This window comes from Streptomyces sp. NPDC057616, assembly GCF_042800575.1.
Lineage (GTDB): Bacteria > Actinomycetota > Actinomycetes > Streptomycetales > Streptomycetaceae > Streptomyces.
This window is the reverse complement of record NZ_JBHVGU010000053.1, coordinates 1-56503: the sequence shown is the minus strand read 5'-3', so window position 1 is coordinate 56503 and position 56503 is coordinate 1. Positions and strand designations below refer to the sequence as shown.

Genomic DNA, 56503 nt, shown 5'->3' with positions numbered 1-56503 from the left:
TGTTGAGTTCTCAAGGAACGGACGCTTCCTTCGTACTCACCCTCTCGGGCTTTCCTCCGGGCGCTTCCCTTCGGTGTTTCCGACTCTATCAGATCTTTTTCCGATCCGATTTCCTCGGTGCTTTCCAGGTTTCCGCTTTCGCGTTTCCCTTTCCGGCAGACCCGACTTTATCAGAAGTTTCGAGCCGGACTGACCGGCCGTTGATTTCCGATTTGATCGGGAGGGGCTTCTTGGGAATCGAAGTTTCCGAGAAGCTGACAGACACTCACTGCTGCCGACCGGTCGTCAAACCCAGTTCCAGGCAACTGTTCGAATCTACCTCCCCGTTGGCGCCGTGTCAACGGCTCCTGCGGGGCGAAGAAGAGACTAACAGCTCAGCAGGTGTGCACGCACATCAGGCGGCCGTCGGCACGGTGGCGCTGCGCTCGGCGGCCTCGACGTCGCCCGTCTCACCGGCTCGGGCCGCTCGGCCGCCCAGGACGAAGACGTAGGCGAGGAAGGCGGCCTCCGCCGTGACGCCGATGCCTATGCGGGCCCAAGTGGGCAGGCCGGACGGGGTGACGAAGCCTTCGATGGCGCCGGAGACGAAGAGGACGAGTGCGAGGCCGATCGCCATGCCGATGGCCGCGCGGCCCTCCTCGGCGAGCGCCGTGCGCCGAGACCGTGGGCCCGGATCTATGAGAGTCCAGCCGAGGCGGAGTCCGGTGCCGGCGGCAACGAAGACGGCGGTCAGTTCGAGCAGACCGTGCGGAAGGACCAGGCCGAGGAAGGTGTCGAGTCGGCCGGCCGAGGACATCAGGCCGAAGCCGACCCCGAGGTTGAGCATGTTCTCGAAGAGGATCCAGAGAACCGGCAGACCGAGGAAGACGCCCAGGATCAGGCACTGGGCGGCGGCCCACGCGTTGTTCGTCCAGACCTGAGCGGCGAAGGACGCCGCCGGGTGGCTCGAGTAGTACGTCTCGTACTGGCCGCCGGGGCGGGTGAGTTCGCGTAGTTCGCTGGGGGCGGCGATGGTGGCCTGCACCTCGGGGTGCGTACCTATCCACCAGCCCAGCGCGATGGAGACGGCCGTGGACAGGAGTGCGGTGGGCACCCACCAGCGGCGTGACCGGTAGACCGCGGCGGGGAAGCCGTGTGTCAGGAACCGTGTGACATCGCGCCAAGAGGCCCGTCGGGTTCCTGTGACCGCACTACGCGCGCGTGCCACGAGCTGGCTGAGGCGTCCGGTCAGCTGAGGGTCGGGGGCGCTGGACTGGATCAGCGAGAGATGCGTGGCCGTTCGCTGGTAGAGCGCGACGAGTTCGTCGGCCTCCGCTCCGCTGAGGCGGCGCTGGCGCTTGAGGAGCGCGTCCAGGCGGTCCCACTGGGCTCGGTGCGTGGTGACGAAGACGTCGAGGTCCATCGGTCTGCCTGCTCCTCGGCTGTTCGTCGGCGGCGCGTCGTGGAATCAGCTTGTCGTACTGGGGCGCGATGCGCCCTCAGCTTGGCAGACTGACCGTTCAAGGGGCAGGCCAGGGGAAGGACGACGGGCGTGAGCGAGCTGGTGACGGGCGAGGCGGTGGCGCTGGAGTTGCGCCCGGCGAGACTGCCCAGCAGGGCGCTCGCGGTGTTGCTCGATCTGGCCGCGGCCATGGTCGTCTACATCGTGCTGACCATCGGTCTCGTCGCCTCCACGGCTTCGCTGGACGACGCGGCGCAGATCGCGGTGTCGATCGCGAGTTTCGTGCTGGTGCTGGTGGGCGGGCCCATCGCGGTCGAGACGCTCAGCCATGGGCGGTCTCTCGGCAAGATGGCGTGCGGGCTACGGGTGGTGCGGGACGACGGCGGGCCGATCCGGTTCCGGCATGCGCTGGTGCGGGGTGGGATCGGTGTTGTCGAGATCCTGATGACGTTCGGCGTCATCGCCTGCATCGCGTCGCTCGTGTCGGCTCGCGGCCGGCGGCTCGGTGACGTGTTCGCGGGGACCCTCGTCGTCCGGGAACGGATTCCGGTCGCGCGGACGGGCTTTCTGCCTCCTCCGCCTCCCTGGCTGGCCGGGAAGTTCTCGCAGCTCGATCTGTCCGCGGTTCCCGACGGTCTGTGGCTCGCCATTCGTCAGTACCTGACGCGGATGCAGCAGCTGGATCCGCAGGTGGGCTGGGCCATGGCGGAGCGGCTCGCCTCGGATCTCGCGGCTCGTACGGGGACGCCGGTTCCGCAGGGCATTCCGCCGGCGCCGTATCTGGCCGCCGTGATGCAGGAGCGGCAGGCCAGGGAGGTGCGGCGGGCCTTGGCGAACGGTCCGGCGGCTGTGGGTCCGGCTGCCGGTGGGCAGCCTGCTGGTGCCGTGCGGCCGGCGGGTGAGCCGGGTTCCTACGGGCCTCCCACTTGGTCTGCTCCGGCGGCGGCGCCGGCCACTCATGTTGGGCAGACGGCTCAGGTCGGACAGGCGGTCCCGGCCGTTTCCCAGGACGTACCGACGTCCGCCCCGTCTGTCACGCCCGTCGCGCCCTCCCCGTCCTCCGACGGAGAGCGCGGCACCGCCGAGTCGACCGGGTTCGTTCCGCCCGCGTAGCCCGGAGACCTCGGTCGGCCGGCCGGCTGGCCGGCCTGGCTCAGGCGAACGCGGACGGCGGTGATTCGAGGTCTTCCAGCTCGATTCCGGGTGCCGCGAGGACCACGTCGCCGGCGATGTGCACCGCGTGCTGTTCACCCGTGTCCAGGGCTGTGACCTGGTATTCGTCCACGGTCAGAGGGGCGTTGTCAGTGGCGTGTGCTTCTCTGTCGACCAAGGCCCAGGACTGGTCCACGGTGCGCGGGGCGAGGACGGGGTCCGTGAAGCAGACGAGGCGTACGCGGGTTGCCGCGGCGGAGGGGGTGAGGCGCAGGAGACGGGCGGTGGCGACGAGGAACGCGGGGGATGTGCCGGTGAAGGCGTGGGCGCGCACATTGCCTTCGGTGGCATGAGCCCCGGTCGGGTCGGTACGGACCCAGGTGACGCCGTCGAGGGCGGCGCCGCGGACCTGCCAGTCCATGGCGTGCAGTTCGAGGCGGATGGGCCGGCCGAGGTCGTCGAGGGCGAGGTCGACGGAGCCGACGCGGTCGCCCGACGGGGCGGTCAGCTGGGAGACGTAGCGCCAGCCGGAAGGGCCGGGGGCACAGTGGAAGTGCTCTTCTGCGAGGGGGGTGTGATCGTGCGGATCGTGGAGCGAATAACGGCCGCGGGGCATGGGGGTCCTGGGTCTTGACGGGGCGGTCCGGCCGCAGCGGCCAAAGGGGCAGGCCCCCGGCACGGGGGTGCGGGGGCCTGCCTCGGAGGAACTGCTGCTGGTGAGCGCGTCAGCGCACCGACGCGCTCACCGCGGGCTGAGCCGAGCCGCTCAGTAGCGGTAGTGGTCCGACTTGTACGGACCCTCGACCTGTACGCCGATGTACGCGGCCTGCTCGGGGCGCAGCGTGGTCAGCTTCACGCCGAGCGAGTCCAGGTGGAGGCGGGCGACCTTCTCGTCGAGGTGCTTGGGCAGCACGTAGACGTCGGTCGGGTACTCGTCGGGCTTGGTGAACAGCTCGATCTGGGCCAGGGTCTGGTCCGCGAAGGAGTTGGACATCACGAACGACGGGTGACCGGTGGCGTTGCCCAGGTTCAGCAGGCGGCCCTCGGACAGGACGATGAGCACCTTGCCCTCGGGGAAGGTCCAGGTGTGCACCTGGGGCTTGACCTCGTCCTTGACGATGCCGGGGATCTTGGCGAGGCCGGCCATGTCGATCTCGTTGTCGAAGTGGCCGATGTTCCCGACGATGGCCTGGTGCTTCATCTTGGCCATGTCGGAGGCCATGATGATGTCCTTGTTGCCGGTCGTGGTGACGAAGATGTCGGCCTTGTCGATGACCTCGTCGAGCGTTGTGACCTGATAGCCGTCCATCGCCGCCTGCAGCGCGCAGATCGGGTCGATCTCGGTGATGATCACGCGGGCGCCCTGTCCGCGCAAGGACTCCGCACAGCCCTTGCCCACGTCGCCGTAGCCGCAGACGACCGCGGTCTTGCCGCCGATGAGGACGTCGGTGGCGCGGTTGATGCCGTCGATCAGGGAGTGGCGGCAGCCGTACTTGTTGTCGAACTTCGACTTGGTGACGGCGTCGTTCACGTTGATCGCCGGGAAGAGCAGGACGCCGTCGCGCTGCATCTCGTACAGACGGTGCACGCCGGTGGTGGTCTCCTCGGTCACACCGCGGATCTCCGAGGCGAGCTGGGTCCACTTCTGCGAGCCGTCCGTGATGGTGCGGTGCAGGAGCTCGAGGACGACGCGGTGCTCGTCGGACTCGGCGGTGTCGACGGAGGGGACCTTGCCGTCCTTCTCGTACTCGACGCCCTTGTGGACGAGGAGGGTGGCGTCACCGCCGTCGTCGAGGATCATGTTCGGGCCGCCGGTGGCGGTGCCCGGCCAGGTCAGCGCCTGCTCGGTGCACCACCAGTACTCCTCCAGGGTCTCGCCCTTCCAGGCGAAGACCGGGATGCCCTGGGGGTTGTCGGGCGTGCCGTTCGGGCCGACGGCGATGGCGGCGGCCGCGTGGTCCTGGGTGGAGAAGATGTTGCAGGACGCCCAGCGGACCTGCGCGCCCAGGGCGGCCAGCGTCTCGATGAGGACGGCGGTCTGCACGGTCATGTGCAGGGAGCCGGTGATGCGGGCGCCGGCCAGCGGCTGGGCCTCGGCGTACTCCTTGCGGATCGACATCAGGCCGGGCATCTCGTGCTCGGCGAGGGTGATCTCCTTGCGGCCGAACTCGGCCAGCGAGAGATCGGCGACCTTGAAGTCCTGTCGGTTGTCGACAGTCGTCATTGCGAGCTGCTCCTCGGGGTTGGGGCGAGGTGGGTACGGCTGTTCTGCGCGGCGGCGGACACAGGGGTGCCCGAAGAGGACACTGGGCATGCCCGCGTACGCGCAGCGCAGTCCGTCGGAGGCCCTCTCTCCCTCGGCCGGTCCGCGGTGGGACCGCCCGACCGCCATCAGCAGCGACGTCTGGCTCCCATCCAAGCTACACCGGTCGGCCCGGCCTCCCCCAGTCCACCTCCGAACGCATCCCGCCGATCACCGTGGACGGCGGGTGCGGGCCGCGGAGGTTCCGGGGCGCGATAACAGGACACCTACGAACGGGGGAACAGGTGCCCGCAGAACCGTATGAACTGGGACTTCCGCATCTTTGCGGGGAGCGTCAGGTGATGCAGGATGCCTCGGAGATCGGGAACCCCTGATCGTTCCTGCGGGCGTCCGGGACGGCGTTCCGCACGACGAAGGTGTTAGGAGATCGACGTGACCAGTCCGGCCGGCCCTCCCCCCACGGGCAACGGCGGCACCGAGCGGAAGCAGTTGAAGCTGCTCGCGGTGACCGCTTGCCCGACCGGCATCGCACACACGTACATGGCCGCGGAGAAGCTCGCGCAGGCAGCCGAGAGCCGCGGCATCGAGATGAAGGTGGAGACGCAAGGATCCATCGGGGCTGAAAACGTCCTCGATGACAACGATGTCAGCACCGCGGACGGCGTCATCGTCGCCGCGGACAAGGACGTGGACCTGAGCCGTTTCGCGGGCAAGCGGGTGCTGAAGGTCGGGGTCGCGGAGGGAATCCGTCACCCCGAGCGGCTGATCGAGCAGGTGCGGTCGGCGCCGGTGCACGACCCCGGCGGCGCCGCGGCGGCCTCGCCGGCGGGCGGCGGCAGCGGCAGGGAGCGGAGCGTCGCGTACAAGGCGCTGATGAACGGGGTCAGTTACATGATCCCGTTCGTGGTGGTCGGCGGGTTGCTGATCGCCATCTCGCTCTCGCTCGGCGGGCACACCGACCCCTCCGGTGGCCTGGTCATCCCGAAGGACTCCTTCTGGATGGACGTGAACAACATCGGCGTCATCGGCTTCACGCTGATGGTGCCGATCCTTTCCGGGTACATCGCCTACGCGATCGGCGACCGGCCCGCGCTCGTACCGGGCATGATCGGCGGCTGGATCGCGAACACGGGGTCGCTGTACGACTCCAAGGCGGGCGCCGGCTTCATCGGGGCGATCGTGACCGGGTTCCTCGCCGGATATCTGGTGCTGTGGATCAAGAAGGTCAAGGTCCCGAAGTTCGTGCAGCCGATCATGCCGATCATCGTGATCCCGATCGTGGCGACGACGGCGCTCGGGATGTTCTTCATCTACGTCATCGGCAAGCCGATCTCCTGGGTGTTCGAGCACCTGACCAGCTGGCTGAGCGGGATGACCGGCACGAGCGCGATCCTGCTCGGCGCGATCCTGGGGCTCATGATCGCGTTCGACATGGGCGGGCCGGTCAACAAGACGGCGTTCCTGTTCGGCGCGGGGCTCATCGCGACCGGCAACCAGACGGTCATGGGGATGTGCGCCGCCGCGATCCCGGTCATGCCGCTGGGACAGGGTGTGGCGACGCTGGTGCGCAAACGGCTGTACACCGAGCAGGAGCGGGAGACCGGTCTCGCGTCCCTGTTCATGGGGTGCTTCGGCATCTCCGAGGGCGCGATCCCGTTCGCGGCGGCGCGGCCCGCGCAGGTCATCCCGGCCAACATGCTCGGCGGCGCGGTGGCCGGTGCGGTCGCGGGCGTCGCGGGTGTGAAGGACGCGGTCCCGCACGGCGGGCCGATCGTGGCGGTGCTGGGCGCGGTGAGCGGCGTGCCGATGTTCTTCGTGGCGGTGGTGATCGGCACGGTCGTCACCGCGCTGGCGACGGTGGCGCTGGTCGACGTCGGCGAGCGCAGGCGGCGCGGTGCGCCGGCGGTGACCGTCGCGGGTGCGGCTGTTCCGGAGCCGGCGCTGGTCGCGGTGGGGGCAGGCGCGTCGTCGTCGGCGGGTTCCGCCGCGCCCGCTGCCGTACCGACGCAGGCTGTCGGCGGATCTCCCCTGTCCGCTCCGGAGCCGGCGACGGGCTCGACCGGAGCGGCCGCCGAGGACGAGCCGGCCGAGTCCGCCGGCTCCGAAGCCGACGCCGGCCCCACGTCCGGCCCCTCCGCCGACGCCGACTCCGGTCCCTCCCCTGCCCCCTCTCCTGACGCCACCCCCGACGTTCTCTCCGGCTACCTCACCGAGCGGACCGTCAAGGTGCGGCTCGGGGCGCGGGAGAAGGAGGGTGCGATCCGCGAGATGGCGGAGCTGCTGGCGCGCGGCGGCGACGTGGCGGACGTGGACGAGCTCGTGCGGACGGCGCTGCGGCGGGAGGAGCAGGGCACCACCGGGCTCGGCGAGGAGATCGCGATTCCGCATGCCAAGACGGACGCGGTGACCGCGCCGGTCGTCGGGTTCGCGCGCTCCGACGAAGGCGTCGAGTGGGAGTCGATGGACGGTACGAAGGCGCGGCTGGTCTTCATGATCGCCGTGCCGGAGGCCGCCGCTGGCGACGAGCACCTGCGGATTCTCGCGCTGCTCTCACGGAAGTTGATGGACGCCGGGTTCCGGGAGCGGCTGACGGCGGCCGACGACGAGCGGGCGGTCCTCGGGGTGCTGGGCGAGATCCGCTAGCGGCGCGGCGGGCCCGTGTCCGCGCGAGGGTGCGGGCCCGCACAGGCGGTTCGCAGAGGGCCGCTAGCCTCTGCGCGGCGCGGATGTTCCGCGTGGGGAGGGAGTGGCGATGAGCAAGGCCCGGAAACTGGGCATATGGGCGGGGGTCCTGGGGCCGCTGGGACTGGTGACGGTGATCGTCGCGCTCGCGAGTGCGTGGACCGGCTACCACGGGACGACCGTGTCCAGCGAGAGCATGACGCCGACCTACACGCCGGGGCAGCACCTGGTGTACGAGCGGATGGACGGGACCGGGGTGCGGCGGGGCGACGTGGTGCTCTATACGGCGCCGGACCGCTACCAGGGCCTCGCCGTCCTGCAGCGCGTCGTCGGCGTGGGCGGCGATCACATCGTCTGCTGCACCGGGGAGGGCGACGACGAGCGGCTCCTGGTGAACGGCAAGCCGCTCGACGAGCCGTACGTGTGGGACGGGATCGCCGACGGCATGCACCGGCCGTACGACGTGAAGGTGCCGAGGGGGCGGCTCTTCATGCTCGGCGATCACCGGACGAACTCGAGGGACTCGCGGTTCTTCGCCGACGACCACGGCGGGACGGTGCCGGTGAGCGCGGTCGAGGGCCGGGTGACGGACGGCTACACCGGGCTCAAGCTGCTCGGACTGGCCGCGGTGGCCGGGCTGCTGCTGGCGCTGACCGGGCTCGGGCTCGGCATCGCGGCCGTGGCCGTACGCAAGCGGGTCGTGGTGCCTCCGCCCCCACCGTGGGCCGTGCAGGTGTGACGAAGGGGCCCGCCGGGTGATCGGCGGGCCCCTCGGCCGTACGGCGCGGCGGTGTCAGTGACCGGCGGGGTGCGGCGCGGGGCCACCCGGCGTCGCCTCGCGGTCCGGGCCCTTGGCGGCCTCCGCCTCGCTGTAGATGTCCGGCTCGAGGTAGATGACGCGCGCTATCGGGACGGCCTCGCGGATCCGCGCCTCGGCGGCGTTGATCGCGGAGGCGACCTCGGCGGCCGTGTCGTCGTGCTCGACGGCGATCTTGGCGGCGATCAGCAGCTCCTCGGGGCCGAGGTGCAGCGTGCGCATGTGGATGATGCCGGTGACCGTGTCGCCGTCGACGATGGCCTCCTCGATCTTCCTGACCTCCTCCACGCCCGCGGACTCGCCGAGCAGGAGGGACTTGGTCTCGGAGGCGAGGACGAGCGCGATCAGGACCAGCAGGACACCGATGCAGACGGTGCCGATGCCGTCCCACAGGCCGTCGCCGGTGAGCAGGGCCAGGCCGACGCCGCCGAGCGCGAGGACCAGACCGATGAGCGCGCCGAAGTCCTCCAGCAGGACGACGGGCAGCTCGGGCGCCTTGGCGCGGCGGATGAACTGCGACCAGGAGAGCTTGCCGCGCAGTTCGTTCGACTCCTGGATGGCCGTCTTGAAGGAGAAGCCCTCGGCGATGATCGCGAAGACCAGGACGCCCACCGGCCAGTACCAGTGCTCCACCGCGTGCGGGTGGCGGATCTTCTCGTAGCCCTCGTAGATGGCGAACATGCCGCCGACCGAGAACAGGACGATGGAGACCAGGAAGGCGTAGATGTAGCGCTCGCGGCCGTAGCCGAAGGGGTGTTGCGGGGTCGCCTCGCGCTGGGCCTTCTTGCCGCCGATCAGCAGCAGGAACTGGTTGCCGGAGTCGGCGAGCGAGTGGACGCCCTCGGCGAGCATCGACGAGGAACCGCTGAACGCGAACGCCACGAACTTCGATGCCGCGATCGCGAGGTTGGCGCCGAGTGCCGCCACGATCGCTTTGCTGCCGCCTGACGCGCTCATGTGTTCGCGATGTCCCTTCGCCTACGTACCTGCGCCGGCCGGGCCCTCGCCCGCCGCCTTTGCCCGTCCTTTGCCGGTGGGCCATTCTTGCAGCCCGGCCCGGCAGCGGCCCGTCAGGTGTCCACAACCCCGGTCATACGATCACAGTGGCACGGAAGATCGTGCCCGCTCCGGAGACTTCGGCCTGTTCGCCCGCCGGGACGAAGACCGACTGGCCGGGGCGCAGTTCGTGCCCGTCCGCCCGCACCGTACCGGCCGTGCAGAGCAGGATCTGCGGGGTGTCGCGGGTGAGGTCGTGGGTGCTGCCGCCCTCGGGGAGGACGTACCGCGACAGCCGGAACTCGTCGATCGGCGTCTCGTAGACCTCCTCCCCGTCCGGCGCCGCCTCCGGGCGCAGCACGCCCGGGTCGCTCGCCTCGAAGCGGACGATGCGCAGGAGTTCGGGGACGTCGACGTGCTTGGGGGTCAGGCCGCAGCGCAGGACGTTGTCGGAGTTGGCCATGATCTCGACGCCGAGGCCGTTCAGGTACGCGTGCGGGATGCCGGCGCCCAGGAAGAGGGCCTCACCGGGCTGCAGGCGCACATGGTTGAGGAGCATGGCGGCGATGACGCCGGGGTCGCCCGGGTAGTGGTGGGCGATGTCCGCGTAGGGGGCGTACGCGCCGCCCAGGCGGCTGCACGCCGAGGCGGCCGCGGCCACCGTGCGGTGCATCTCCACGGGGTCGGCGGTGAGGACCGCCGTGAGGACCTCGCGCAGGGCGGCGTCCTCGGGGTGGGCCTGCAGCAGGTCGACGTACGGCTTGAGGGAGTCCACGCCGAGGCCGGCCAGCAGGTCGGCCGCCTGGAGCGGGTCGCGGAAGCCGCACAGCCCGTCGAACTCGGTGAGCGCGCAGATCAGTTCGGGCTTGTGGTTGGCGTCCTTGTAGTTGCGGTACGGGGCGTCCACGGGGATGCCGCGGCGCTCCTCGTCCTCGTACCCCTCCTTGGCCTGCGCCAGGTCGGGGTGGACCTGGAGGGAGAGCGGGGCGCCGGCGGCGAGGATCTTGAGCAGGAAGGGCAGCCGGGGACCGAACTTGGCGACGGCCGCCGGGCCGAGCTCCTTCTTCGGGTCCGCGTCGACGACCTCGACGAGCGTGCCGCGCGCGGTGCGCGAGGGTGCGCCCGGGTGGGCGCCCATCCACATCTCCGCCTGCGGCTCACCGCTCGGTTCGACGCCGAGGAGGGCGGGGATGGCGGTGGTGGAGCCCCAGGCGTAGGGGCGGATGGTGTTGTCCAGGCGGTCCATGCGGTTGCGGTTCTTTCTGCCGGTTCTTCGTGCGTACGACTTCTTCGCGCGTACGGCGCCTTGCCCTCAGGTGGCGTACGCACTCCGCTTCGCGTGGCGTACGGCGGTCAGGGGGTCGGCGTCAAGATCAGGCCCCTGAGGCGAGCGCCAGGTAAACGGCGGCGAAATCCGTGATGGCGATCAGCTCGGCGAGGGTCTCCAGTTCGTCGCCGGGCTCCGGCTCCAGTTCGCTGATCGGTGTGTCGTGGCTGAGGGCCAGCTCGCGGGCGGCGGGCGCGGCGGTGAGGCCGCCGATGGGGCGGTCGCGCAGCAGCACCACGCGCGCGTGCAGCGCGGGCGCCTCGTCCACGCGGTCGCGGAAGAAGTCGTCCGGGTCGGCGCTGGCGGCGAGCGGCCCGGCCAGCAGGGCGCTGTGCGCGGCGAGCGCCTCGGGGAGTTCGGCGACGACCGCCGGGCGGCCCGAGAGCTCGGCGAGGGCGGCGGCGAAGCGGCGGCCCGCGGGGCCCGCCGAGACGCCCTCGGTCCACACCACCGGCAGCGCGTCGGCGAGTTCGGCGGCGAGCGTCTTGGCGGGGTTGCTGTAGGTCGCGATGGCGGGACCGCAGCGTTCGGCGATGTGGTCGAGGCGGTCGGCGACCTTCTCGACGGCCTCCGGCGGCGCGCTCAGCAGCCCGGTGCGGTCCAGGAGGGCGAGCAGCGGCGTGAGCAGGGCCCACAGGACGCCGGGGGCGGACGCGGCCAGCTCCTCCTCGTCCGGTTCGTAGGGGGCCGTCGCCATCGGTACGAACAGGCCGTGGGCGCCGTCCACCGCCTCCGTGAGCGGGGTGCCCGAGGGGGCGACCGCGACGACCGTGCAGCCCCGGCGGTAGGCGGCCTCGGCCAGCAGGGACAGGCCCGGCTCGGTGCCGTCGGGGGTGGTGATCAGCAGCAGGTCCACGGAGCCGGCCCAGCCCGGGAGCTCCCAGCGCAGGGCGCCCGCGGCGGGGGCGACGCCGGTGGGGGCGAGCCGGATGACCGGGCTGCCGGGGCCGGCGAGGGTGCCGAGGAGGTCGGCGGCGCAGGTGGCGGCGGCACCGGGGCCCGCGATGAGGACGGCGCGCGGGCGGCCGTCGGGCTTGAGATCGCCGACGCCTGCCTCGGCGGCGTGCCGCGCGGCCGTGCGGACGCGGGCACCGGCCTCGGCGGCGCCGCGCAGCAGGCCGCGCCGGTCCGACTCCGCGAGGGCCTCGGGGGCGTCGAGCAGCGATTCGTCGAGCATGGGCGGCAGCCTCCGATTCGCCGGGGGTCTTCGGGTGCGCGTCGCCGGGGGCGCCGGTGTGGCCCCGGGGCGTCACGCGCGGGTGGTGGGGCCCGGCGTCACGCGGGGCGGCGGGCCTCGTCCACGAGCAGGACGGGGATGCCGTCGCGGACAGGGTAGGCCAGGCCGCAGTCCGCGCCCGTGCAGATCAGCTCGGCCTCCTGCTCCTTGAGGGGAGCGTGGCAGGCCGGGCAGGCGAGGATCTCCAGGAGAGCGGCTTCGAGCGGCATGGGGTGTCCCTTCGAGCGGGTTCGCGTGCGCTTGCTGCGGCGTGCGGTTGTGCGGATGTGCCTGGTCAGCGTACCGCCGTGGGGGGCGCGGCGGGGCGGTGCCTGTGGACGGCCGCCCCCGGTCCCGGAGGTCCCTGCAAACACCCCCCGCGGCGGGCCGGACGTCACGCCCGGATGATCGCCAGTGCCTCGTCGCGGATCTTGGCCATGGTGGCCTCGTCGCGGGCCTCCGCGTTCAGGCGCAGCAGGGGTTCGGTGTTGGACGGGCGGACGTTGAACCACCAGTCGGCGGAGGTGACCGTGAGGCCGTCGAGTTCGTCGAGGGTGACGTCCTCGCGGGCGTCGTACGCCGCCTTGACGGCCGCCAGGCGGTCGGCCTGGTCGGCGACGGTGGAGTTGATCTCGCCGGAGCCGCTGTAGCGGTCGTACTCGGCGGTGAGGGCGGACAGCGGGCCTGCCTGGCCGCCGAGGGCGGCGAGGACGTGGAGGGCGGCGAGCATGCCCGTGTCGGCGTTCCAGAAGTCCTTGAAGTAGTAGTGGGCCGAGTGCTCGCCGCCGAAGATCGCGCCCGAGGTGGCCATCTCCGCCTTGATGAAAGAGTGGCCGACGCGGGTGCGGACCGGGGTGCCGCCGTGCTCCCTGACGACCTCCGGGACCGTCCACGAGGTGATCAGGTTGTGGATGACCACACCCTGCCCGCCGTTGTGCGCCAGTTCGCGTGCGGCCACCAGGGCCGTGATCGCGGACGGGGACACCGGGTCGCCGTGCTCGTCGACGACGAAGCAGCGGTCCGCGTCGCCGTCGAAGGCGAGGCCGATGTCCGCGCCCTCCTCCCGGACCCGCTGCTGGAGGTCGACGAGGTTCGCCGGGTCCAGGGGGTTGGCCTCGTGGTTGGGGAAGGTGCCGTCGAGTTCGAAGTACATCGGGACGAGGGTCAGGGGCAGGCCCTCGAACACCGTCGGGACGGTGTGGCCGCCCATGCCGTTGCCCGCGTCGACGACGACCTTCAGGGGGCGGACCGAGGTCAGGTCGACGAGGGAGCGGAGGTGGGCCGCGTAGTCCGACAACGTGTCGCGCTGCGTGATCGTTCCCCGCCGCGCGACCGGTTGCGGAGCGCCCGACTCCGTCCACTCTTCGGCCAGTTCACGGATCTGCGTCAGGCCCGTGTCCTGGCCCACCGGCGCCGCGCCCGCGCGGCACATCTTGATGCCGTTGTACTGCGCGGGGTTGTGCGAGGCCGTGAACATGGCACCCGGCAGGTTCAGCGCGCCCGAGGCGTAGTAAAGCTGGTCGGTCGAGCACAGGCCGATCTCGGTCACGTCGGCGCCCTGCAGGGCCGCCCCGCGCGCGAAGGCGCGCGAGAGGCCGGGCGAGGACGGCCGCATGTCGTGGCCGACGACGATCGCCTCGGCGGCGGTCACCCGGACGAAGGCCGCGCCGAAGAGTTCGGCCAGCGCCTCGTCCCACTGGTCCGGGACCACCCCGCGCACGTCGTACGCCTTCACGATCCGAGACAGATCAGCAGCCACGGCCAACCCTCCTGAAAGTCCTGTCGGTCGCCCCAAACTACCCGTACGGGATGTCCGAGCGCTGTGCGCACTCCGGGTGGAGTCCCCGAACGTAACCTCAGGTCAGGACCGGGTGAGGGAGGGGTAAGAACCGGGGCCGCGGGACGGGGTCAGGGCAGCATCCACTCCAGGACCGGCGAGCTCTGGGCCATCACGATCAGGCACATGATCAGCAGCAGGCCCAGGCTCCACGGCAGCACCTTGCGCAGCAGATCCCCCTCGCGGCCCGCGAGGCCCACGGCCGCGCACGCGATGGTGAGATTCTGCGGAGAGATCATCTTGCCGAGGACGCCGCCCGAGCTGTTGGCGGCGGCCAGCAGCGCGGGAGACAGGCCGGACTCGCGCGCGGCGGTCACCTGGAGGGCCCCGAACAGGGCGTTGGACGAGGTGTCGGAGCCGGAGACCGCCACCCCGAACCAGCCCAGCACCGGCGAGAGGAACGCCAGGCCCGCACCGGCCGCCGCCACGAAGTGGCCGATGGTGCCCGCCTGTCCGGAGAGGTTCATGACATAGGCGAGCGCCAGCACGGACGTCACCGTCAGGATCGCGTACCGCAGCTCGTGCACGGTCGCCAGCCACTCGCGGGCCGCCACGCGTGCGTGCATGCCGAGCACGACGGCCGTCAGCACGCCGGCGATCAGCACGAGCGTGCCGCCCGTCGAGACGATCGGCCAGGTGAAGACGTTGCCGCCGACGGGCTTCCCGTCGGGCCCCGCGACGTCCAGGAACGGCCAGTCGTACGTCTGCGTCGTCCGGGCCAGCCAGTCCTTGACCGCCGGGATCTGCGCGACGGAGAAGACGACGACGATCAGGGCGTAAGGGGCGTAGGCGCGCAGGACTTCACCTCGCGGGTCCGCCTGGTCGAGCTCCTCGTCCCGCGAACCGGTCAGCACGGACGCGCGTACCGACTCGGTGGCGGGCACGCGCGCGTGCGGTACGGCGACCAGGGCGCCCGCGCCGGCCAAGGCGGCGCCGATGTCGGCGAGTTGCGGGGAGACGTAGTTGGAGGCCGCGAACTGGACGACGGCGAAGGCGACTCCGCACACCAGGGCGGGCACCCAGGTCTCCCGCAGACCGCGCCGGCCGTCCACCAGCCAGACCAGCACGAGTGGTACGACGAGGGCGAGCAGCGGTGTCTGACGGCCCACCACGGAGGCCACGTCGTCCAGCGGCAGCCCCGTCACCTGAGCGAGCGTCACCACCGGTGTGGCCATGGCGCCGAAGGCCACCGGCGCGGTGTTGGCCACCAGGGAGACCACGGCCGCGCGCACCGGGTCGAAGCCGAGCGCGACGAGCATCACCGAGCAGATCGCGACCGGCGCACCGAATCCCGCGAGGGCCTCCAGGAGCGCGCCGAAGCAGAACGCGACCACGAGCGCCTGGATGCGCGGATCGTCGGACAGCCGCCCGAAGGAGCGCCGCAGGATGTCGAAGTGACGGGTGCGGACGGTCATCCGGTACACCCACAGGGCGTTGACGACGATCCACAGGATGGGGAAGAGGCCGAACACGGCCCCCTGGGCGGCGCTGGAGACCGTCTGGTCGAGCGGCATGCCGTACGCGAGCCAGGCGACCAGAACGGCCGCCACAAGCCCCGTCAGGCCCGCCAGGTGCGCCTTCATGCGCACCCCGCCGAGCAGGACCAGGACGATCAGCAGGGGCAGGGCCGCGACGAGCGCGGACAGGCCGAGCGAGTCGGCGACGGGTTCCAGTTCCTGGACGTACACAGGCGCCTCCCCGGATTCCGGCATGCGGAAAGCGATTTCCCGCCGGTACGGAATGGTCGTGTCCGCGACAAGGAGGCGTCAATGCCTGTGCACCACTGAGCGAAACGTGCACGGAACGCACACGAAAACGGGGTGGCCGACCGGGAAGGCGCGGTCAGTTGTCGGGCGAGCGCAGAACCCGCAGGTGGCCGCGGCGCGCGACCTCCATCGGGTCCGCCCCGCGTCCGCCGCCGCCCGCACCGGCCGCCCGCTCCTGGGGGCGGGCCGCCTCGCGCACCGCGTTCGCAAGCGCTTCCAGGTCGTCACCGCTCGGACGGGCCGGGGCGGAACCGTCGAGCAGCCGCACGACCTCCCAGCCGCGCGGGGCGGTGAGGCGCTCGGAGTGCTCGGCGCACAGGTCGTAGCAGTGAGGTTCGGCGTAGGTGGCGAGCGGGCCGAGGACCGCGGTCGAGTCGGCGTAGACGTACGTCAGCGTCGCGACGGCGGGGCGGCCGCAAGCGGTGCGCGAACAGCGACGTACAGGGCTCACGACGTTGGACGGTACCGCACTCTTGAGCGGGCCGCGACGACTCTCCCCCAGGTCACTCCACCGTGTCGTGCTGTGAATCACCCCACACACCACCCCAGCCTCACCCGGCTGACCTGCGAGGACGGGCATTCACAGGGCGCCGGGCGGCTCCGCATCCGGTCAACAGTCCGTACAAACACCGTCATTTGCCCCGTGATCGCCGGTCTCGGAGGATACGGAATCGAGCCCAACCTTGGCTGGAATGGTCATCCTGCGACAGGCCGTCCGGAGTGGCCGGAGGGCGACCGGCACGCCGTGCGGGGCGCGGCGTGCGGCTCCGGCGGGGACTACGCTTCGTCAGTGATGGACAACCCCGTACCGCCCCGTGTCGCCGGCCCCGGGCCCCGCCGTCGTGATCGCCATGGCCGGGGCATGCGCGGCCCGATCGCGCCGCCCCAGGTGCCGCTCGCCGCGAGTCGCGCCGATGCCTTCGCGGACCTGGTGCAGGACTCCGTGGAGCGGCTGGAACGGCGGTGGCCGCAGCTCGCCGACATCGATTTCCTCGTCCTCGAGGTGCCGCGTCTGGACGGCCCCGGGCGGGCCTGGAACGACGAGGCGGTCCCGCTCGGCGGCACGATTCCCTCCCGGGAGGGACGGCCGGCGCGGGTCGTCGTGTACCGGCGGCCGGTGGAGATCCGCACGAAGGGCCGCGACGAGCGCGCGGCGCTGGTGCACGAGGTCGTCGTCGAGCAGGTGGCCGAGCTGCTGGGGCTGACCCCCGAGACCGTCGATCCGCGCTACGGCGAGGACTGAGCCGGGGCCGGCCGGTCGCCCGGCCCGGCCCGCCCGCGGCCCGGGGGCTGCCCCCGGACCCCTCGCGGCTACTTCTGCAGCACCGACAGGTCCTCGTCGGCCCGCGGCACCGCCACCGTCCCCCGGTCGTCCGGCAGGGTCTGGACCGTGAAGCCCGGGGTGCCCTCGACCTTGGCCGACAGCGTGCGGGCGCCGTAGACCGGGCCGCCGGAGAGGGTCTCGACCGTCAGCGCGTACGTGCCCTTCAGGCCGGCCGGGACCGGTGCGCCGACGTCCTCGGTGGTGCCCGCCTTGATCGTGTACGTCTTGGAGGCCGCCGTGCCGCCCTCGCTGCCCGCGGAGGCGGTCACCTTCACCTGGGCGGTGCGGGTGGGGGCCGTGAGGGACAGGGTGGAGCCCTTGCCGCTGTTGTCGGCCGCCGTGGCGCGCGTGCCCACCGGACTCGTGGCCGGGATGAAGGCCGTCTCCTGGTCGGCGCCCTTGCCCCGGACGACCCGGAGCGCGGCGACGACCGGCACGGACCCGGCGGTCGGCGTGAGGACCAGGGAGCCGGCCTCGCCGCGGGTGACCGGGCCGAGGTCGACGGCGGTGGTCATGCCCGACTTCAGGTGCAGGGTCTCGTTCCCGGCCGGGGTGATCAGGCCGGACGGCGAGGCGAGGCGCACCTTCAGGTCCGCGTCCGCGTCGCCGGGCGTGAAGGCGACCAGGCGCACGGAGGTGGCGTCCTTGGGGATGCCCGGCAGGACGAGACTGCCCGCCGGGTCGGTGGACGCGGCCAGCCAGTCGCCGCCGAGCTTGTCGTCGAGGGACTGCACGGCCGCGCCCACGCGACCGCTGCGGACGTTCACGTGCACCGTGAGGTTGGTCTGCTTCTCGTCGGTGAGCGTGGACAGCAGGACCGGGTCGGAGGAGTGCGGCGGAACCGTGATGCCCTCCCCGACCGTGGAGTCGAGGGTGCCGTCCTTGCCGTAGAGCTCGATGTCGACGACGGCGGCGGAGTCGTCGGGGTTGGTCAGGTGGACGTAGTCGGTGCGGGAGGCGTCCGTGCTGGCGCCCGGGAACCAGAACGAGGTGTCCGGGGCGGTGCAGTTGACGCCCTGGAGCCCGCGCCCGCTGCCCGCGGCGACCTGGGTGGTCTCCTGCACCGTCCACCCGGGCGCGTACCCGCCCTCGGCGGTGCCGACGTAGGCGGGCGTGTCGGAGCCGGAGGTGTCGCCGGTGACGGGCTTGCCGGGCTCCTTCGGGGCCAGGACCGGCTTGGCGGCCTTGTCCGCCGAACCGGCCTTCTTCTTGCCGCTCTTCTTGCCGTCCGTCTTGCCGCCGGTGCCGGAGGCGTCGTCCGACTGCTCGGTGGCGGCCTGGAGTTCACCCTTGCCGCCGCTTCCCGCGCCCTTGGTGACGGGCGTGAACGACGTGTACGACGTGTCGGCGATGTCGGAGGTGCTGGGCGCCGGGCAGAGCAGGCTGGTGCGCTCCACCGGCAGTTCGGCTGCCGCCTTGGCGGTGTCCGCACCGGAGGCGCCCGGCGCGCTGAGCGCGGCGAATCCGGTGACGGCGGCGAGCGCGGCGGTGCCGGCGATCAGGGAGAGGGTGGTGCGGTTCACTGCTGACTCCCGTCGGGGCGCTCAGGGGGGTGCGGCTGCTGCTGCGCCGGGTCGTACGCCGGGTCGTAACCCTGCTGGTACGACGGGTCGTAGGCGGTCTGGTCGTACGTCCCCTGGGGCGCGTTGCCGTATCCGTACGGGTCGTACTGGCCGCTCTGGTACGGGTCCGCCTGGTACGCCTGGTCGTAGCCCGCCGGGTACTGCTGGGCGTCCTGGTACTGCTCGCCGTAGCCGTTGTAGTCGGCGCCCGCGTACGTCGCCGGGTCCCACTCGTCGTAGGACTGCTGCTGCGGGATCGCGACGGGGATCTCCTCCTGCGGAGGAGAGGGGAACTCCTCGCCGGCGGCCGCCTCTTCGGCCTCGGCCTGGGCGCGCAGGCGGCGGGCCCGACGGCCCTCGCCCGCCATCGCCTCGGCGGGGACGGCCGGCTCCTCGGGCAGGTCGTCGTCGATGTGGCGGCGCCGGCCCGGAAGGGCCATGACGACCAGGACGACGGCCAGGAGGCCCTGCGCCCACAGCCACGCGGTGTGCGTGATCGGGTCGTCGAAGGTGACGTCCAGCCGGCCCCCGGAGGCCGGGAGCTGGAAGCCCTGGGCCCAGCCGTCGACCGTGGTGCGGGTCAGCGGCCGGCCGTCCAGGGTGGCCGTCCAGCCCTCGGCGGCGGTGTCGGCCAGGCGCAGGACGCGGCCGTCCGCGCCGGACGGGACCGTGGTGTGGATCTCGACCGGTCCGGCGGCCACCGGCAGTGCCGCGCCGGAGCCGGAGGTGATGGTGGCGCGCGCGACCTCCTGGTCGACCCGCCACAGGGCGCTGCCGCCCTGCTGGCTCAGGCGGGACAGGCCCGGGGTGGCGTCCAGGACCCGGGTGACGTCGCGGGGTGCGCCCTTGTGGACGAGGACGTACCGGACCGCGAACTTGCCCAGCTGGTCGGCCTGGTCGGCGCCGGAGCCGGCGACGAGGTTGGCGACGACCTTGTCGAGGCGGCTGTTCCCGCCGTCCGCCGCGGCGGCCTCGGCGTCGCCGAGACGGGCGCCGGAGCCGCGGACCAGGCTGTAGGCGACGCGGGCCGTGGAGTCGCTGTCGAGCACCAGCGTGCGGGCCTGGTCGCGGGTGCCGCTCTCCTCGGCGACGAACGCGGGCACCTGCACGGGGTCCTGCCGCTCGACCGGCCCGTCGGCGCCGCGGATCATCCAGCCGAAGGCGAGGACCAGCGGGCCCGCGATCGAGGCGAAGGCGATCAGTGCGGCCACCGGCTGGCGCCACCCGAAGCTCTGCTCGGCCACGCGCGTGCGTGCGCCGTCGGCGCCGAGGGAGGCGGCGGTCAGCAGGGCGATGCCGTAGACGAGGGTCGCGGGGCCCGCCCAGGTCGATCCGTTGGACAGGACCGCGAAGACGAGGCCCACCAGGGCCACCGCCCAGGCCGTCCAGATGCCGAACTGGCGCTCCGAGCGCAGCAGTGCGGCCAGCGCGGCCAGCACGATGCCGATGAGCATCAGCCCGCTGACCGTGCCCGGGCCGCCGGGGCTCGCGCCGAGCAGGTCGAGCGCGGAGGCGGACGAGGGGTCGTAGTCCAGCCCGGCCTGCTGGAAGAAGCCGAACGGGAGCAGCGACAGCGACCAGGGCGCCAGGACCAGCAGCGGGGTGCCGAGCTGGGCCAGGAAGCGCAGCCCGTGGGCGGGGAGGTCGGTGCGGCGCAGGGCCAGCAGCGCGACGCCGAGGACCAGCGCGATCGGCCACACGATCGGCGTGAACGCCGTCGTGACCGTCAGCAGCAGGGCGTACGCCCAGGTGGCGCGCCAACTGCCGCGCGCGCCCGAGCTGTTCGTCAGGCCGGCGGCGGCGATGCCCGCGCGCGCGATCAGCGGCAGCAGGACGGCCAGCACGGCGGTGCCGATGCGGCCGCCCGCGAGCGCGCCCGTGGCGGCGGGCAGGAAGGCGTAGACGACGGCCGCCCACGCACGCAGCAGGCGCGACTCGACGAGCGGGCGGGAGGCGAAGTACGCGGTGAGACCGGCCAGCGGCACGGAGCACACCAGCAGGACCGTGACCGCGAGCCCGGTCGAGCCGAACAGCACGGTGGCCAGCATCGCCACGATCGCCAGGTACGGCGGCGCGGACGGGGTGCCGCCGGCGCCCACGGCGTGCCAGGAGTCGGCGTAGCGCGACCACAGTTCACCGGCGTCGGCCGGGGCGGGCAGCAGGGCGCCGCCCCCGAGCGCGCCGCCGCCGAGCAGCTGCCGGCAGGCGACCAGGGAGACGAGCAGCAGCACCAGGAAGAGCATCGGGCCGGGCTTGCGGCCGATGCGCTTGAGGCGGGCGAACTGCTCGATCTCCAGGAACTCGGCGTCGTCGCCGCCGGGTCCGGACTCGACCGCGCCGCCGTGCCGTCCGGCGCCGGAGGTCGCTTCGGGGTCGGAGCGGCCCACGAGGTTGCCCGCGACCTGCTCCACGGTGGCGCGCACCGTCGCGCCGGGCGGCGGGAACAGTGCGCGCAGCTCGTCCTTGTCGATCTGCGGGCTCCCGCGCCTGCGCCGTCCGGCGATGATCCGCTCGGGTCGCAGCAGCGTGCCCAGCAGGCCGCGGATCTCGTCGACGGCCTGTCCGGGGACCTTGCCGACGAGGTAGGCGAGGGTCCGCAGGAGCGTGCCGAGCACCAGGCGCAGCAGCACCCAGGGCAGCACGGCCGTGCGGGCGTTGACCAGGAGGGTGTAGACGGCGCCGGCCTTGTCGACCTTGTGCGGGGAGGCGGCGGTGCGGCCCACGCAGTCGACGGTGCGGCGCTCACGGGAGGAGGCCTCGGCGTGCCGCACGACCGCCTCCGGTGCGATGAGCACGCGGTGGCCGGCGGCGTGGGCGCGCCAGCACAGGTCGACGTCGTCACGCATCAGGGGCAGCCGGCGGTCGAAGCCGCCGAGCTGTTCGAAGACGTCGCGGCGGATCAGCATGCCGGCGGTGGACACCGACAGCACCGTGCGCACGTGGTCGTGCTGGCCCTGGTCCTGCTCCCGGCGGTCCAGACCCGTCCAGCGGCGGCCGGAGTTGGCGATGCTGACGCCGACCTCCAGGAGCTGGCGGCGGTCGTACCAGCCGTGGAGCTTGGGGCCGACCACGGCCACGTCGTCGCGGCCCAGCTCCAGCTCGTTCTCCACGACGCGCAGCAGCTCGGCCAGGGCGTCGGGTTCGGGGGCGCAGTCGTCGTGCAGCAGCCACAGCCACTGGACCGGCTCTCCGTGCGGCAGTTCGGGCAGGTCGTACGCGTCGTCACGCCAGGAGCGCGTGACCGGGTCCCAGCCGCTCGGCCGCTTCAGATAGGGCAGTTCCTCCGGGGTCAGCACGGGCGCGGTGCGGGCCGCCTCCTCGACGGCCTGGCCGAAGCCGGTGCGCCGGGCGAGGTGCAGGACGCGGTCGGCGCCGAGGGCCTCGGTGACCATGTGCGCGGAGGCGTCGGCGCTGCCGGTGTCGGCCGCCATGACGGACTGGACGGGACGCTCCTGGCCGAGCAGCCCGGCGAGCACGTCGGGCAGCCAGCGGGCGCCGTCGTGCGAGACGACGACCGCCGTCACCACGTGACGCGGGAACTCTGGAGTGGCAGCGACGCCTTGCTGGGCTGCCGTGTGGCTGTGCACGGACATCGAGGTACGGGCCCCGGTTCGATGGACTGCAGTGGGCGTCTGTGCCCCTTGGGGGCCACGAGGCGCCTCGGACGAGCGACCACACTATCGGCTGGGCATGACGGCGGCCCGCCGCCTGTGGATAACCCACCTGCGACGGGCCGTTCGAATACGGAGGAGTGCGGAGGAGTACGGAGCCTTCGGGTCAGACGGCGGCCTTCTTCAGGCGGCGCCGCTCCCGCTCGGACAGACCGCCCCAGATGCCGAAGCGCTCGTCGTTGGCCAGGGCGTACTCGAGGCACTCGGAGCGGACCTCACAAGCGAGGCAGACCTTCTTGGCCTCGCGGGTGGAGCCGCCCTTCTCGGGGAAGAAGGACTCGGGGTCGGTCTGGGCGCACAGCGCGCGCTCCTGCCAGCCGAGTTCCTCGTCCGCGTCGTCGACCAGCAGTTGCTGCACCAGCTCGGTCATGTGCGCCCCTCGTCTGTCTTTCGCGTCCCCGTGATGTAGCCGTTACCGATCCCGGCTGAACGACACGAGTGAAATTACAAGTGTGCTGCTCCGGGCGAGTCAAGCCGAGATCTGCTATTGGGCCCCTTATTCACTCTGCGGAACCAAGGCCATGCGGAAAGTGTTCAAATCGGCATAAACCTTGACATGCAGACGAGGCCCGGGCGGGCCGCCGACCCCATGCAGAGCCTGTACGGGGAAGGACGCCCGTAGATCCGATCTCGTTCCACGCGTCTCTCGAGGCAAACCGGATCACAGTCGGATCACGGGATCGCAACGAGGCTTGTGCGCCCGGTTGTGCGCCATGTGTCCCGCGACCCGTATGCACAAACCTTTCGCCTCGGACATGAACCGGATGAGGTGAACCATGTCCCACATACCGGGCGCCGAGTTGACACTGAAGGTGTGAACCGCTGTCCTAGTGGGCATGCTCGCGAACTCGGCACTCGCCTCGACCCGCACGACCGGGTCCCACGGTGCTGCCCGCGCTCGCTGTAGCTGTTGTTGCTGTTCCAGCTGTTGAGCCACGCGCGCTCCGGCTGCCTCTGAGTCCGTCCCGACTCGGCTGCTGTCCCTCTGCCTGACGCCCTGACAGGGCATCCTCGCCGTCCGCGGTCCCGGCGGACGGTGTGCGACCCCAGCCAGCCCCACTCTTCGCCGAGGAACCACCGCACCCCATGAACAGCGACAACGACCTCCAGATCGCCGGCGACATCCTCGAAGTCCCGCACCTGCTCCAGCCCCCGCGCGAACATCCGGCCACCGTCGCCGAGTTCGTCGGACTGGCCCGCTCCATCGCCGCCGACCGCGCACAGTGGGAGCACCTCGTCGAGTACGACGCCACGACGCGCTGGTACCACCGGCTGCGCACCGGGCCCGGCTACGAGGTGTGGCTGCTGTCCTGGGTGCCCGGCCAGGGCAGCGGACCGCACGACCACGGCCGTTCCTCCGGTGTGCTGACCGTCCTGGAGGGCACGCTGACCGAGCGCACACGGCGGGGCACGCGCGCACTGGGGGCGGGTACGCAGCGGGTGTTCGCGCCGGGGTACGTCCACGAGGTGGTCAACGACGCGCTGGAGCCGGCCGTCAGCCTGCACGTCTACTACCCGGGCCTCACCGAGATGCCGATGCACACGACGTGCACGGCGGCGCCGGTGGCGTACGACGAGGTCGACGCGGTAACCGCCTGACGCGTTGTCCCACCCGCCTGTAAGACTGGGCCTCATGCGCATTGTGGTTCTGGCAGGCGGCATCGGTGGTGCCCGGTTCCTGCGCGGTCTCAAGCGGGCCGCACCGGACGCGGACATCACCGTCATCGGCAACACCGGGGACGACATCCACCTCTTCGGGCTGAAGGTCTGCCCGGACCTCGACACGGTGATGTACACGCTCGGCGGCGGCATCAACGAGGAGCAGGGCTGGGGGCGGGCCGACGAGACCTTCCACCTCAAGGAGGAGCTCGCGGCCTACGGCGTGGGGCCGGAGTGGTTCGGCCTCGGCGACCGGGACTTCGCCACGCACATCGTGCGGACGCAGATGATCGGCGCCGGCTACCCGCTCAGCGCGGTCACCGAGGCGCTGTGCGACCGGTGGAAGCCGGGTGTGCGGCTGATCCCCATGACGGACGACCGGGTCGAGACGCATGTGGCCGTCGAGGTCGACGGCGAGCGCAAGGCGGTGCACTTCCAGGAGTACTGGGTGCGGCTGCGGGCCTCGGTGCCGGCCGAGGCGGTCGTGCCGGTGGGCGCCGAGCAGGCGAAGCCGGCGCCGGGCGTGCTGGAGGCGATCGCGGAGGCGGACGTCGTGCTGTTCCCGCCGTCGAACCCGGTGGTCTCCATCGGCACGATCCTCGCGGTGCCCGGCATCCGGGAGGCGATCGCCGACGCGGGCGTGCCGGTCGTCGGCCTCTCCCCCATCGTCGGCGACGCGCCCGTGCGCGGGATGGCCGACAAGGTGCTGGCCGCGGTCGGCGTGGAGTCGACGGCCGCGGCGGTGGCCGAGCACTACGGCTCGGGGCTGCTGGACGGCTGGCTCGTCGACACCGTGGACGCGGGCGTCGTGGAGCGGGTCGAGGGCGCCGGGATCCGCTGCCGGGCGGTGCCGCTGATGATGACCGACCTGGAGGCGACCGCCCGGATGGCGCGTGAGGCGCTGACGCTGGCGGAGGAGGTGCGGCCGTCTTGAGCGAGCGGACTTCCGAGGGCGCCGCGGCCTCCGGCGGGGCGCCCGGTTTCCGGGTCTGGGCCGTGCCCGGGCTGCCCGAGGTGACCGCGGGCGACGACGTCGCCAAGCTCATCGCCGCCGCCGAACCCGGCCTCGCCGACGGGGACGTCCTGCTCGTCACCTCGAAGATCGTGTCCAAGGCGGAGGGGCGCGTCGTCGCGGGCGACGACCGCGAGGCCGCCATCGACGCCGAGACCGTACGGGTCGTGGCGCGCCGCGGCAGCCTGCGGATCGTGGAGAACCGGCAGGGCCTGGTGATGGCCGCGGCCGGGGTCGACGCCTCCAACACCGCGCCCGGCACGGTGCTGCTGCTGCCCGAGGACCCGGACGCGTCCGCCCGGGCCATCCGGGACGGACTGCGCGACGCACTCGGTGTCGAGGTCGGGGTCGTCGTGACCGACACCTTCGGGCGCCCGTGGCGCTCGGGGCTCACGGACGTGGCGATCGGCGCCGCAGGCGTGCGCGTGCTGGACGACCTGCGCGGCGGCACGGACGCGCACGGCAATCCGCTCAGCGCGACGGTCGTGGCGACCGCGGACGAGCTGGCCGCCGCCGGCGACCTGGTCAAGGGCAAGGCCGCCGGGCTTCCCGTCGCCGTCGTGCGCGGGCTCGCGCACGTGGTGGCGCAGGACGACGGGGAAGGGGCGCGGGCCATGGTGCGCGGCGGACGGGACGACATGTTCCGGCTCGGGACGTCCGAGGCCGTACGGACGGCGGTGACCCAGCGCCGTACGGTGCGGGCCTTCACCGGTGAACCGGTCGACCCCGGTGCCGTACGGCGGGCGGTCGCCGCGGCCGTGACGGCGCCGGCGCCGCATCACACGACGCCGTGGCGGTTCGTGCTGCTGGAGTCCGAGGCCGCGCGGACCGGGCTGCTGGACGCCATGCGCGACGCCTGGATCGCCGATCTGCGCCGGGACGGCAAGAGCGAGGAGTCCATCGCCAAGCGGGTGCGCCGGGGCGACGTCCTGCGCAACGCGCCGTATCTGGTGGTGCCGTGCCTCGTCATGGACGGCTCGCACACCTACGGGGACGCGCGCCGGGACGGCGCCGAGCGGGAGATGTTCGTGGTCGCCGCGGGCGCCGGCGTGCAGAACTTCCTGGTCGCGCTCGCCGCAGAGCGGCTGGGATCGGCCTGGGTGTCGTCGACCATGTTCTGCCGCGACGTCGTACGGGAGGCGCTGGGGCTGCCCGCGGACTGGGACCCGATGGGTGCCGTCGCGGTCGGGCATCCGGCCGAGGAACCCCGGCCGCGGCCGGAGCGTGATGCGGGGAGCTTCATAGAGGTCCGGTGACACACGCGCGCGTGCGCCTAATCTCGTAGGGCCCCTTCCCTGTGCCCCACAGGGTTCCTCTCGCCTCCCGGGACTTCATCCATGGCAGGACGGTTCGCTCCTCGGCCCACCCGTACGACGGTGCGGGGCGGGCATGTCGCCGTACCCGCGCGCGGTGGCGTGCCGCAGCAGGCCGCGGCGCCCGGGCGGGTGCGGACGGTGGTGCCGGAGGCACCGATCGACCTCGGACTGGTGCTGGGGCCGTTGCGGCGCGGACCGGGCGATCCGACGTTCAGGGCGACGCCCGACGGCGCCGTGTGGCGGGCCAGCCTCACCCCGGCCGGGCCGGGGACGCTGCGGGTCGCCGCGAAGGGCACCGTCGTACGCGGCGAGGCGTGGGGGCCGGGGGCCGAGTGGCTGCTGGAGCAGTTGCCCGAGATGCTCGGTGCGGCGGACGACCCGGACGCCTTCGCGCCCCGGCACCGGCTGGTGGCGCTCGCCCGGCACCGGCGGCCCGGGCTGCGGCTGACGCGCACCGGACTGGTGCTGGAGTCGCTGATCCCGTCGATCCTGGAGCAGAAGGTCACGACCCTCGAGGCGTACCAGGCGTGGCGGATTCTGGTGCGCAAGTACGGTGAGCCGGCGCCGGGGCCGGCGGCGGGCGGGCGGCTGTGGGTGATGCCGGCGCCGCGGACGTGGGCGCTGATCCCGTCCTGGGAGTGGCACCGGGCCGGCGTCGACAACAAGCGGGCGTCGACGATCCTGCGGGCCGTGCGGGTCGCCGCACGGATGGAGGAGGCGGCCCGGATGGAGCCGGCGGCCGCGCAGGCGCGGCTGGAGCTGGTCTCCGGGATCGGCCCGTGGACCTCGGCGGAGACGGTGCAGCGCAGCCACGGGGCGCCGGACGCCGTGACCGTGGGGGATCTGCATCTGCCCGGCATCGTCGGATGGGCGCTGGCCGGGGACCGGGACGCGGACGACGCGATGATGCTGGAGCTGCTGGAGCCGTATGCCGGACAGCGGCACCGGGCGGCCCGGCTGATCCTGCTCAGCGGCCGGACACCGCCGAGACGGGCGCCGCGGATGCCGAAGGGCGACATCGGACGGCTCTGACCGAAGCCGAGGGAGCCGAGGCCCGAGCCGCGGTTTCACAGCCGCAGCCAGGGACGACGGCACGGGGGCGCCGCGCAGGACGCCCCCGGGATGCGTGCGCAGCTGACGGCTACTGGTCGGAGGAGAAGCGCACCGACCCCGCCGGGATACGGGCGTCGCACCACACTCGTGCCCCGTCGCGCAGTTCGTTGTCGGCGCCGACGACCGCGCCGTCGCCGATGACCGTGCCGGTCAGGACGGAGCGCTCGCCCACGCGTGCGCGCGTGCCGATGAGGGAGTCGGTGATGACGGCGCCGGGTTCGATGACGGCGCCCGGCAGGATCGTCGAGCCGAAGACCCGGGCGCCCTCCGCCACGAACGCGCCCTCGCCCACCACCGTGCCGCCCGTGAGCTTGGCGTCGGGCGCGACGCGCGCCGTCGGCAGGACCAGCCGGTCGCCGCAGCGGCCGGGGACGGCGGGCGAGGGGGCGCGGCCGAGCACCAGGTCGGCGGAGCCGCGGACGAAGGCCGCCGGGGTGCCGAGGTCCAGCCAGTACGTGGAGTCGACCATGCCCTGCAGATGGGCTCCGGCGGCGAGCAGGTCGGGGAACGTCTCCCGCTCCACCGAGACCGGGCGGCCCGCCGGGATCGTGTCGATAACCGAGCGGCGGAAGACGTACGCCCCCGCGTTGATCTGGTCGGTGACGATCTCCTCGGGCGTTTGCGGCTTCTCCAGGAAGGCGAGGACGCGGCCCGTCTCGTCCGTCGGGACCAGTCCGTACGCGCGCGGGTCGGTGACCTTGGTCAGGTGCAGCGAGACGTCGGCGCCGGTCTTCTCGTGGGTGTCGACCAGGGCGCGGATGTTCAGGCCGGTCAGGATGTCGCCGTTGAAGATCAGGACCGGTTCGTCGGGCCCGGAGTGCAGACGGGAGGCGACGTTGCGGATGGCGCCGCCGGTGCCGAGGGGCTCCTCCTCGGTCACGTACTCGAGGTGGAGGCCGAGGGACGAGCCGTCGCCGAAGTAGGGCTCGAAGACCTCGGCCAGGTACGACGTGGCGAGGACGATGTGGTCGACGCCCGCCGCTCTCGCTCTCGCCAGCTGGTGGGTGAGGAACGGGACGCCGGCCGCCCGGACCATGGGCTTCGGCGTGTGGACCGTGAGGGGCCGCAGCCGGGTGCCCTTGCCGCCGACCAGGAGGATCGCTTCTGTCACCTGTCGTCTCTGCTTCCTGCCGGGACCGGCCGAACTGTCTTTCGGCCGGCCAGTGTATGCAGATCGTCGTGTGGCGCCTTCGACGGCCGTGCGGTGCTGAGCGGTTCCACCCGGTGTCCCCCGATGGCGTGCACGTGGTCCTCGTGCGCCCCCGTGACCGGCTCCCGCGCGTCGCCCGGGGGCGCGGCCCTCAGCGCCCCTGGTAGCGCGCGGCGGTCGAGCGGGCCGTGCCGAGCTTGCGGTAGAGCTGGGTGCCCGGACAGGCCGTGGCGAAGCCGTCACGGTGGCCGGAGATCACGTTGAGACGTACGTTCTTTCCCTTTCGGTAGAGATTGCCACCACCCGACTTCAGATACGCCTTTCCACGCGGATTGGCACCGTAGAGGCCGAGTTTCCAGGCGGTGAGCCGGGAGATGGCGCGCAGGGCGGCCGCGGGCGGCTTGTGCGAGCCGAAGCTGCCGAGGACGGCGACACCCATGCTGTTGCCGTTGAAGCCGAGGGTGTGGGCGCCGAGGACGGCCTTCGCCACTCCCCCGGCGCGCCCCTCGTAGATGTTTCCGCACTTGTCGACGAGGAAGTTGTAGCCGATGTCGCGCCAGCCCATGCTCTTGACGTGGTAGCGGTAGATACCGCGGATGACGGAGGCGGCCTGCGAGCAGCTGTATCCGTTGCCGGACGAGGTGTGGTGGACGAACGCCACCTTGACCTTCTTCGTGTAGACGAAGCCCTTCTCGCGCAGCTTCTCGTCCGCGCCCCAGCCGCGGCGCGTGATGATACGGGGACGCGGGCCGATGTACGGCTTGGCGCGCTGAGCGCCCGTCAACTCGCTGTCGCCCAGGCCCCGTAGCTCCCGCTCGGTCGCGGCCCGGCTCAGCGCGGGGATCTCGGTGGCGCCGAGCGGCGCGACGTCGGCGTTGGCGGCGGAGGCGGCCAGGGCCTCGGCCGACTCGGCGCCGAGGGCGCCGGTGCGGGGGGCGCCCGCCGGCATGCCGTGCAGCTCGACCGCCGGCCCGCCCTCCCCGCCGGTGTCGTCGCCGGGGTCCACGAGTTCCAGACGCAGCCCCGACGGGAGCGCGGCGGCGGTCGACGCGGCGCGGGTGCGGGGCGCGGACGCCTTCGTCCGGGTTCCGCCCTCGGCCCGGACCCGGACCTCGACCCCGTCCGAGTCCCCCACCCACAGCGGTGCGGTGGAGCCGCGGACGCGGCCCGAGGTGCGCTCGGCGGTGCCGGGGTCGGCCGCGTCGTCGTTGTGGGTCTCGAGGTTCTGCCAGCCGGACCAGACGCCGGAGCGGGTGGCGCGGGTGCGGACCTGGACACGGCCGTGCAGTTCGGTGTCGGGGTTGTCCCAGACGACCCCCACCATCGAGAAGCGCCTGACGTCCCGGCGGGTCAGGCCCAGCTCGCCGGCGGCCGGGGAGGCGATGGCGCGGTCGCGGGCGCGCTGGCCGAGCGGCCGCAGGGGCAGCGACCGGGTGCTGCCGGGGAGGTCGTACCGGGCGGCCGCCGGTACGAATCCCGCGCGGCTCGCCGCGGGGCTCGCGGTCGCCGCGGCGGCGGGCAGGGTCAGCGGGAGAGCGAGGGCGGTCGCGCAGGCGACGCCGACCGAGGAGGCGATCGAAGAGGCGAGAAGTCGACGCATACCCATGATCTTGTACAAAGTCAGACATATCTGTCCATCCGGGAATTGACGGACCGTCGGCTGCCGTTCGCCCGAACCGGTGGCGGCGCCGGGCGGTGCGCGACCGGGCGCCCGCGTACGCTTGCGCGGGTGAACGCCACCGACCGCACCCCTGCCGACCTGCTGAGTTCCGCGCTCGCCACGGACCCCGCGCGCCCCTTGGTGACCTTCTACGACGACGCCACGGGCGAGCGCGTCGAACTGTCCGTGGCCACCTTCGCCAATTGGGTGGCCAAGACCGCCAACCTCCTCCAGGGCGACCTGTCCGCCGCGCCCGGCGACCGGGTGGCGCTGCTGCTGCCCGCGCACTGGCAGACGGCGGTGTGGCTGCTGGCGTGCGCGTCGGTGGGCGCGGTCGCCGACGTCGACGGGGATCCCGCGGCGGCCGACGTCGTGGTGAGCGGTCCGGACACGCTGGACGCGGCGCGGGCCTGCCGGGGCGAGCGGGTCGCCCTCGCGCTGCGGCCGCTGGGCGGGCGGTTCCCGCAACCGCCTTCGGGCTTCGTCGACTACGCCGTGGAAGTGCCGGGCCAGGGAGACCGGTTCGCTCCGTTCGCGCCGGTCGATCCCGACGAGCCGGCGCTCATCGTGGCCGGGCGGGAGTTCAGCGGGGCGGAGGTCGTCGAGCGGGCGGCCGCGGAGGCGACGGGGCTCGGGCTGACGGGACCGGGGGCGCGCATCCTGTCCGGGCTGCCGTACGACACCTGGGACGGGCTGAACGCCGGGCTGTACGGGCCGCTCGCCGTCGGCGGGTCGGTGGTTCTGTGCCGGCACCTGGAGCAGGCGAGCGAGGAGACCGTCGCCGGGCGGGTCGAGAGTGAGCGGGTGTCCGTGGTCCGCCGCTGAGAGTGGGTGGTGACCGTTGTCGGGCGACCGGGGCCTGTGGGGGCTGATCGCGCAGTTCCCCGCGCCCCTGAACGACAAAGCACTGCAGTCACCCGAACGGGTCAGCAACAGCCCGCTTGAGGAGCCCCTCCGAGGCATGGTCGTAGAACCAGCACGTTCATACGCCATGAGGGGTGGAGCGGCACGTGAAAGGGCTGAGACGACCGGTGCGGCCGCGGCGGCGGTGGCTGCGGTACGGCGGGATCGCCGTCGCCGTGCTGGCCGTCGGGGCCGCCGGGGGCGGGTGGGTGCTGTACATGAAGCTGAGCGGCAACATCACCCCCGACGAGGCCGCCGCCCGTGAACTCGCGCGGTACGAGAAGGAGCGGCCCACCTCGCTCGTCAAGGACGCGCAGAACATCCTGGTGATCGGCTCGGACTCGCGCTCCGGGGACGGCAACTCCCGCTACGGGCGCGACTCGGGGACCGAGCGGTCCGACACCACGATCCTGCTGCACCTGTCCAAGGGGCGGCACACCGCGACCGCGATCTCCCTCCCCCGCGACCTGATGGTGGACGTGCCCTCATGCCTGCGCGCCGACGGGAGCCGCTCCGAACCGACCTTCGCGATGTTCAACTACGCCTTCGAGATGGGCGGTTCGGCCTGCACCATCCGGACTCTCGAGAAGCTCACGGACGTCCGCGTCGACCATCACGTCGTCATCGACTTCCACGGCTTCAAGGAGATGGTCGACGCGCTCGACGGCGTCCGGGTCTGCCTGAAGGAGCCGATCGACGACAAGGCCGCCAAGCTGAAGCTGCCCGCGGGACGGGTCACGCTCGACGGCGAGCAGGCCCTCGGCTACGTCCGCGCCCGCAAGACCCTCGGCAACGGCAGCGACACCGACCGGATGGAGCGCCAGCAGCGATTCCTCGGCGCGCTCGTCAACAAGGTGCAGAGCAATGACGTACTGCTGAATCCGGTGAAGCTCTATCCGGTGCTGGACGCCGCCACGTCGTCCCTCACCACCGACCCGGGTCTGGCGAGTCTGCGTGGTTTGTACGAACTCGTGCGCGGACTGCGCGACATCCCCGCGGAACGCGTGCAATTCCTCACGGTTCCGCGCGAGTCGTACGTCTACAACGCGAATCGCGACCAGCTCGTGGAGCCCGAGGCGGAAAAGCTGTTCGAACGACTGCGCACGGACGCGCCACTGGCCGTGAGCAGGTCCGGGCGGGATTCCGATGCGAAGAGTCGCAATTCGACCACGAAGGGCGACGGAAACTCCGCCGGAAAACGGTCCGGCCAGCCCGGAACATCCGTTTCGCCCGCTCCGACGTTCAGCGGGAACACCGCCGCCGAGGACCGCTGCACGTAAAGCGAACACCAAGGCGACGAACAGCCGCCCCAAGAAAGTTCAAGGAAATGGGCGGATTGCCCCCTTGTAGGGACGTGGAATTTGTCACCGACGTCGCTTGGCGTTGAACTGGGCGGATAGTGTGAGCGATCCGGTGCACCCAACCGCGACGTCTTCCTGGGGCCGTGCACTGCGAGACCGTGACCTGAGCGCCTTTGAGGGGGAAGGCGCCGCGTGGCCCAAACGGAGGATTCGGACAACCGTGGACGCGCAAAGCCGTGGGCGGGCGGACAACGTCGACCCCGCAGACCAGTGGGTGCTCAATCCGAACACCGGCGAATACGAACTGCGACTGACCCCTTCCACACCGCGATCGACGGTTCCAGGACCTCGCAGATCCGCTCCTCGCGGAGGCGATGCGGCCCGCTCGCGCACCGCGAGCCCGCAGGCCCCCGGCCGTGACGTACCGCCGCAGCGCCGGCGCCGTGCCCAGCCCGACGAGCCGCTGCCCGGCCGGCGCAGCCGCCGTCCCGCGAAGAAGTCGAAGGCGAAGAAGGCCCTGATGTGGACGGGCGGCAGCATGGCGTTCGTGCTGCTCGCCGCGGCCGGCGGCGCCTACCTCTACATCAAGCACCTCAACGACAACATCACGTCCGTCTCCGACGACGGCGCGAGCACCGGTGGCTTCAGCAAGGGCAAGGCGATCAACATCCTGCTGATCGGCACCGACAAGCGCACCGGCAAGGGCAACACGAAGTACGGCGACTCCGGCAGCGTCGGGCACGCGGACACCACGATCCTGCTGCACGTCTCCAAGGACCGTTCCAACGCGACCGCGTTGAGCATTCCGCGCGACCTGATCACCGACGTCCCGGACTGCCCCACCAAGCAGGAGGACGGCACCGAGAAGGTCATCACGGGGACCAGCGGCGTCCGCTTCAACACGAGCCTCGGCCAGGACGAGCGCACGCCCAGCTGCGTCGCCCGCACCGTCACGGAGCTGACCGGGATCAAGCCGGACAACTTCATGGTCGCCGACTTCAACGCGGTCAAGACGCTGACCACGGCGGTCGGCGGGGTGGACGTATGTCTCGGCAAGGACATCAACGACCCCGACTCGCACCTGAATCTGAAGAAGGGCACGCGGCACATCGAGGGTGAGACGGCCCTCGCCTTCGTCCGCACCCGGCACGCGGTCGGCTTCGGCGGCGACCTGAGCCGGATCACGCTGCAGCAGCAGTTCCTCAGCGCGCTGATGCGCAAGCTGAAGTCGAACGACACGCTCACCAACCCGGCGAAGATGATCAAGGTCGCCGAGGCGGGCACCAAGGCGCTGACCGTCGACTCCAACCTCGACAGCATCGGCAAGCTGAAGGACCTCGGCCTGGAGCTGGGCAAGCTCAACCCGAAGAACCTGACGTTCACCACCGTGCCGGTGGTCGACAACCCGGCCGAGAAGGTGAAGGCGACCGTCGTCCTGAACGATTCGAAGGCCCCGCAGGTCTTCCAGGCCATCAGGAACGACGTCTCCTTCACCGCGGTCAAGCAGCAGAAGAAGAAGGAGGCGGCCGCCGTGGCCGCCCGTCTCAAGGGCAGCAAGTCGGCCGCGTCCGACGTGCGTGTGCGCATCCTCAACGGCGGCGCCGCCGCCGGCAGCGCGCAGGCGGAGCTGGAGTACCTGCAGAACCAGGCGGGCGTGCTGAAGTCCGAGAACGCGGGCAACGCGGACGCGGCGCTCAGCAGGACGACGCTGGAGTACGCCCCGGACCAGGCCGACCAGGCGCGCCGGCTGGCCGCCATCATGGGGCTGTCCGGCGCGGCCCTGAAGCCCGGCAAGAGCGTGACCAACGCGCAGGGCCTGCCGACGATGACGCTGACCCTGGGCAAGGACTTCGAGACCGCGGGCGAACCGCTCACCGCGGCGTCCAAGGCACCGGACGTCGACAAGTCCACGGCGGACAAGGTTCAGTGCGCCAAGTGACCTGAGCGGACAAGGTTCGGGCCGCCAAGTGACCTAACGGGCCTGTCGTGCGTCTAACAGGGCGCATGGCAGGCCCATTTGTCGGCGCAAGGGTGGGGAGGACGGGGGATGACGCGGAGCGATGTGCGCAGAGAAGCGCCTCGACCGGACGTGCGGCGCGATCTCGGCGGCCGGGGGGCGGCGCGGGCCGGGGACGGCGACGGAACGGCCGGCGCGGACAACGGCGGGCACCGGCGGGGGCGGGGACCGCGGCGCAAGCACCGGGTGCTCAGATGGTCCGCGACGACGCTCGCGGTACTGATACTCGGCACGGCCGGCGCCGGATACCTGTACTACCGCCACCTGAACGCCAACATCCAGAAGGGCGAGCGCAGCAGCGGGGACTCCAAGGCCCGCAGGGCCGAGCCCAACGCGGCCGGGCAGACGCCGCTGAACATCCTGCTCATCGGTTCGGACAGCCGGGACTCGGACGAGAACGTGAAGCTGGGCGGCAGCAAGGACAACCGCAACAACCCGCCGCTCGGCGACGTGCAGATGCTCATCCACCTCTCCGCGGACCGCAAGAGCGCCGCGATGGTCAGCATCCCGCGCGACACCCGGGTCGACATCCCCAAGTGCACCGACCCGGACACCGGCCGGACCTACCCGGCGACCAACGACATCATCAACACCTCGCTGGCGCGCGGCGGAGCCGGCTGCACCCTGGCCACCTGGGAGAACCTCACCGGGGTCTACATCGACCACTGGATGACGATCGACTTCGCGGGTGTGGTGCGGATGGCCGACGCCATCGGAGGCGTCGACGTCTGCGTACGGCAGAACGTGTGGGACCACCCGACGGCGGCCGTGCCCGGCGGCTCCGGTCTGAAGATGACGGCCGGCACCAAGAAGATCAAGGGCAAGCAGGCGCTGCAGTGGCTGCGCACCCGGCACGCCTGGGGCAGCGACCCGATGCGGGCCCGCGCGCAGCACATGTACCTCAACTCGATGCTGCGCACGCTGAAGAAGCAGAACGTCTTCACCGACACCGGCCGGCTGACCGACCTCGCCGAGGCGGCCACCAAGTCCCTGAAGGTCTCCGAGGAGATCGGCACCGTGAAGAAGCTCTACGACCTGGGCATGCAGCTCAAGTCGGTGCCCACGGACCGCATCACCTCGCTGACGATGCCGAACGTCGAGGACCCCAGGGACGCCAACCACCTGCTGCCGGACGCCGCCGGCGCCGCGAAGGTGTGGCAGATGCTCCGCGACGACGTGCCCTTCGACAACAAGGGCGGGAAGAAGGCGAAGCCGAAGCAGGAGGCGACGAAGGCCCCTTCGGCGCCGGACGACCGGATCGGCGTCCTGGTGCAGAACGCCACCGGCTCCACCACGCTCGCCCCGGCCCCCGGACGCGCGGGCGCGGTCGCCCAGGAGCTCGTGCAGAAGGGGTTCGCGCGGGCCGCCAAGGACACCACGGCGGGGCTCTCCGAGGACCGGACCGTCGTCCGCTACCCGAGCGCCGATCTGGAGGGCGACGCCCAGCGCGTCGCCAAGTCGCTCGGGATTCCGCTGAGTTCGGTGCGGAAGTCGACGGACGTCTCCGGTGTCACGCTCGTCGTCGGAGCCGACTGGCGCACCGGCACCTCGTACCCGAAGTCCACGCCCAAGGACGACGGCCTGCCGAGCAGCGCCGACTCGATCAACGGCTCGGACAGCACTCAGTGCATGGACGTGTACGCCCCCTACCGCTGGTAGCGGGCGAACTGCCCCGCCGGGCCACAGCTTTCTCCTATCTGCCTGCACAATGATGAGGCGCGCTCGCGTTCGGATGTCGCACGGACGACGCAGGGGCGGCGCGCCCTCTCGCTCGCCCCGTCCGGGGGGACGGGTGACCGGGAGGTTCAACAGCCCGCCGTGGTGCGGGCACAGGGGTGGGAGGGCAGCAGGGTGGCGCGGAGCGGTGTGCGCGAAGAGGGGCCCGCGGCCGGGGACACGATGTCCCTCAGGCCGCGGGGCGAGGAGCAGCCGGACGAGGGGGCCGGGCGCGGGAAGGGCCGTCCGGACGGCGACCGCAGACGCCGCAGACGCCGCGTCCTGCGCTGGTCGGCGTCGGTACTGGCGGTGGTGATACTCGGCACGGCGGGGGCCGGCTATCTCTACTACCAGCACCTCAACGACAACCTGAGGAAGTCCGACCTCAACCTCGGCGACGCGAAGGACAGGGCGCAGCAGCCGAAGGCCAACGCGGCCGGGCAGACCCCGCTGAACATCCTGCTGATCGGCTCCGACGCCCGCGACTCCGCGGAGAACCAGAAGCTCGGCGGCGCGAAGGACACCTTCAACACCGCGCCGCGCGCCGACGTCCAGATGCTGCTGCACCTCTCGGCGGACCGCACCAACATGTCGGTGGTGAGCATGCCCCGCGACACCCTGGTCGACATCCCCAAGTGCACCGATCCGGACACCGGCAAGGTCTACGGGGCGCTCACCTCGACGATCACCAACGACTCCCTCGGCCGCGGCGGCCCCGGCTGCACGGTGGCGACGTGGGAGAAGCTGACGGACATCCACATCGACCACTTCATGATGATCGACTTCGCGGGCGTGGTGTCCATGGCGGACGCCATCGGCGGCGTACCGGTCTGCGTCGACGCCAACATCCACTCCAAGTCCTCCGACGGCCACGGCTCGGGCCTGAAGCTGAAGAAGGGCACCACGTACGTCAAGGGCGTGCAGGCCCTTCAGTGGCTGCGCACGCGGTACGGCTTCGAGGACAACACGGACATCGCCCGGGCCAAGGCCCAGCACCAGTACATGAACGCGATGGTCCGCCAGCTGCGCGAGAACGCCACGCTCGGCAGTCCGAACAAGCTCCGCCGGCTCGCCGAGACGGCCACCAGCGCGCTGACCGTGGACGACGGCCTGGGCAGCGTGGCGAAGCTGTACGACCTGAGCAGGGAGCTCAAGAAGGTCCCCACCCAGCGCATCACCATGACGACGATGCCCTGGCAGTACTCCTCCACCAGCAGCGGCCGCGTGGTGCCCAAGCCGGGCGACGCGGACAAGCTGTTCCGGCTGGTGCGCGAGGACATCGCGCTGGACGGCAAGGACAAGAAGAAGTCCGGCGCCTCCGCGCAGTCGACGGACCCGGCCGCCGCGGACGACCGGATCGCCGTACAGGTGCAGAACGGCACCCGGTCCAGCACGCGGGCCGCGGAGACCGGGCGGGCGCACACGGTGGCCGAGCTGCTCGCCGGCAAGGGGTTCACCGAGGCGCGGGCCGACTCCTCGGCGGTCCCCGGCGAGGAGAAGACGGTGATCCGCTATCCGAGCGCCGACCTGGAGGGCGACGCGCAGCGGGTGGCGAAGGCGCTCGGCGTCCCGGAGTCGGCGGTGGAGAAGTCCACGGACGTCGACGGGGTGACGCTCGTCGTCGGCGCCGACTGGCGCTCCGGTTCGGCGTACAAGGCCGCGAAGGACGACGACAGGACGCCCGACTCCGCGCAGGCCATCAACGGCTCGGACGAGAAGCAGTGCATGCACGTCAACCCGGGCTACACCTGGTAGCCCGGGTCGGCAGGGGAGTCGGCCCACCTCCCCCGGTGCTCAGCTGGAGGCGAGCACCGCGGGGCGGCGGGAGGCGATGACCTTCTTCGCCAGGGACTTGGGGCTGGTCAAAAAGCCCCAGCCCCAGGACATGTGCATGGTGGCGAGCGCCAGCGGGATCTGCAGGCGCGCCTTCAGCGGCAGGCCCTTGCCCGCCGGGAGGGAGCCGAGCACGATCGCCGCGAGGTAGCCGCCGGGGATCACGAAGCCCCACGGGGTCAGCGCCGCGCCGACCACGAGACCGGCCGCGATCGCGCAGACCGCCGTCGGCGGCGCGAGGTAGCGCAGGTTGATGGAGCCCTCGTGGTAGCGGGCGACGACGTGCCGCCAGCGGCCGTAGTCCTTGTACTGCTTGGCCAGTGCCTTCACGCTCGGCCGCGGCCGGTAGGAGACCTTCAGCTCCGGCGAGAACCAGATCAGGCCGCCCGCCTCGCGTATGCGGAAGTTCAGCTCCCAGTCCTGGGCGCGGATGAACTCCTCGTTGTAGCCGCCCTGCTGCTCCAGCGCCTCGCGCCGGAACACCCCGAGGTAGACGGTCTCGGCCTCGCAGGCGGCTCCGCCCGTGTGGAAGACGGCGTTGCCGACCCCGATCTTCGAGGTCATGGCGGCGGCGACGGCGTGCTCCCAGTCGTTCTCGCCCTCGGCGTGCATGATGCCGCCGACGTTCTGCGCGCCGGTCTCCTCCAGGAGCCGTACGGCGGTCTCGATGTAGTTCGGGGAGAGCATGCCGTGGCCGTCGACGCGGACGACGATCGGGTGCCGGGAGGCCTTGATCGCGGCGTTCAGGGCGGCCGGGGTGCGCCCGGTCGGGTTCGGGACGGTGTGGACGCGCGGGTCGTCGCGGACGAGCTCGGCGGCGATCTCGTCCGTACGGTCCGTGGACGGACCGAGGGCGATCACGACCTCCATCTCGCCGGCGTACTCCTGCGCGAGGATCGCTTGGACTGCTCCGCGCAGATGCCGCTCCTCGTTGAGGACGGGCATGATCACAGACACGGCGGGGAGCTGCACGTCGGGGTTGGCGTTCATCGCCCGTTACGTTACCGCGAATGGGGGACACCTTTGCGCCCCGCCGGGGCGGTGGCCCGGGCCACAGATCGTATGGGCCTACGGTGCTCACGATCCCACGTACGGCCGACGCCGGAGGTGTCCCCCTTGCCCACGCAGCCTCGGTCCGCCGCGCCCGCCCGCCCGCAGCGCGGCACCCAGCCGCCCCGCACGCCGCAGCAGCGCGGGCCCCGGCCCCCCGTACGGCGGAAGAAGCCGCGCTGGGCCATGCGGGCGGCGACGACCCTGTCCGTGGTGGTCCTCGCCTCGGCCGGGATCGGGCACGCGGTCGTCACCAGCCTCGACGCGGACATCGCGCGCGTCGACCCGTTCAAGGACATGAAGAACCGCCCGCGGGCCGGCCACGGCATGAACGTCCTGCTGGTCGGGACCGACGGCCGCGACCGGATCAGCGCCGAGGAGCGGCGCCGGTACCACCTGGGCGGAGCCCCCTGCCACTGCACGGACACGATCATGATCGTGCACATCTCGGAGGACCGGGAGCGGGCGAGCGTGGTGAGCCTGCCGCGCGACTCGTACGCCATGACGCCCGCCCGCGTCGACGCGCAGACGGGCAGGCGGATCCCCGCCCACCCCATCAAGATCAACGCGGCGTACGCGGAGGGCGGCCCGAACCTCACCGTCCAGACCGTCGAGGACATGACACACGTGAAGATCGACCACTACCTGGAGGTCGACTTCACCAGCTTCATGCGGACCGTGGACGTGCTCGGCGGGGTGCAGATCTGCACGGCCACCCCCCTGAAGGACTCCTACACCGGACTCGACCTGCCCGCCGGAACGCACAGGCTCACGGGCGGCCAGGCCCTGCAGTACGTCCGCGCCCGCCATGTCGACGGGGCCTCCGACCTCGGCCGGATGAAGCGCCAGCAGCGCTTCCTGGCGGCGCTGGTCGACCGGGCCACCTCCTCCGGCATCCTGCTGAACCCGATGAAGTTCCGGGACGTGACGCGGGCGGTGCTGGGGTCGGTGCGCGCGGACAAGGGCTTCGGCACGGACGAGCTGCTCGACCTCGGGCGCGCGATGCGCAACTTCTCCCCCTCCTCCTCCGAGTTCACGACCGTGCCCATCGGGCAGATGAAGTTCGTCGTGAAGGGCATCGGCGAGACGCTCAAGTGGGACACCGCCAAGGCCGACCGCCTCTTCACGTCCGTGCGCGACGACAAGCCGCTGGCGGTGGCGTCCGCGCAGCCCACGACCGTGGCGGTCGAGGTGGCCCCGCAGCAGATCCGGGTCCAGGTCGAGAACGGCACGGCCACCGAGGGGCTCGGCGGGCGCGTCGACGCGGCGCTGGCGGCGACCGGCTTCCGCACGACCCGGGCACCGGTGAACGCGGACGACCGCACCCTGCGGCGGACGGTCGTCGCCTACGACCCCGGCTGGGACCGCTCGGCGAAGTCGCTGGCCGCCGCGCTGCCCGGCAGCGAGCTCAAGCCGGTGAAGGGGCTCGGCCCGACGCTGAAGGTGATCGCCGGCGCCGACTTCAAGCAGGTACGGCAGGTGCACGCGGAGGCCGCGTCCCCCGGGTCGGCCGGGGTGATGACGGGAGACCAGGTGTCGTGCTCGTGATGCCGCCGAGCGGGACGGCAGTGCCCTGAAGGGGCGCGCGGAACCGCGCGACCGGCCACGACGGCACCGCGGACGACCGACGGACCTCGTCCGGCCCGGGCAGCGGAGCGCTCAGTCGTCCAGGCCCTCGGCCGCCCGCTTCTCCCTGAGTTCCATGATCGCGCGCCGTCTCGCCAGCCGGTGGGTGCGGCGGATCTGGGCCTCCTGGTAGCGGCGCCGGTCCTTCTCCGTCTCCGGGCAGACCGGCGGCACCGGGCGCGGCTTGCCGTCGGCGTCCACGGCGGCGAAGACGAGATAGGCGGAGCCGACCTGGGTGGGCGGGGTGGACTCGTTCCAGCGCTCCGCCAGGACCCGCACGCCGACCTCCATGGAGGTGCGGCCGGTCCAGTTGACCTGGGCCTTCACATGGACGAGGTCCCCCACCCGGACCGGCTCCAGGAACGCCATCTCGTCCATGGAGGCGGTGACCGCGGGTCCGCCGCTGTGCCGGCCGGCCACCGCGCCCGCCGCGTCGTCGACCAGCTTCATGATCACGCCGCCGTGCACCGTGCCCAGAAGGTTCGTGTCGTTGTGGGTCATGATGTGGCTGAGCGTGGTCCGGGACGCCGAAGTGGGCTTGCCCGGGATCTCCGGAGTGTCCGCTTCCACGGCGGGGGCCTGGTCTGTCATGGCCTCCACCTTATGCCGAGGCGACACCTGCGGACTTTGTGTTGGGTTCGCAACAGCCGTGCCCTGATTTTCCTACGACCCTTGTAAAGGACCAGGCCGCTCCCTGCACACTGGGGCCCATGAACGATTGGCCCGAGGCATGGTCCGACGACAACCGCAACCGGTACGGACGCGGCAGCGCGAGCGCACAGCCTGACGGTGCGCGGGCGATGCGGCAGGTCCGCCGGCCCGCCTCGGGCGCGTACGGGGGCCCCGGCCCCTCCGCACCGCCCTACGGCGGGCGCGTCCCCCAGCAGCCGACGTACGTCGACGGCGACGGACACGACGACTACGACAGCGGCTACAACACCGGCCACGTCTACGGCGGCGGTCCGGGCGGCCCCGGCGACCAGGGCGGCTACCGGCCGCGGCCGAACTGGCGGCGCCGTATCAAGTGGACCGCGATCACCCTGGTGACGGTGCTGGTCGTGACGTCGGTCGCCACGTACTTCTGGGCCGACTCCAAGCTGCACCGCGACGTCGACCTGTCCAAGGTCATCGACCGTCCGTCGTCCGGCGACGGCACCAACTACCTGATCGTCGGCTCCGACAGCCGCGCCGGGCTGTCCAGCGAGCAGAAGAAGCAGCTGCACACCGGTTCCGCGGAGGGCAAGCGGACCGACTCGATGATGATCCTGCACGTCGGCGACAACGGCGACACCCTGATCTCGCTGCCCCGCGACTCGAATGTGACGATCCCCTCGTACAAGGGATCGACCTCGGGCAAGACCTACCCGAACACGGGCCGGCAGACGAAGCTGAACGCCGCGTACGCCGAGGACGGGCCGACGCTGCTGGTCCGCACGGTCGAGTACAACATGGGCCTGCACATCGACCACTACGTCGAGATCGGCTTCGCCGGCTTCGCCAACATCGTGGACGCGGTCGGCGGCGTGACCATCGACATCGACAAGGGCTTCAAGGACAAGTACTCGGGCGCCGACTTCAAGGCCGGCAAGCAGACCCTCAACGGCGACCAGGCCCTGGCCTTCGTCCGCACCCGGCACGCCTTCGCCGCCTCCGACCTGCAGCGCACCAAGAACCAGCAGAAGTTCCTCTCCGCGCTGGCGCACCAGGTGGCGACGCCCTCGACGGTGCTGAACCCGTTCAAGTTCTACCCGACGATGGGCGCGGGCCTGGACTCCCTCACCGTCGACAAGGACATGAGCCTGTGGGACCTGGCCTCGATGTTCTGGGCCATGAAGGGCGTCAGTGGCGGTGACGGCACGTCGATGAACATGCCGATCTCCGGGTCCACCGGCGGCAACCTCGTCTGGGACAAGGTGAAGGTCAAGACGCTGGTGAACGAACTGAACAACGACCAGAAGGTCACGGTCTCGAGTGAGTGACGGCAGCAACGGCAGCAGACCGCCCTTCGGGGCGGTTCTGTGCGATGTGGACAACGTGATCCGGTCCTTCGACTCCTCCCGCCTGCAGGCGCTGGAGCGCGTCGCGGGGATCGCCGAGGGCACCACGCAGAAGGTGGCGTTCGCGCGGGAGACGGTGGAGCCGCTGCTGCTGGGCGAGATCACCTCGCAGGAGTGGGCCGAGGCCATCGCGGAGGGCCTCGGCGGGCTCGTGGCGGAGTCGCAGGTGGCGTACGAACTGGCACTCGCCCTGATCGAGTCGCCGTTCCACGCGGACGAGGAGGTCGTGGCACTGCTGCGCCGCGCCCGTGTCCGGGTGCCGCTGGTCCTCGTCTCCAACGCGGCCCTGGAGCTGGAGTCCGACCTCGACTCCATGGGGCTGAACGACCTCGCCGACCATGTCGTCAACAGCGCCCGCGTGGGTCTCGCCAAGCCGGACCCACGCATCTACCGCCTGGCCGCGGAGCTGGCGGGCACGCCCCCCGAGCGCTGTCTGTTCGTCGACGACGGCGAGGAGAACGTCGCGGCGGCCGCCGCCCTCGGCATGCGGGCCGTGCACTTCCGCGAACCGGCCGACCTGGAACGGGCGCTGGAACCGCTCTTCGCCTGAGCGCCGGTCCGCGGACGCGCGGTCCGGTGAGGCTCACATCGTGGCGCCCGCCATCGCACGGCACATCTCGGCGCAGCGGCGACACGCCTCGGCGCAGCGCATCATCTGCGGGTCGTCCGGCATGGACATACACGCCTCGGCGCACATGTCGCACGCCTTGGCGCACAGCGCGCACATCTCGGAGGACATCGGCGAGCGGCGCATCATCATGTCCGCGCACATGCGGGTCGTCTCGGAGCAGTCGATGAGCGCGCGCATGATCTGCATCTGGGCCTGACCGCCCATGCTCTGCATGCAGGAGCTCATGGTCTCCTCGCACATGCTGTGGCACGTCATGCAGGCCTCGACGCAGTCCTGCATCTCCTTGCTCATGGCGCTCATGGGTCCGGTCTGGGTCATGACTCCTCCAGGGAGGAAGGGGGCCCGGGGCGGGTCCCGTGCCCTTCCGTCCTACGCCCGCCCGAGACCGGGCGCCATCGGGCGGACCCGAACAATCCGCTACGAATTGGCCGTCACCGAAGCGACAAAAGCCCCCGGAATCCCTCCGGGGGCCGAGCCGTCGCCGGAGCCGGCCGGCTCCGGAACGCGGGTTACGGCAGGTTGCGCGCCATGACGATGCGCTGGACCTGGTTGGTGCCCTCGTAGATCTGCGTGATCTTGGCGTCGCGCATCATGCGCTCGACCGGGTAGTCACGGGTGTAGCCGTAGCCGCCGAGGAGCTGGACGGCGTCGGTGGTGACCTCCATGGCCACGTCCGAGGCGAAGCACTTGGCGGCCGCGCCCTGGAAGGTGAGGTCCTTGTCGCCGCGCTCGGAGGCGGCCGCGGCCTGGTAGGTCAGGGCGCGGGCGGCCGAGATCTTCATGGCCATGTCGGCGAGCATGAACTGGATGCCCTGGAAGTCGGCGATCGGCTTGCCGAACTGCTTGCGCTCCTGGACGTAGCCCTTGGCGTAGTCGAGGGCGCCCTGGGCGACGCCGAGGGCCTGGGCGGCGATGGTGATGCGGGTGTGGTCCAGCGTCTTCATCGCCGTGGCGAAGCCCGTGCCCTCCTCGCCGATCATGCGGTCGGCCGGGATGCGGACGTTGTCGAAGTAGACCTCGCGGGTCGGGGAGCCCTTGATGCCGAGCTTCTTCTCCGGGGCACCGAAGGAGACGCCCTCGTCGGACTTCTCCACGACGAAGGCGGAGATGCCCTTGGAGCGCTTGGTGGGGTCGGTCACCGCCATGACCGTGTAGTAGTCGCTGACGCCGGCGTTGGTGATCCAGCGCTTCACGCCGTTGAGGATCCAGTGGTCGCCGTCGCGTACGGCCTTCGTCTTCATGCCGGCCGCGTCCGAGCCGGCGTCCGGCTCGGAGAGGCAGTAGGAGAACATGCCCTCGCCCTTGGCGAGCGGGGTCATGTAGCGCTTCTTCAGGTCCTCGGAGCCGGAGAGGATGACCGGCAGCGAGCCCAGCTTGTTCACGGCCGGGATCAGGGACGAGGAGACGCACACGCGCGCCACCTCCTCGATCACGATCACGGTGGCGAGGGCGTCGGCGCCCGCGCCGCCGTACTCCTCCGGCACGTGCACGGCGTGCAGGTCGTTGGCGACGAGCGCGTCGAGCGCCTCCTGCGGGAAGCGGGCCTCCTCGTCCACCGCGGCCGCGAACGGCGCGATCTTCGCCTCGGCCAGTGAACGGATCGCGTCGCGGAGCATGTCGTGCTCCTCGGACGGGCGGTACAGGTCGAAGTCAGCCGATCCGGCCAAGGTCTCTCACGCTCCAAGGACGCTTGATGACGAACGGTGGTGATGGCGCTAATTACCGTTAAGTAACTCAAATTTTAGGGGGCGGCTCACGGGAGTGATACGTGAGCTTGGCGACAGCGGGAAAAGTGCCCGCCGAAAGGCCGCGGCACGCCCCGGATATGCTCGGGCACCGCAGCGAACGCCGTCCCCTACTGGAGCATCCATGAGCCTCAAGATCACCGTGATCGGCACCGGCTACCTCGGCGCCACGCACGCCGCGGCCATGGCCGAGCTGGGCTTCGAGGTGCTCGCCCTGGACATCGTCCCGGAGAAGATCGAGAAGCTCGAGCGGGCCGAGGCGCCGATGTTCGAGCCGGGCCTGGAGGACCTGCTGCGCAAGCACGTCGCCGGCTTCGAGGGCTCCAGCGGGCGGCTGCGCTTCACCCAGGACTGGGCGGAGGTCGGCGCCTTCGGCGACGTGCACTTCGTCTGCGTGAACACCCCGCAGAAGCACGGCGAGTACGCCTGCGACATGTCCTACGTCGACGCCGCGATCGCCTCGCTCGCCCCGCACCTGGCCGGCCCGGCCCTGGTCGTCGGCAAGTCCACCGTGCCGGTGGGCTCCGCGGACCGGCTCGCCGGCTACCTCGCCGAGCACGCGCCGGCCGGGCAGGACGCCGAGCTGGCCTGGAACCCGGAGTTCCTGCGCGAGGGCTTCGCCGTCGACGACACCCTGCACCCGGACCGGATCGTGGTCGGCGTGCGCAGCGAGCGGGCGGAGAAGCTGCTGCGCGAGGTGTACGCGACGCCACTGTCCGAGGGGACGCCGTTCGTCGTCACCGACTTCCCGACCGCGGAGCTGGTGAAGACCTCGGCGAACTCCTTCCTCGCCACCAAGATCTCCTTCATCAACGCGATGGCGGAGATGTGCGAGGCCTCCGGCGGCGACGTGGCCAAGCTCGCCGAGGCGATCGGCCACGACGACCGGATCGGCAAGAAGTTCCTGCGGGCCGGCATCGGTTTCGGCGGCGGCTGCCTGCCCAAGGACATCCGGGCCTTCATGGCGCGCGCCGGTGAGCTCGGCGCCGACCAGGCGCTGACCTTCCTGCGCGAGATCGACTCGATCAACATGCGCCAGCGCGGGCAGATGGTGGAGCTCGCGCGCGAGGCGCTGGGCGGCGGGTCCTTCCTGGGCAAGCGGGTCGCGGTGCTCGGCGCCACCTTCAAGCCCGACTCCGACGACGTACGCGACTCCCCCGCCCTGAACGTCGCCGGGCAGATCCACCTCCAGGGCGGCCAGGTGACCGTCTACGACCCCAAGGGCATGGACAACGCCCGCCGGGTCTTCCCCACGCTCGGCTACGCCGACTCCGCCGTGGAGGCGGTGCGCGGCGCCGACGTGGTGCTGCATCTGACCGAGTGGCGGGAGTTCCGCGAGCTGGACCCGGCGGCGCTCGGCGCGGTCGCGGCGGACCGGGTGATCCTGGACGGGCGCAACGCCCTCGACCCGGAGCTGTGGCGCAAGGCCGGCTGGACCTACCGCGCGATGGGCCGCCCCACGGCCTGACCCCCTGCGCAGGACGACACCGGTTCGGCCGAGGCTCAGTCGGCCGAACCGGCGTCTCGTTGCATTCTGCACCACCGGCCCGTGAGCCTGCGGGGGAACTACTTCGCCCGGTAGCGGCGCATCTTCGCGCGCGCCCCGCACACCTGCATCGAGCACCAGCGGCCGCGGCCCGCCGGGCTGCGGTCGTAGTACGCCCAGTGGCAGGTGACGGCCTCGCACGCCTTCAGCCGGGCCCAGGTGCCCTCGACCAGCGCGCCCGCCACCGCGGCCGCGACGCGGGAGAGCAGGGGACCGCGGTCCGCGGGGGCCAGGGCGGCGGTTCCGTCCCGCTCGTCGACCGTCACCACCAGGGGCGCCCGGGCCAGCAGCTCCCCCAGCGGGGTCACCGCGCGGTGCGGCGGGTGGCCGGCGTGTGCGAGCAGGGCCGCCCGCAGTGACTCGCGCAGCTCGCGGGCCTCCTCCACCTCGCCCGCGCCGAGACCGAACGGCGCCCGCCCCTGGGCCGTGTCCAGGGCGTCGCTGCCCGACTCCAGGTCCACCGTGTTCACCAGGGACTCGACCAGAGCCAGCCCCCCGGGGGCGGCCGATCTCTCATTCATGGTTGCGACGTTACCTCCAATGCGGGAGCATACAGTAACCGTTACCGGTTACCCGCCTCTATGGGTAACCGGAGACCAGGCAACCCGACTTCGAGGACTCGAGGAGGAGTCATGGCTCTCGCCGAGCTGGGCGTCGTCGTACTGGACTGTCCCGACCCGGGCGCGCTGGCCGCCTTCTACGCCGAGGTGCTGGGCGGCACCGTGGAGGGCGAAGGAGAGTGGGTGGACCTGAAGGTGCCCGGCGGACAGGCGCTGGCCTTCCAGGCCGCCCCCGGGTTCGAGGCGCCGCGCTGGCCCGCGCCCGACCGCTCGCAGCAGTTCCATCTGGACCTGACCGTGAAGGACCTGGACGCGGCCGAGGCGGGCGTGCTGGCGCTCGGCGCGCGGCCGCTGGACGCCGCCGACCACTCGCGCACCTGGCGTGTGTACGCCGACCCGGCCGGGCACCCGTTCTGTCTCTGCGCCTGCTGACCCCGGAGGACCCCATGCCCGTGGCTCGTTTCCGCTCCGTCGTCCTCGACTGCCCAGACCCGCGCGCGCTCGCCGAGTTCTACGCGGCGGTCGTGGGCGGCACGCCCGAGCAGGACGACCCCGACTGGGTCGTGCTGCACGTCCCGGACGGCCCCCGGCTCGCCTTCCAGCGCGCGGAGGGCCTCACGCCCCCCGAGTGGCCGCGCGCCGACCGCAACTCCCAGCAGTTCCATCTCGACTTCGATGCCGGGTCGACGTGGGAGGAGATGGACGCCGCGCACGAGAAGGTGCTGGCGCTGGGGGCCCGCCCGCTGGACCTGGAGGACCGCGAGAAGAAGGACTTCATGGTCTACGCCGACCCGGCCGGGCATCCCTTCTGCCTCTGCCGGATCGAGCAGCCGTAACCCGCCGGCCGACGCCGGGTCAGCCGTCGAGGTCCGCGATCTTCGCGGTCGACGGCTCCCGGCGCTGCTGCGCCGCACGCGCGGTGAAGTCGGCACTGCGCAGCACCCGCTGGACGTTCCCCCAGGTCAGCAGGGCGATGTCGGACTCCGGCCAGCCGCGGCGCAGCAGCTCGGCGATGAGGTGCGGATAGCGCGAGGGCTCACCGAGGTCCTGCGGGTGCGTCGTGCCGGCGTCGTACGTGCCGGACAGGCCGACGCACTCCGCTCCCGCCACCGCCCGCACATGGTCGAGGTGGTCGGCCACCGCCCGGACCGAGGGGCCCGTCTGCTCCGGCGTGAGCGGCACCATGCACAGGCCCTTGGCGGCGCCCAGCCCGGCGAGCAGGTCGTCGGGAAGGTTGGCCGGGTGGGGGCGCAGGGCGCGGGCGGCGGAGCGGGTGAACAGCACCGGCGCCCGGGAGACCCGCAGCACGCGCATGACGGTGTCCGCGGAGGCGCCGGAGAGGTCGGCGAGGACGCCGAGCCGGTTCATCTCGCGCACCACCTCCTCACCGAACCGGGTGAGGCCGGTCTCGCCCGCCCACGACACCCCGGACAGGGTGAGCACGCGCAGGCCCAGCGTGTGCAGGGCGCGCAGGATGCCCAGGGAGTCGCCGAGGGCGGCGGCCCCCGCCGGGCCGTGCAGCACGGCGATCCGGCCGCACAGGCGGGCGTCGGTGGCCTGCCCCGCGGTGTGCACCAGGCGCAGGCCCTCGGGATGGGTCCGTACGACGGTGTTCACCAGGTCCAGCTGCTCCAGCGTCGCGCCGACGGCCCGGTCCCCGACGATGCCCTCGGGCAGGTGCAGCGACCAGAACAGCGCGCCGACATGGCCCTGGCGCAGCCGCGGCACGTCCGTGTCGACGGAGCTCTCGCCGAGCTCCAGGTCGTACCAGGGCAGGCGCCTGAGCGCCCACGGCAGTCCGCTGTAGCCGTCGGCGACGGGGTGCGCGGCGAGGATGGCGCGGGCCCGCTCCAGATCGGCGGGATCCGCCTCGGAGACGGACACCTGGGAGTCGTCGTCCTCGAAGGGATCCGGCAGTGCGTCGAGTCCGCTGGTGCCCTGCAGTTCGTCCTGAAGATCTGCCATGGCGCGCTCCGTACGTGGTGTTCGTCCCGCAGGGGGTACGGCCACCGTCGCACGGGAGCGCGCCGGGCTTCCTGATGAGCGGAGCCGTTCGGGGGTACGGGGGCGGGACGGCCGCCCCCGTACCCGCCGTGGCTCAGCCGTCCAGGGACTCGATGGTCGCGTTCGACGGCGCCCGGGTCGCCCGCAGGTCGCGGGCCACGTCCTCGGCCGCGCCCAGCACCCGCACCGAGTTCTGCCAGGTCACCTTGGCCAGGTCCGCCTTCGACCAGCCGCGGTCCAGCAGCTCCGCGATCAGGTTCGGATAGCCGGAGACGTCGTTCAGGCCGTCGGGCGTGAACGCCGTGCCGTCGTAGTCGCCGCCGATGCCGAGGTGGTCGACGCCGGCGACCTCGCGCATGTGGTCCAGGTGGTCGGCGACCGTGGACACCGTGGCGACCGGGCGCGGGGTGCGCTCCTCGAAGGCGCGGTGGAGCTTCATCGCCTCCTCGCTGGTGTCCAGGTGGTGGAAGCCGTGGGCGCGCAGGTTCTCGTCGGCCGCGGCCGTCCAGTCCACGGCGGCCTGCAGCACGAACTTCGGCACGAAGGTCACCATCGCCACGCCGCCGTTGCCGGGCAGGCGCTCCAGGACGTCGTCCGGGATGTTGCGGGGATGGTCGCAGACGGCCCTCGACGAGGAGTGGGAGAAGATCACCGGCGCGGTCGAGGCGTCCAGCGCGTCGCGCATCGTCGTCGCCGCCACGTGCGAGAGGTCGACGAGCATGCCGAGCCGGTTCATCTCCCGCACGACCTCGCGGCCGAACGCGGACAGGCCGCCGACGTTCGGCTCGTCGGTCGCCGAGTCCGCCCAGGGGTTGTTGTCGTTGTGCGTGAGCGTCATGTAGCGCACGCCCAGCTCGTACAGACCGCGCAGTGTGCCCAGCGAGCAGTCGATGGAGTGGCCGCCCTCCGCGCCCATGAGGGAGGCGATACGGCCCTCCCCGCGCGCCGCCTCCATGTCCGCGGCCGTCAGCGCGGGCGCCAGGTCCGCCGGGTAGCGCGCCAGCAACTGCCGTACGCAGTCGATCTGTTCGAGCGTCGCGGTCACCGCGTCCGGCAGGTCGGAGCGGACGTACACCGACCAGTACTGCGCACCGACACCGCCCTCGCGCAGGCGCGGGATGTCGGTGTGCAGATGCGCGTTCTGCGCCACGGCGATGTCACGGGCGTCGAGGTCGTACCCGTCCTTGCGCAGCGCCCAGGGCAGATCGTTGTGCCCGTCGACGACCGGAAACTCGCGCAGCAGCGAGCGGGCTTCCTCCAGGGAGGTCATCCGCGTCACTTCCCCGAACCGAAGCCGAAGCCGCCCGCGCCCTCGACCTTGGTGCGCAGGCGTTTGCCCTTCTCGGTGGCCTGGTCGTTCAGTTCCTGCTGGAACTCGCGCATCCGGGCGAGCAGGTCCTCGTCGTGCGCGGCGAGGATGCGGGCCGCGAGCAGGCCGGCGTTGCGGGCGCCGGCGACGGAGACGGTCGCGACGGGCACGCCGGCCGGCATCTGCACGATGGAGAGCAGGGAGTCCATGCCGTCGAGGTACTTCAGCGGCACGGGGACGCCGATGACCGGCAGCGGGGTCACGGAGGCGAGCATGCCCGGCAGGTGGGCGGCGCCGCCCGCTCCCGCGATGATCACCTTCAGGCCCCGCTCGGCGGCCTGCTCGCCGTAGGAGATCATCTCCCGCGGCATGCGGTGCGCGGAGACGACGTCGACCTCGTAGTCGATCTCGAACTCGTCGAGGGCCTGGGCGGCGGCCTCCATGACGGGCCAGTCGGAGTCCGACCCCATGACGATGCCAACAACAGGGCTCATTCGGTGATCGTGCCTCTCAGGTAGCCGGCGGCGTGCCGTGCGCGCTCGAGGACGTCGTCCAGGTCCTCGCCGTAGGTGTTGACGTGGCCCACCTTGCGGCCGGGCTTCACGTCCTTGCCGTACATGTGGATCTTCAGCTGCGGATCGCGGGCCATGCAGTGCAGGTACGCGGAGTACATGTCCGGGTAGTCGCCGCCGAGGACGTTGACCATGACCGTCCACTTCGCGCGCGGCCGCGGGTCGCCGAGCGGGAGGTCGAGGACGGCGCGGACATGGTTGGCGAACTGGGAGGTGATCGCGCCGTCCTGGCTCCAGTGGCCGGAATTGTGGGGGCGCATCGCCAGCTCGTTGACGAGGATGCGGCCGTCGCGGGTCTGGAACAGCTCGACGGCGAGGTGGCCGACGACGCCGAGTTCCTTCGCGATGGTCAGCGCCATCTCCTCGGCCGCGAGCGCGAGGGACTCCGCCAGGTCGGGGGCGGGCGCGACGACCGTGTCGCAGACGCCGTTGACCTGCTGGGACTCCACGACCGGGTAGGCGACGGCCTGGCCGTGCGGGGACCGTACGACGTTCGCCGCGAGCTCTCGGACGTAGTCGACCTTCTCCTCGGCGAGGACCGGGACGCCGGCGCGGAAGGGGTCCGCGGCCTCCTCGGCGGAGTCGACGACCCACACGCCCTTGCCGTCGTAGCCGCCGCGGACCGTCTTGAGCACGACGGGGAAGCCGTCGCCCTCGGCCGCGAACGCCGCGACGTCGTCCGGGTCGCTCACGATCCGGTGCCGCGGGCAGGGAATGCCCAGGGCGTCGAGCTTCGCGCGCATCACCCCCTTGTCCTGGGCGTGCACGAGCGCGTCCGGGCCGGGGCGCACGGGGATGCCGTCCGCCTCCAGGGCCCGCAGATGCTCGGTGGGTACGTGTTCGTGATCGAAGGTGATCACGTCGCAGCCCTTCGCGAACTCGCGCAGCGTGTCGAGATCGCGGTAGTCGCCGACGACGACATCACCGACGACCTGCGCCGCGGAATCCTGAGGGGTGTCACTGAGGAGCTTGAACCTGATGCCGAGCGGGATGCCTGCCTCGTGTGTCATACGAGCGAGCTGGCCTCCGCCGACCATGCCGACTACCGGGAACGTCACGCACCTAGAGTATCGGCCGTGTCGGCGCGACCTGTTTCCGGCCGTTTTCTGACGCTCTTACCGGGCTCTTCCCGGACGTTTCCCCCTCTTCCCGCCTTCTTTCCAACCTGTTTCCGACCTGTGAGCGCATCCACAGGAGTTTATGAAGGGCGGTGGTTAGCATGGCTGGGTTGACGAAAACGACCACGAACCGACCGGACGGGGGCCTTCAGGACCATGGGACAGGGTTCCTCAGGGCTGCGAAGGCTCGCACATGAGATCGCCAAATTCGGTGCGGTGGGTGCGCTCGGCACGGTCGTGAACTTCGGCGTCTCCAACCTGCTGTGGCATCTGACCAGCCTGCAGGCGGTGCGCGCGAACGTGATCGCCACGGTCGTCGCGATCTGCGTCAACTACCTGGGCTTCCGCTACTTCACCTACCGCGACCGCGACAAGAGCGCCCGGACCAAGGAACTCACGCTGTTCCTGGCCTTCAGCGTGGTCGGCCTGGTCATCGAGAACGGCGTCCTGTACGCCGCGATCTACGGCTTCGGCTGGGACAGCTCGCTGCAGCGCAACATCTTCAAGGTCGTCGGCATCGGGCTCGGCACGCTGTTCCGCTTCTGGTCCTACCGCACCTGGGTCTTCCGGGCCCTGCCGGCCCGTGAGGCCGTCGCGGACGCGGAGTCGTTCCTGGAGGAGGCCGACACCGCGGCGGCCACCGCCACCGGTCCCGAGGCCAAGATCACCCGCCCGAAGCCGAAGCAGCGCGTCAGCTGAGACCGCCCGGTGCGTCCTACCTGACCGTCGGCTCCGTGTCCGTCGTCGGGCGCTTCAAGGGGGGCGTGCGGGAGAGGAACAGGCCGAACACCGGGGGCTGGGTCTGGAGCATCTCCAGGCGGCCGCCGTCGGCCTCCGCGAGGTCGCGCGCCACGGCGAGGCCGATGCCCGTCGAGTTCCGTCCGCTGATCGTGCGCTCGAAGATCCGCGCGCCCAGGTCGGCCGGGACGCCGGGCCCCTCGTCGGTCACCTCGACGACCGCCTGGTTGCCGGTGACGCGGGTGCGCAGCGCGACCGTGCCGCCGCCGTGCATGAGGGAGTTCTCGATCAGCGCCGCCAGCACCTGGGCGACGGCGCCCGGGGTGCCGACCGCCTGGAGGTGCCGCTTGCCGGAGCTGACGATCGCCCGGCCGGCGCTGCGGTACGCGGGGCGCCACTCGGCGAGCTGCTGCTGGATGACCTCGTCGAGGTCGAAGGTGACGGCGTTGCCGGTACGCGGGTCGCGGGAGTTCGTCAGCAGCCGCTCCACCACGTCCGTCAGCCGCTCCACCTGGGTGAGCGCGACGTTGGCCTCCTCCTTCACCGTGTCCGGGTCGTCGGTCAGGGTGATCTCCTCCAGCCGCATCGACAGCGCGGTCAGCGGTGTGCGCAGCTGGTGGGAGGCGTCGGCGGCCAGGCGCCGCTCGGCGGTGAGCATACGGGCGATGCGCTCGGCGGAGCCGTCCAGCACGTCGGCGACCCGGTCCAGCTCGGGGACGCCGTAGCGCTTGTGCCGCGGGCGCGGGTCGCCGGAGCCGAGGCGCTCCGCGGTCTCGGCGAGGTCGGTGAGCGGGGAGGCGAGCCGGTTGGCCTGGCGGATGGCCAGCAGGACGGCGGCCACCACCGCGAGCAGCGCCACCAGCGCGATGATCAGCAGGGTGCGCCCCACCTCGCGGCTCACGGTGGAGCGCGGCTCCTCGACGACGACCCGCTCGCCCTCCTCGCCCGTGGCCCGGCCGCGGATGACCTCGCCCCGTGGCTTGTCGCCGACCTCGATGGGCGCCTGCCCGGGGATCTCGACGACGGCGTAGCGGTCGCCGGTGACCTGGCTCTTCAGGACGTCCGTGCTGACGGTCCCCGCCCCGATGAGGCGGCTGTCCACGATGCTGGCCAGCCGCTGCGCCTCGGAACTGACCCGTTCCTGGGCGCTGTTGCTGATCGTCCGTGTCTCGACGATGACGAGGGACACGCCGAACACGGCGATCACGACGAGGACCACGGCGAGCGTGGACTGGATCAGGCGGCGGCGCATGTCCTCTGTACCTGGGTCGGCCTACGGGTGGGGGCTCAGCTCTTCTCGAACCGGAAGCCCACGCCACGCACGGTGGCGATGTACCGGGGGTTCGCCGCGTCGTCGCCCAGCTTCTTGCGCAGCCAGGAGATGTGCATGTCGAGCGTCTTCGTCGACGACCACCAGGTGGTGTCCCACACCTCGCGCATCAGCTGGTCCCGGGTGACGACCCGGCCCGCGTCCCGCACGAGAACCCGCAGCAGGTCGAACTCCTTGGCGGTGAGCTGGAGTTCCTCCTCGCCCATCCACGCCCGGTGCGACTCCACGTCGATGCGCACGCCGTGCGTGGCGGGCGGCTGGGCCGGCTCGGCGGCGCCGCGCCGCAGCAGGGCCCGGACGCGGGCCAGCAGTTCGGCGAGCCGGAAGGGCTTGGTGACGTAGTCGTCGGCACCGGCGTCGAGGCCGACGACGGTGTCCACCTCGTCGGCGCGCGCGGTCAGGATGAGGATCGGCACGGTGTGGCCCTCGGCACGCAGCCGGCGGGCGACCTCCAGGCCGTCCATGCCGGGCAGCCCGAGGTCCAGCACGACCAGGTCGACGCCGCCCTGCATTCCGGCGTCGAGCGCGGTGGGTCCGTCCTCGCGCACCTCGACCTCGTAACCTTCCCTGCGCAGGGCGCGGGCCAGCGGCTCCGAGATGGACGCGTCGTCCTCGGCGAGCAGTACACGGGTCATGAGGTGATGGTAGTCCGCTCTTGACAGGTGCTGTGGTGTGATCGGCGCTGGTGATTCTTACCTTTGGCCGCGCGGGGGCGAACCTGTGTCTTGGTGGTGCGATCCTGGTAGAGACCTTGGAAAAGGGGCGTACGGTTCCTTGATCGCCTGTGATCCGCGTCTCAAGTCCTTCCATATCAGGCAGTGTCCTGCCGTATGGTGATTCCACGCCTGTAGCACTTCGGGGACCTTTGGCGAGCACTTGACGCTGAAGGTCTCTTTTGTGTGCGGTAGACCCCCACCAGCAAGGAACAACCATGGCGTCCAGCTTGACGAAGGATTCGGTACGCCCGGGCACCCCCGGCTCCGAGAAGACCTTCTTCGGCCACCCCCGCGGTCTGGCCACCCTCTTCATGACCGAGATGTGGGAGCGATTCTCCTACTACGGCATGAAGGCACTGCTCCCGCTGTACCTGGTGGCACCGGGCGGTCTGCACCTCAACGCGGCTGCCGCGACAGCGATCTACTCGGTGTACCTCTCGCTCGTGTACCTGCTCGCCCTCCCGGGCGGCTGGTTCGCGGACCGCGTCCTCGGCCCCCGCAAGACCGTGGCGGTCGCCGGGGCGATCATCATGCTCGGCCACCTCACCCTGGCCCTGCCGAACTCCGGCACCTTCTACGCGGGCCTCGGCCTGGTGGCCGTCGGTTCCGGTCTGCTGAAGGCCAACATCTCCACGATGGTCGGCCACCTCTACGACGGCCCGGAGGACCCGCGCCGTGACGGCGGCTTCACGCTGTTCTACATCGGCATCAACCTGGGCGCCTTCGCGGCTCCCCTGGTGATCGGCACGGTCGGCGAGAACGTCAACTGGCACCTGGGCTTCGCGCTCGCCGCGCTCGGCATGGCGCTGGGTCTGGCCCAGTTCCTGCTCGGCACCCGCCACCTGGACGCGCGCTCGGACATCGTCCCGACGCCGCTGTCGGCCGCCGAGAAGAAGGCCACGCTGACCAAGGCCGCCCTGTGGGCGGGCGTCGCGGCCGTGTTCTACGTCATCGTCGGCGTCTCCGGCGTCTACACGCTGAACTGGCTGCTGGTCCCGATCACCATCGCCGGCCTGCTCATCCCGGTCGTCGTGATCGCCCGCATCAAGCGGGACAAGGAACTGACGCGCCCCGAGCAGTCGAAGATGTCCGCGTACATCTGGTTCTTCGTGGCCGCCGCCGTGTTCTGGATGATCTACGACCAGGGCGGCTCGACCGTGTCGCTGTTCGCCGAGTCCTCGGCGAAGAACACGGTCTTCGGCTGGGAGTTCCCGGTCTCCTGGTACCAGTCCGTCAACCCGGTCATGATCATGGCGTTCGCGCCGGTCTTCGCCTGGGCGTGGCTGGCGATGGCCCGCCGCGGCAAGGAGCCGAGCACCGCCGTGAAGTTCGCCGGCGGTCTGGCCCTGATCGGGGCGTCCTTCTTCCTCTTCCTCGCCCCGCTCTCGATCGCCGACGGCGGTCACAAGGCGGCCGCGATGTGGCTGGTCGGCATCTACTTCGTGCAGACCGTCGGTGAGCTGATGCTCTCCCCGGTCGGCCTGTCGGTCACCACGAAGATGGCGCCCGCGAAGTACGCCTCCCAGATGATGGGTGTCTGGTTCCTGGCCGTCACCGCCGGTGACGCCACGACCGGTCTGCTCTCCATCGCCGGCGTCGACCTCAACAAGACGGGCATCGTGGCCCTGCAGGCCGTGCTCGCGGTGCTGGCCGGTGTGGCCGTGTGGATGTACCGCAAGCGGGTCAAGGAGCTCATGGGCGACGTGCACTGACCACTGACGTGGTCCTGGAGGAGGGGGGGACACACAAAACCTGGGGGTGGGGTGG

The 56503-nt window shown here is 71.5% G+C and carries 47 protein-coding genes; 21 read left to right on the top strand and 26 right to left on the bottom strand.

Features of this window, described 5'->3' with window-relative positions:
- Positions 1-394: 394 nt before the first annotated feature.
- Positions 395-1402, bottom strand: coding sequence for a stage II sporulation protein M (locus ACFU97_RS41425; RefSeq protein WP_384267196.1), 1008 nt, complete (start codon positions 1400-1402; stop codon positions 395-397).
- A 129-nt stretch (positions 1403-1531) separates the two neighbouring features.
- On the opposite strand from ACFU97_RS41425, the gene ACFU97_RS41420 reads away from it, so the two are divergent.
- On the top strand, positions 1532-2554 hold the full coding sequence (locus tag ACFU97_RS41420) for an RDD family protein (protein ID WP_384267193.1): 1023 nt from the start codon (positions 1532-1534) through the stop codon (positions 2552-2554).
- A gap of 40 nt (positions 2555-2594) precedes the next feature.
- On the opposite strand, the gene ACFU97_RS41415 is transcribed toward ACFU97_RS41420, so the two are convergent.
- Both ACFU97_RS41415 and ahcY read right to left on the bottom strand, forming a co-directional pair.
- On the bottom strand, positions 2595-3209 hold the full coding sequence (locus ACFU97_RS41415; protein ID WP_384267191.1) for a hypothetical protein: 615 nt from the start codon (positions 3207-3209) through the stop codon (positions 2595-2597).
- Between the two features lie 150 nt (positions 3210-3359).
- Complete coding sequence (ahcY, locus tag ACFU97_RS41410) at positions 3360-4817, bottom strand: adenosylhomocysteinase (protein WP_384267188.1); 1458 nt, start codon at positions 4815-4817, stop codon at positions 3360-3362.
- A gap of 471 nt (positions 4818-5288) precedes the next feature.
- Here ahcY and ACFU97_RS41405 point away from each other — a divergent pair, with 471 nt between their 5' ends.
- Together ACFU97_RS41405 and lepB are read left to right on the top strand one after the other, a co-directional pair.
- On the top strand, positions 5289-7499 hold the full coding sequence (locus ACFU97_RS41405; RefSeq protein WP_384267186.1) for a fructose-specific PTS transporter subunit EIIC: 2211 nt from the start codon (positions 5289-5291) through the stop codon (positions 7497-7499).
- A gap of 109 nt (positions 7500-7608) precedes the next feature.
- Positions 7609-8277 carry a signal peptidase I gene (lepB, locus tag ACFU97_RS41400; protein ID WP_384267183.1) on the top strand — a complete coding sequence of 223 codons (669 nt, stop codon included), beginning with the start codon at positions 7609-7611 and terminating at the stop codon, positions 8275-8277.
- 54 nt (positions 8278-8331) lie between these two features.
- Here the strand turns inward: lepB and ACFU97_RS41395 are convergent, their stop codons facing one another.
- The 7 genes from ACFU97_RS41395 to ACFU97_RS41365 form a co-directional block, all read right to left on the bottom strand.
- Entirely contained in the window at positions 8332-9312 is a 981-nt protein-coding gene (locus ACFU97_RS41395; RefSeq protein ID WP_384267181.1) for a cation diffusion facilitator family transporter, read from the bottom strand.
- Positions 9313-9445: 133 nt separating this feature from the next.
- The gene (gene manA / locus ACFU97_RS41390; RefSeq protein ID WP_384267178.1) at positions 9446-10597 is read right to left on the bottom strand and encodes a mannose-6-phosphate isomerase, class I; all 1152 of its coding nucleotides are present in this window, start codon (positions 10595-10597) and stop codon (positions 9446-9448) included.
- A gap of 127 nt (positions 10598-10724) precedes the next feature.
- Positions 10725-11855: an SIS domain-containing protein gene (locus ACFU97_RS41385; RefSeq protein WP_384267175.1), complete on the bottom strand. Its 1131-nt coding sequence runs from the start codon at positions 11853-11855 to the stop codon at positions 10725-10727.
- Between the two features lie 98 nt (positions 11856-11953).
- Positions 11954-12124, bottom strand: coding sequence for a Trm112 family protein (locus ACFU97_RS41380; protein WP_384267173.1), 171 nt, complete (start codon positions 12122-12124; stop codon positions 11954-11956).
- Between the two features lie 164 nt (positions 12125-12288).
- Entirely contained in the window at positions 12289-13653 is a 1365-nt protein-coding gene (locus ACFU97_RS41375; protein WP_384267170.1) for a phosphomannomutase/phosphoglucomutase, read from the bottom strand.
- 149 nt (positions 13654-13802) lie between these two features.
- A complete protein-coding gene (locus tag ACFU97_RS41370) occupies positions 13803-15419 on the bottom strand; it encodes an L-lactate permease (RefSeq protein ID WP_384267168.1) in 1617 nt (538 codons plus the stop codon).
- A gap of 154 nt (positions 15420-15573) precedes the next feature.
- Positions 15574-15999 carry a DUF3499 domain-containing protein gene (locus ACFU97_RS41365; protein ID WP_093748783.1) on the bottom strand — a complete coding sequence of 142 codons (426 nt, stop codon included), beginning with the start codon at positions 15997-15999 and terminating at the stop codon, positions 15574-15576.
- Between the two features lie 291 nt (positions 16000-16290).
- Between ACFU97_RS41365 and ACFU97_RS41360 the strand changes: the two genes are divergently transcribed.
- Complete coding sequence (locus ACFU97_RS41360; RefSeq protein WP_384267198.1) at positions 16291-16740, top strand: metallopeptidase family protein; 450 nt, start codon at positions 16291-16293, stop codon at positions 16738-16740.
- A 68-nt stretch (positions 16741-16808) separates the two neighbouring features.
- Here ACFU97_RS41360 and ACFU97_RS41355 read toward each other — a convergent pair whose 3' ends face one another.
- From ACFU97_RS41355 to ACFU97_RS41345, 3 genes are all read right to left on the bottom strand, one after another.
- Entirely contained in the window at positions 16809-18344 is a 1536-nt protein-coding gene (locus ACFU97_RS41355) for a DUF5719 family protein (RefSeq protein ID WP_384267166.1), read from the bottom strand.
- Positions 18341-21976, bottom strand: coding sequence for a glycosyltransferase (locus ACFU97_RS41350; RefSeq protein WP_384267164.1), 3636 nt, complete (start codon positions 21974-21976; stop codon positions 18341-18343). Before ACFU97_RS41350 ends, ACFU97_RS41355 begins: the two co-directional genes overlap by 4 nt.
- 184 nt (positions 21977-22160) lie before the next feature.
- A complete protein-coding gene (locus tag ACFU97_RS41345) occupies positions 22161-22424 on the bottom strand; it encodes a WhiB family transcriptional regulator (RefSeq protein ID WP_003975777.1) in 264 nt (87 codons plus the stop codon).
- A gap of 716 nt (positions 22425-23140) precedes the next feature.
- Here ACFU97_RS41345 and ACFU97_RS41340 point away from each other — a divergent pair.
- From ACFU97_RS41340 to ACFU97_RS41325, 4 genes are all read left to right on the top strand, one after another.
- The gene (locus ACFU97_RS41340) at positions 23141-23653 is read left to right on the top strand and encodes a cysteine dioxygenase (RefSeq protein ID WP_384267161.1); all 513 of its coding nucleotides are present in this window, start codon (positions 23141-23143) and stop codon (positions 23651-23653) included.
- Positions 23654-23687: 34 nt separating this feature from the next.
- A complete protein-coding gene (gene cofD / locus ACFU97_RS41335; RefSeq protein ID WP_384267159.1) occupies positions 23688-24647 on the top strand; it encodes a 2-phospho-L-lactate transferase in 960 nt (319 codons plus the stop codon).
- Positions 24644-25981 carry a coenzyme F420-0:L-glutamate ligase gene (locus ACFU97_RS41330; protein WP_384267156.1) on the top strand — a complete coding sequence of 446 codons (1338 nt, stop codon included), beginning with the start codon at positions 24644-24646 and terminating at the stop codon, positions 25979-25981. Before cofD ends, ACFU97_RS41330 begins: the two co-directional genes overlap by 4 nt.
- 81 nt (positions 25982-26062) lie before the next feature.
- A complete protein-coding gene (locus tag ACFU97_RS41325) occupies positions 26063-27073 on the top strand; it encodes a DNA-3-methyladenine glycosylase family protein (RefSeq protein WP_384267154.1) in 1011 nt (336 codons plus the stop codon).
- A gap of 109 nt (positions 27074-27182) precedes the next feature.
- Here the strand turns inward: ACFU97_RS41325 and ACFU97_RS41320 are convergent, their stop codons facing one another.
- Positions 27183-28265, bottom strand: coding sequence for a sugar phosphate nucleotidyltransferase (locus tag ACFU97_RS41320; protein WP_384267152.1), 1083 nt, complete (start codon positions 28263-28265; stop codon positions 27183-27185).
- A gap of 190 nt (positions 28266-28455) precedes the next feature.
- Positions 28456-29904 (bottom strand): peptidoglycan recognition protein, encoded by a 1449-nt coding sequence (locus tag ACFU97_RS41315; RefSeq protein ID WP_384267149.1) that lies wholly within the window; start codon positions 29902-29904, stop codon positions 28456-28458.
- A 129-nt stretch (positions 29905-30033) separates the two neighbouring features.
- On the opposite strand from ACFU97_RS41315, the gene ACFU97_RS41310 reads away from it, so the two are divergent.
- The 5 genes from ACFU97_RS41310 to ACFU97_RS41290 all read left to right on the top strand — a co-directional run bounded on the left by ACFU97_RS41310 (position 30034) and on the right by ACFU97_RS41290 (position 37656).
- Complete coding sequence (locus ACFU97_RS41310) at positions 30034-30789, top strand: TIGR03089 family protein (protein WP_384267147.1); 756 nt, start codon at positions 30034-30036, stop codon at positions 30787-30789.
- A 185-nt stretch (positions 30790-30974) separates the two neighbouring features.
- Positions 30975-32147: an LCP family protein gene (locus tag ACFU97_RS41305; RefSeq protein WP_384267145.1), complete on the top strand. Its 1173-nt coding sequence runs from the start codon at positions 30975-30977 to the stop codon at positions 32145-32147.
- Positions 32148-32388: 241 nt separating this feature from the next.
- Positions 32389-34107, top strand: a complete 1719-nt coding sequence (locus ACFU97_RS41300) for an LCP family protein (RefSeq protein ID WP_384267143.1) — start codon at positions 32389-32391, stop codon at positions 34105-34107.
- A gap of 108 nt (positions 34108-34215) precedes the next feature.
- On the top strand, positions 34216-35844 hold the full coding sequence (locus tag ACFU97_RS41295) for an LCP family protein (RefSeq protein ID WP_384267140.1): 1629 nt from the start codon (positions 34216-34218) through the stop codon (positions 35842-35844).
- Positions 35845-36084: 240 nt separating this feature from the next.
- Positions 36085-37656 carry an LCP family protein gene (locus ACFU97_RS41290; protein WP_384267138.1) on the top strand — a complete coding sequence of 524 codons (1572 nt, stop codon included), beginning with the start codon at positions 36085-36087 and terminating at the stop codon, positions 37654-37656.
- Between the two features lie 39 nt (positions 37657-37695).
- Here the strand turns inward: ACFU97_RS41290 and ACFU97_RS41285 are convergent, their stop codons facing one another.
- Complete coding sequence (locus ACFU97_RS41285) at positions 37696-38724, bottom strand: glycosyltransferase family 2 protein (RefSeq protein WP_384267135.1); 1029 nt, start codon at positions 38722-38724, stop codon at positions 37696-37698.
- Between the two features lie 72 nt (positions 38725-38796).
- Here ACFU97_RS41285 and ACFU97_RS41280 point away from each other — a divergent pair, with 72 nt between their 5' ends.
- Positions 38797-40332 (top strand): LCP family protein, encoded by a 1536-nt coding sequence (locus ACFU97_RS41280; protein ID WP_384267133.1) that lies wholly within the window; start codon positions 38797-38799, stop codon positions 40330-40332.
- A 111-nt stretch (positions 40333-40443) separates the two neighbouring features.
- Here ACFU97_RS41280 and ACFU97_RS41275 read toward each other — a convergent pair whose 3' ends face one another.
- A complete protein-coding gene (locus ACFU97_RS41275; RefSeq protein ID WP_384267131.1) occupies positions 40444-41001 on the bottom strand; it encodes an acyl-CoA thioesterase in 558 nt (185 codons plus the stop codon).
- Between the two features lie 119 nt (positions 41002-41120).
- Here ACFU97_RS41275 and ACFU97_RS41270 point away from each other — a divergent pair, with 119 nt between their 5' ends.
- Positions 41121-42389, top strand: coding sequence for an LCP family protein (locus ACFU97_RS41270; protein WP_384267128.1), 1269 nt, complete (start codon positions 41121-41123; stop codon positions 42387-42389).
- A complete protein-coding gene (locus ACFU97_RS41265; RefSeq protein WP_384267126.1) occupies positions 42382-43017 on the top strand; it encodes an HAD family hydrolase in 636 nt (211 codons plus the stop codon). Before ACFU97_RS41270 ends, ACFU97_RS41265 begins: the two co-directional genes overlap by 8 nt.
- Positions 43018-43050: 33 nt before the next feature.
- On the opposite strand, the gene ACFU97_RS41260 is transcribed toward ACFU97_RS41265, so the two are convergent.
- Positions 43051-43416: a four-helix bundle copper-binding protein gene (locus ACFU97_RS41260; protein ID WP_384267123.1), complete on the bottom strand. Its 366-nt coding sequence runs from the start codon at positions 43414-43416 to the stop codon at positions 43051-43053.
- 191 nt (positions 43417-43607) lie between these two features.
- Positions 43608-44765, bottom strand: a complete 1158-nt coding sequence (locus ACFU97_RS41255; protein WP_384267121.1) for an acyl-CoA dehydrogenase — start codon at positions 44763-44765, stop codon at positions 43608-43610.
- A gap of 202 nt (positions 44766-44967) precedes the next feature.
- On the opposite strand from ACFU97_RS41255, the gene ACFU97_RS41250 reads away from it, so the two are divergent.
- On the top strand, positions 44968-46311 hold the full coding sequence (locus ACFU97_RS41250; protein ID WP_384267119.1) for a UDP-glucose dehydrogenase family protein: 1344 nt from the start codon (positions 44968-44970) through the stop codon (positions 46309-46311).
- A 98-nt stretch (positions 46312-46409) separates the two neighbouring features.
- Here the strand turns inward: ACFU97_RS41250 and ACFU97_RS41245 are convergent, their stop codons facing one another.
- Positions 46410-46910 carry a CGNR zinc finger domain-containing protein gene (locus tag ACFU97_RS41245; RefSeq protein ID WP_384267116.1) on the bottom strand — a complete coding sequence of 167 codons (501 nt, stop codon included), beginning with the start codon at positions 46908-46910 and terminating at the stop codon, positions 46410-46412.
- 111 nt (positions 46911-47021) lie between these two features.
- Here ACFU97_RS41245 and ACFU97_RS41240 point away from each other — a divergent pair, with 111 nt between their 5' ends.
- Positions 47022-47381, top strand: coding sequence for a VOC family protein (locus tag ACFU97_RS41240; RefSeq protein WP_384267114.1), 360 nt, complete (start codon positions 47022-47024; stop codon positions 47379-47381).
- Between the two features lie 14 nt (positions 47382-47395).
- Entirely contained in the window at positions 47396-47785 is a 390-nt protein-coding gene (locus ACFU97_RS41235) for a VOC family protein (protein WP_384267112.1), read from the top strand.
- Positions 47786-47804: 19 nt separating this feature from the next.
- Here the strand turns inward: ACFU97_RS41235 and ACFU97_RS41230 are convergent, their stop codons facing one another.
- The 4 genes from ACFU97_RS41230 to ACFU97_RS41215 all read right to left on the bottom strand — a co-directional run bounded on the left by ACFU97_RS41230 (position 47805) and on the right by ACFU97_RS41215 (position 51892).
- Positions 47805-48914 (bottom strand): dipeptidase, encoded by a 1110-nt coding sequence (locus tag ACFU97_RS41230; protein WP_384267109.1) that lies wholly within the window; start codon positions 48912-48914, stop codon positions 47805-47807.
- A 133-nt stretch (positions 48915-49047) separates the two neighbouring features.
- Entirely contained in the window at positions 49048-50223 is a 1176-nt protein-coding gene (locus tag ACFU97_RS41225; protein WP_384267107.1) for a dipeptidase, read from the bottom strand.
- 5 nt (positions 50224-50228) lie between these two features.
- Positions 50229-50756 carry a 5-(carboxyamino)imidazole ribonucleotide mutase gene (purE, locus tag ACFU97_RS41220; RefSeq protein ID WP_384267105.1) on the bottom strand — a complete coding sequence of 176 codons (528 nt, stop codon included), beginning with the start codon at positions 50754-50756 and terminating at the stop codon, positions 50229-50231.
- On the bottom strand, positions 50753-51892 hold the full coding sequence (locus tag ACFU97_RS41215) for a 5-(carboxyamino)imidazole ribonucleotide synthase (RefSeq protein WP_384267103.1): 1140 nt from the start codon (positions 51890-51892) through the stop codon (positions 50753-50755). Before ACFU97_RS41215 ends, purE begins: the two co-directional genes overlap by 4 nt.
- Before the next feature lie 216 nt (positions 51893-52108).
- Here ACFU97_RS41215 and ACFU97_RS41210 point away from each other — a divergent pair, with 216 nt between their 5' ends.
- A complete protein-coding gene (locus ACFU97_RS41210; protein ID WP_384267100.1) occupies positions 52109-52651 on the top strand; it encodes a GtrA family protein in 543 nt (180 codons plus the stop codon).
- 16 nt (positions 52652-52667) lie between these two features.
- Here the strand turns inward: ACFU97_RS41210 and ACFU97_RS41205 are convergent, their stop codons facing one another.
- Positions 52668-53942 carry an ATP-binding protein gene (locus ACFU97_RS41205; RefSeq protein ID WP_384267098.1) on the bottom strand — a complete coding sequence of 425 codons (1275 nt, stop codon included), beginning with the start codon at positions 53940-53942 and terminating at the stop codon, positions 52668-52670.
- Between the two features lie 35 nt (positions 53943-53977).
- The gene (locus tag ACFU97_RS41200) at positions 53978-54655 is read right to left on the bottom strand and encodes a response regulator transcription factor (protein WP_384267095.1); all 678 of its coding nucleotides are present in this window, start codon (positions 54653-54655) and stop codon (positions 53978-53980) included.
- A gap of 296 nt (positions 54656-54951) precedes the next feature.
- On the opposite strand from ACFU97_RS41200, the gene ACFU97_RS41195 reads away from it, so the two are divergent.
- On the top strand, positions 54952-56448 hold the full coding sequence (locus tag ACFU97_RS41195) for an oligopeptide:H+ symporter (RefSeq protein WP_384267091.1): 1497 nt from the start codon (positions 54952-54954) through the stop codon (positions 56446-56448).
- Positions 56449-56503: the final 55 nt, after the last annotated feature.

Bases quoted from the DNA above. Each gene is read 5' to 3' on its own strand.
- ACFU97_RS41425 (WP_384267196.1), bottom strand. From the start codon at position 1,402: ATGGACCTCGACGTCTTCGTCACCACGCACCGAGCCCAGTGGGACCGC.
- ACFU97_RS41415 (WP_384267191.1), bottom strand. From the start codon at position 3,209: ATGCCCCGCGGCCGTTATTCGCTCCACGATCCGCACGATCACACCCCC.
- ahcY (WP_384267188.1), bottom strand. From the start codon at position 4,817: ATGACGACTGTCGACAACCGACAGGACTTCAAGGTCGCCGATCTCTCG.
- lepB (WP_384267183.1), top strand. From the start codon at position 7,609: ATGAGCAAGGCCCGGAAACTGGGCATATGGGCGGGGGTCCTGGGGCCG.
- ACFU97_RS41395 (WP_384267181.1), bottom strand. From the start codon at position 9,312: ATGAGCGCGTCAGGCGGCAGCAAAGCGATCGTGGCGGCACTCGGCGCC.
- manA (WP_384267178.1), bottom strand. From the start codon at position 10,597: ATGGACCGCCTGGACAACACCATCCGCCCCTACGCCTGGGGCTCCACC.
- ACFU97_RS41385 (WP_384267175.1), bottom strand. From the start codon at position 11,855: ATGCTCGACGAATCGCTGCTCGACGCCCCCGAGGCCCTCGCGGAGTCG.
- ACFU97_RS41380 (WP_384267173.1), bottom strand. From the start codon at position 12,124: ATGCCGCTCGAAGCCGCTCTCCTGGAGATCCTCGCCTGCCCGGCCTGC.
- ACFU97_RS41360 (WP_384267198.1), top strand. From the start codon at position 16,291: ATGGACAACCCCGTACCGCCCCGTGTCGCCGGCCCCGGGCCCCGCCGT.
- ACFU97_RS41350 (WP_384267164.1), bottom strand. From the start codon at position 21,976: ATGTCCGTGCACAGCCACACGGCAGCCCAGCAAGGCGTCGCTGCCACT.
- ACFU97_RS41345 (WP_003975777.1), bottom strand. From the start codon at position 22,424: ATGACCGAGCTGGTGCAGCAACTGCTGGTCGACGACGCGGACGAGGAA.
- ACFU97_RS41340 (WP_384267161.1), top strand. From the start codon at position 23,141: ATGAACAGCGACAACGACCTCCAGATCGCCGGCGACATCCTCGAAGTC.
- cofD (WP_384267159.1), top strand. From the start codon at position 23,688: ATGCGCATTGTGGTTCTGGCAGGCGGCATCGGTGGTGCCCGGTTCCTG.
- ACFU97_RS41325 (WP_384267154.1), top strand. From the start codon at position 26,063: ATGGCAGGACGGTTCGCTCCTCGGCCCACCCGTACGACGGTGCGGGGC.
- ACFU97_RS41315 (WP_384267149.1), bottom strand. From the start codon at position 29,904: ATGCGTCGACTTCTCGCCTCTTCGATCGCCTCCTCGGTCGGCGTCGCC.
- ACFU97_RS41295 (WP_384267140.1), top strand. From the start codon at position 34,216: ATGACGCGGAGCGATGTGCGCAGAGAAGCGCCTCGACCGGACGTGCGG.
- ACFU97_RS41290 (WP_384267138.1), top strand. From the start codon at position 36,085: ATGTCCCTCAGGCCGCGGGGCGAGGAGCAGCCGGACGAGGGGGCCGGG.
- ACFU97_RS41285 (WP_384267135.1), bottom strand. From the start codon at position 38,724: ATGAACGCCAACCCCGACGTGCAGCTCCCCGCCGTGTCTGTGATCATG.
- ACFU97_RS41280 (WP_384267133.1), top strand. From the start codon at position 38,797: ATGGGCCTACGGTGCTCACGATCCCACGTACGGCCGACGCCGGAGGTG.
- ACFU97_RS41275 (WP_384267131.1), bottom strand. From the start codon at position 41,001: ATGACAGACCAGGCCCCCGCCGTGGAAGCGGACACTCCGGAGATCCCG.
- ACFU97_RS41270 (WP_384267128.1), top strand. From the start codon at position 41,121: ATGAACGATTGGCCCGAGGCATGGTCCGACGACAACCGCAACCGGTAC.
- ACFU97_RS41260 (WP_384267123.1), bottom strand. From the start codon at position 43,416: ATGACCCAGACCGGACCCATGAGCGCCATGAGCAAGGAGATGCAGGAC.
- ACFU97_RS41250 (WP_384267119.1), top strand. From the start codon at position 44,968: ATGAGCCTCAAGATCACCGTGATCGGCACCGGCTACCTCGGCGCCACG.
- ACFU97_RS41245 (WP_384267116.1), bottom strand. From the start codon at position 46,910: ATGAATGAGAGATCGGCCGCCCCCGGGGGGCTGGCTCTGGTCGAGTCC.
- ACFU97_RS41240 (WP_384267114.1), top strand. From the start codon at position 47,022: ATGGCTCTCGCCGAGCTGGGCGTCGTCGTACTGGACTGTCCCGACCCG.
- ACFU97_RS41235 (WP_384267112.1), top strand. From the start codon at position 47,396: ATGCCCGTGGCTCGTTTCCGCTCCGTCGTCCTCGACTGCCCAGACCCG.
- ACFU97_RS41230 (WP_384267109.1), bottom strand. From the start codon at position 48,914: ATGGCAGATCTTCAGGACGAACTGCAGGGCACCAGCGGACTCGACGCA.
- ACFU97_RS41225 (WP_384267107.1), bottom strand. From the start codon at position 50,223: ATGACCTCCCTGGAGGAAGCCCGCTCGCTGCTGCGCGAGTTTCCGGTC.
- purE (WP_384267105.1), bottom strand. From the start codon at position 50,756: ATGAGCCCTGTTGTTGGCATCGTCATGGGGTCGGACTCCGACTGGCCC.
- ACFU97_RS41210 (WP_384267100.1), top strand. From the start codon at position 52,109: ATGGGACAGGGTTCCTCAGGGCTGCGAAGGCTCGCACATGAGATCGCC.
- ACFU97_RS41205 (WP_384267098.1), bottom strand. From the start codon at position 53,942: ATGCGCCGCCGCCTGATCCAGTCCACGCTCGCCGTGGTCCTCGTCGTG.
- ACFU97_RS41200 (WP_384267095.1), bottom strand. From the start codon at position 54,655: ATGACCCGTGTACTGCTCGCCGAGGACGACGCGTCCATCTCGGAGCCG.
- ACFU97_RS41195 (WP_384267091.1), top strand. From the start codon at position 54,952: ATGGCGTCCAGCTTGACGAAGGATTCGGTACGCCCGGGCACCCCCGGC.